Source organism: Pseudomonas sp. RA_15y_Pfl1_P11 (assembly GCF_963970975.1).
Classification (GTDB): Bacteria; Pseudomonadota; Gammaproteobacteria; order Pseudomonadales; family Pseudomonadaceae; genus Aquipseudomonas; species Aquipseudomonas tritici.
Genome location: NZ_CAXAOY010000006.1, coordinates 114,554 through 172,224, shown reverse-complemented (window position 1 = coordinate 172,224; position 57,671 = coordinate 114,554). Strand labels below are relative to the sequence as shown.

At 59.7% G+C, this 57,671-nt stretch carries 45 protein-coding genes and 3 pseudogenes (1 of these 48 cut by a window edge); 16 read left to right on the top strand and 32 right to left on the bottom strand.

What is annotated here, in order from left to right; translation table 11 throughout:
• Positions 1-199 precede the first annotated feature (199 nt).
• From AACY44_RS09835 to AACY44_RS09815, 5 genes are all read left to right on the top strand, one after another.
• The gene (locus AACY44_RS09835; RefSeq protein WP_339530157.1) at positions 200-3,697 is read left to right on the top strand and encodes a response regulator; all 3,498 of its coding nucleotides are present in this window, start codon (positions 200-202) and stop codon (positions 3,695-3,697) included.
• Positions 3,698-4,528 (top strand): CheR family methyltransferase, encoded by an 831-nt coding sequence (locus tag AACY44_RS09830; RefSeq protein ID WP_370467866.1) that lies wholly within the window; start codon positions 3,698-3,700, stop codon positions 4,526-4,528.
• Positions 4,525-5,130, top strand: a complete 606-nt coding sequence (locus AACY44_RS09825) for a chemotaxis protein CheB (RefSeq protein WP_339416285.1) — start codon at positions 4,525-4,527, stop codon at positions 5,128-5,130. Before AACY44_RS09830 ends, AACY44_RS09825 begins: the two co-directional genes overlap by 4 nt.
• Positions 5,124-6,317 (top strand): hybrid sensor histidine kinase/response regulator, encoded by a 1,194-nt coding sequence (locus AACY44_RS09820; RefSeq protein WP_339496985.1) that lies wholly within the window; start codon positions 5,124-5,126, stop codon positions 6,315-6,317. Before AACY44_RS09825 ends, AACY44_RS09820 begins: the two co-directional genes overlap by 7 nt.
• Before the next feature lie 78 nt (positions 6,318-6,395).
• Positions 6,396-6,773, top strand: a complete 378-nt coding sequence (locus AACY44_RS09815; protein WP_339416288.1) for a response regulator — start codon at positions 6,396-6,398, stop codon at positions 6,771-6,773.
• Between the two features lie 30 nt (positions 6,774-6,803).
• Here the strand turns inward: AACY44_RS09815 and AACY44_RS09810 are convergent, their stop codons facing one another.
• The 4 genes from AACY44_RS09810 to AACY44_RS09795 all read right to left on the bottom strand — a co-directional run bounded on the left by AACY44_RS09810 (position 6,804) and on the right by AACY44_RS09795 (position 16,086).
• A complete protein-coding gene (locus tag AACY44_RS09810) occupies positions 6,804-11,546 on the bottom strand; it encodes a hypothetical protein (protein WP_339530155.1) in 4,743 nt (1,580 codons plus the stop codon).
• Between the two features lie 150 nt (positions 11,547-11,696).
• Positions 11,697-13,340 carry a response regulator gene (locus AACY44_RS09805; protein ID WP_445261115.1) on the bottom strand — a complete coding sequence of 548 codons (1,644 nt, stop codon included), beginning with the start codon at positions 13,338-13,340 and terminating at the stop codon, positions 11,697-11,699.
• Between the two features lie 44 nt (positions 13,341-13,384).
• Positions 13,385-14,887, bottom strand: coding sequence for an ATPase domain-containing protein (locus AACY44_RS09800; RefSeq protein WP_339416293.1), 1,503 nt, complete (start codon positions 14,885-14,887; stop codon positions 13,385-13,387).
• A gap of 143 nt (positions 14,888-15,030) precedes the next feature.
• Positions 15,031-16,086, bottom strand: a complete 1,056-nt coding sequence (locus AACY44_RS09795) for a tetratricopeptide repeat protein (protein ID WP_339416295.1) — start codon at positions 16,084-16,086, stop codon at positions 15,031-15,033.
• 216 nt (positions 16,087-16,302) lie between these two features.
• Here AACY44_RS09795 and AACY44_RS09790 point away from each other — a divergent pair, with 216 nt between their 5' ends.
• From AACY44_RS09790 to AACY44_RS09775, 4 genes are read left to right on the top strand one after another with little or no spacing between them, the layout of a single operon-like run.
• The gene (locus tag AACY44_RS09790) at positions 16,303-17,070 is read left to right on the top strand and encodes an SDR family NAD(P)-dependent oxidoreductase (protein WP_339436355.1); all 768 of its coding nucleotides are present in this window, start codon (positions 16,303-16,305) and stop codon (positions 17,068-17,070) included.
• 12 nt (positions 17,071-17,082) lie between these two features.
• Positions 17,083-18,267, top strand: a complete 1,185-nt coding sequence (locus AACY44_RS09785) for an acetyl-CoA C-acyltransferase (RefSeq protein ID WP_339416298.1) — start codon at positions 17,083-17,085, stop codon at positions 18,265-18,267.
• Between the two features lie 12 nt (positions 18,268-18,279).
• Positions 18,280-19,407: an acyl-CoA dehydrogenase gene (locus AACY44_RS09780; protein WP_339530152.1), complete on the top strand. Its 1,128-nt coding sequence runs from the start codon at positions 18,280-18,282 to the stop codon at positions 19,405-19,407.
• An 11-nt stretch (positions 19,408-19,418) separates the two neighbouring features.
• Positions 19,419-20,192, top strand: a complete 774-nt coding sequence (locus AACY44_RS09775) for an enoyl-CoA hydratase (protein WP_065873077.1) — start codon at positions 19,419-19,421, stop codon at positions 20,190-20,192.
• An 80-nt stretch (positions 20,193-20,272) separates the two neighbouring features.
• On the opposite strand, the gene AACY44_RS09770 is transcribed toward AACY44_RS09775, so the two are convergent.
• The 15 genes from AACY44_RS09770 to arnC all read right to left on the bottom strand — a co-directional run bounded on the left by AACY44_RS09770 (position 20,273) and on the right by arnC (position 37,587).
• Positions 20,273-21,424 carry an acyl-CoA dehydrogenase family protein gene (locus AACY44_RS09770; protein WP_339416302.1) on the bottom strand — a complete coding sequence of 384 codons (1,152 nt, stop codon included), beginning with the start codon at positions 21,422-21,424 and terminating at the stop codon, positions 20,273-20,275.
• A 3-nt stretch (positions 21,425-21,427) separates the two neighbouring features.
• Positions 21,428-22,531 carry an enoyl-CoA hydratase/isomerase family protein gene (locus AACY44_RS09765; RefSeq protein WP_339439256.1) on the bottom strand — a complete coding sequence of 368 codons (1,104 nt, stop codon included), beginning with the start codon at positions 22,529-22,531 and terminating at the stop codon, positions 21,428-21,430.
• A gap of 117 nt (positions 22,532-22,648) precedes the next feature.
• Positions 22,649-23,500 (bottom strand): alpha/beta hydrolase, encoded by an 852-nt coding sequence (locus AACY44_RS09760; RefSeq protein ID WP_339436353.1) that lies wholly within the window; start codon positions 23,498-23,500, stop codon positions 22,649-22,651.
• Positions 23,497-25,113, bottom strand: a complete 1,617-nt coding sequence (locus AACY44_RS09755) for a cytochrome P450 (protein ID WP_339436352.1) — start codon at positions 25,111-25,113, stop codon at positions 23,497-23,499. The genes AACY44_RS09760 and AACY44_RS09755 overlap by 4 nt, the downstream gene beginning before the upstream one ends.
• A 1-nt stretch (position 25,114) precedes the next feature.
• A complete protein-coding gene (locus tag AACY44_RS09750) occupies positions 25,115-26,734 on the bottom strand; it encodes an acyl-CoA dehydrogenase family protein (protein WP_339436351.1) in 1,620 nt (539 codons plus the stop codon).
• A gap of 268 nt (positions 26,735-27,002) precedes the next feature.
• Positions 27,003-27,713 (bottom strand): HPP family protein, encoded by a 711-nt coding sequence (locus AACY44_RS09745; RefSeq protein ID WP_339436350.1) that lies wholly within the window; start codon positions 27,711-27,713, stop codon positions 27,003-27,005.
• A gap of 174 nt (positions 27,714-27,887) precedes the next feature.
• Entirely contained in the window at positions 27,888-28,121 is a 234-nt protein-coding gene (locus AACY44_RS09740) for a hypothetical protein (protein ID WP_339416345.1), read from the bottom strand.
• Between the two features lie 166 nt (positions 28,122-28,287).
• On the bottom strand, positions 28,288-29,910 hold the full coding sequence (locus AACY44_RS09735; RefSeq protein WP_339493969.1) for an ArnT family glycosyltransferase: 1,623 nt from the start codon (positions 29,908-29,910) through the stop codon (positions 28,288-28,290).
• Between the two features lie 3 nt (positions 29,911-29,913).
• Entirely contained in the window at positions 29,914-31,293 is a 1,380-nt protein-coding gene (locus AACY44_RS09730) for a UDP-glucose dehydrogenase family protein (RefSeq protein WP_339427507.1), read from the bottom strand.
• Positions 31,290-31,691 carry a 4-amino-4-deoxy-L-arabinose-phosphoundecaprenol flippase subunit ArnF gene (arnF, locus tag AACY44_RS09725; protein WP_339416308.1) on the bottom strand — a complete coding sequence of 134 codons (402 nt, stop codon included), beginning with the start codon at positions 31,689-31,691 and terminating at the stop codon, positions 31,290-31,292. The genes AACY44_RS09730 and arnF overlap by 4 nt, the downstream gene beginning before the upstream one ends.
• A complete protein-coding gene (arnE, locus tag AACY44_RS09720) occupies positions 31,688-32,035 on the bottom strand; it encodes a 4-amino-4-deoxy-L-arabinose-phosphoundecaprenol flippase subunit ArnE (protein WP_339416309.1) in 348 nt (115 codons plus the stop codon). Before arnE ends, arnF begins: the two co-directional genes overlap by 4 nt.
• Positions 32,032-33,687: a lipid IV(A) 4-amino-4-deoxy-L-arabinosyltransferase gene (gene arnT, locus AACY44_RS09715; protein WP_339436349.1), complete on the bottom strand. Its 1,656-nt coding sequence runs from the start codon at positions 33,685-33,687 to the stop codon at positions 32,032-32,034. Before arnT ends, arnE begins: the two co-directional genes overlap by 4 nt.
• Positions 33,684-34,568, bottom strand: coding sequence for a 4-deoxy-4-formamido-L-arabinose-phosphoundecaprenol deformylase (gene arnD / locus AACY44_RS09710; protein ID WP_339436348.1), 885 nt, complete (start codon positions 34,566-34,568; stop codon positions 33,684-33,686). The genes arnT and arnD overlap by 4 nt, the downstream gene beginning before the upstream one ends.
• On the bottom strand, positions 34,568-36,559 hold the full coding sequence (gene arnA / locus AACY44_RS09705) for a bifunctional UDP-4-amino-4-deoxy-L-arabinose formyltransferase/UDP-glucuronic acid oxidase ArnA (RefSeq protein WP_339530150.1): 1,992 nt from the start codon (positions 36,557-36,559) through the stop codon (positions 34,568-34,570). The genes arnD and arnA overlap by 1 nt, the downstream gene beginning before the upstream one ends.
• Complete coding sequence (gene arnC / locus AACY44_RS09700) at positions 36,556-37,587, bottom strand: undecaprenyl-phosphate 4-deoxy-4-formamido-L-arabinose transferase (RefSeq protein ID WP_339416314.1); 1,032 nt, start codon at positions 37,585-37,587, stop codon at positions 36,556-36,558. Before arnC ends, arnA begins: the two co-directional genes overlap by 4 nt.
• A gap of 411 nt (positions 37,588-37,998) precedes the next feature.
• On the opposite strand from arnC, the gene AACY44_RS09695 reads away from it, so the two are divergent.
• Entirely contained in the window at positions 37,999-38,811 is an 813-nt protein-coding gene (locus AACY44_RS09695) for a M949_RS01915 family surface polysaccharide biosynthesis protein (RefSeq protein WP_339457119.1), read from the top strand.
• 108 nt (positions 38,812-38,919) lie between these two features.
• Complete coding sequence (locus tag AACY44_RS09690; protein ID WP_339416317.1) at positions 38,920-39,834, top strand: site-specific integrase; 915 nt, start codon at positions 38,920-38,922, stop codon at positions 39,832-39,834.
• A gap of 67 nt (positions 39,835-39,901) precedes the next feature.
• Here AACY44_RS09690 and AACY44_RS09685 read toward each other — a convergent pair whose 3' ends face one another.
• Positions 39,902-40,759, bottom strand: a complete 858-nt coding sequence (locus AACY44_RS09685; protein ID WP_339416319.1) for an SDR family oxidoreductase — start codon at positions 40,757-40,759, stop codon at positions 39,902-39,904.
• Positions 40,760-40,873: 114 nt separating this feature from the next.
• Positions 40,874-41,062, bottom strand: a pseudogene (locus AACY44_RS09680) (multidrug effflux MFS transporter); the annotation flags it as partial.
• A gap of 182 nt (positions 41,063-41,244) precedes the next feature.
• Here AACY44_RS09680 and AACY44_RS27750 point away from each other — a divergent pair.
• Both AACY44_RS27750 and AACY44_RS27745 read left to right on the top strand, forming a co-directional pair.
• A pseudogene (locus tag AACY44_RS27750) lies at positions 41,245-42,000 on the top strand (MCP four helix bundle domain-containing protein); the annotation flags it as partial.
• Positions 41,995-42,858, top strand: coding sequence for a methyl-accepting chemotaxis protein (locus AACY44_RS27745; protein ID WP_445261905.1), 864 nt, complete (start codon positions 41,995-41,997; stop codon positions 42,856-42,858). The pseudogene AACY44_RS27750 and the gene AACY44_RS27745, both read left to right, overlap by 6 nt.
• Positions 42,859-43,105: 247 nt before the next feature.
• On the opposite strand, the gene AACY44_RS09670 is transcribed toward AACY44_RS27745, so the two are convergent.
• Positions 43,106-43,297: an AbrB/MazE/SpoVT family DNA-binding domain-containing protein gene (locus AACY44_RS09670; protein WP_198719729.1), complete on the bottom strand. Its 192-nt coding sequence runs from the start codon at positions 43,295-43,297 to the stop codon at positions 43,106-43,108.
• Between the two features lie 20 nt (positions 43,298-43,317).
• Here AACY44_RS09670 and AACY44_RS09665 point away from each other — a divergent pair, with 20 nt between their 5' ends.
• Positions 43,318-43,488: a helix-turn-helix domain-containing transcriptional regulator gene (locus tag AACY44_RS09665; RefSeq protein ID WP_339416323.1), complete on the top strand. Its 171-nt coding sequence runs from the start codon at positions 43,318-43,320 to the stop codon at positions 43,486-43,488.
• Between the two features lie 209 nt (positions 43,489-43,697).
• Here AACY44_RS09665 and AACY44_RS09660 read toward each other — a convergent pair whose 3' ends face one another.
• On the bottom strand, positions 43,698-44,309 hold the full coding sequence (locus tag AACY44_RS09660) for a dTMP kinase (protein ID WP_339530148.1): 612 nt from the start codon (positions 44,307-44,309) through the stop codon (positions 43,698-43,700).
• A gap of 205 nt (positions 44,310-44,514) precedes the next feature.
• Here AACY44_RS09660 and AACY44_RS09655 point away from each other — a divergent pair, with 205 nt between their 5' ends.
• Together AACY44_RS09655 and AACY44_RS09650 are read left to right on the top strand one after the other, a co-directional pair.
• Positions 44,515-45,717 (top strand): M48 family metalloprotease, encoded by a 1,203-nt coding sequence (locus AACY44_RS09655; protein ID WP_339530146.1) that lies wholly within the window; start codon positions 44,515-44,517, stop codon positions 45,715-45,717.
• Positions 45,705-51,152 (top strand): WGR domain-containing protein, encoded by a 5,448-nt coding sequence (locus tag AACY44_RS09650; protein WP_339530144.1) that lies wholly within the window; start codon positions 45,705-45,707, stop codon positions 51,150-51,152. Before AACY44_RS09655 ends, AACY44_RS09650 begins: the two co-directional genes overlap by 13 nt.
• A 94-nt stretch (positions 51,153-51,246) precedes the next feature.
• Here AACY44_RS09650 and AACY44_RS09645 read toward each other — a convergent pair whose 3' ends face one another.
• The 9 genes and pseudogenes from AACY44_RS09645 to AACY44_RS09605 all read right to left on the bottom strand — a co-directional run.
• A complete protein-coding gene (locus AACY44_RS09645) occupies positions 51,247-51,744 on the bottom strand; it encodes a flavin reductase (protein WP_065930110.1) in 498 nt (165 codons plus the stop codon).
• Between the two features lie 11 nt (positions 51,745-51,755).
• Complete coding sequence (locus AACY44_RS09640; protein WP_339457112.1) at positions 51,756-52,715, bottom strand: PDR/VanB family oxidoreductase; 960 nt, start codon at positions 52,713-52,715, stop codon at positions 51,756-51,758.
• Between the two features lie 50 nt (positions 52,716-52,765).
• Positions 52,766-53,506, bottom strand: a complete 741-nt coding sequence (locus tag AACY44_RS09635) for an SDR family NAD(P)-dependent oxidoreductase (protein ID WP_339457110.1) — start codon at positions 53,504-53,506, stop codon at positions 52,766-52,768.
• Between the two features lie 11 nt (positions 53,507-53,517).
• Positions 53,518-53,994: an aromatic-ring-hydroxylating dioxygenase subunit beta gene (locus AACY44_RS09630; protein ID WP_339457108.1), complete on the bottom strand. Its 477-nt coding sequence runs from the start codon at positions 53,992-53,994 to the stop codon at positions 53,518-53,520.
• Between the two features lie 14 nt (positions 53,995-54,008).
• Positions 54,009-55,283 carry an aromatic ring-hydroxylating oxygenase subunit alpha gene (locus tag AACY44_RS09625; protein WP_339530142.1) on the bottom strand — a complete coding sequence of 425 codons (1,275 nt, stop codon included), beginning with the start codon at positions 55,281-55,283 and terminating at the stop codon, positions 54,009-54,011.
• A 19-nt stretch (positions 55,284-55,302) separates the two neighbouring features.
• Entirely contained in the window at positions 55,303-55,665 is a 363-nt protein-coding gene (locus AACY44_RS09620) for a hypothetical protein (RefSeq protein ID WP_017528258.1), read from the bottom strand.
• 16 nt (positions 55,666-55,681) lie between these two features.
• Complete coding sequence (gene iacA / locus AACY44_RS09615; RefSeq protein ID WP_339457104.1) at positions 55,682-56,854, bottom strand: indole-3-acetate monooxygenase; 1,173 nt, start codon at positions 56,852-56,854, stop codon at positions 55,682-55,684.
• A gap of 347 nt (positions 56,855-57,201) precedes the next feature.
• A pseudogene (locus AACY44_RS09610) lies at positions 57,202-57,392 on the bottom strand (NIPSNAP family protein); the annotation flags it as partial.
• Positions 57,393-57,506: 114 nt separating this feature from the next.
• Positions 57,507-57,671, bottom strand: partial view of a nuclear transport factor 2 family protein gene (locus tag AACY44_RS09605; protein ID WP_339530139.1) — the final stretch only. The gene runs 357 nt beyond the window's last position; 165 of the gene's 522 nt are visible here — the last part of the coding sequence; the start codon falls outside the window, past its right edge; the stop codon is at positions 57,507-57,509.

Here is a 57,671-nt window from a genome sequence, read left to right as displayed (position 1 = left end):
GTTCTGACAGGCCTCTTCCTTGAGTAAGCGGGCACTTATGACAAGTTCCCGCTGGCCGTAAAAACAATGCGATAGGAAAGACTAGAGAGAATAGCGGGTTCCTTCGCAGGAATCTGTACAAAACCGTTCTAGAAAAATAGTCTTGCCCGCCACTTTGCGGCAAACTCCCGGTTTTTCCACCTTTGGCCAAGGCATTTCCATGACTCCCGCGTCGTCCGTCGATGAAAAGAGCTTTCGTAACCTCCTGAGCCGAAACGTTGCACTGCCCCTGGGTGTGGGTGTGCTCAGTGCAGTGTTTTTCGTCATGCTGATCACCTATCTATTGTCGGTGATCCAGTGGGTGGAACACACCGATCGGGTTATCAATAACCTCAATGAATCGTCCAAGCTGACGGTGGACCTGGAAACCGGCATGCGCGGCTTCCTGATCACCGGTGACGAGCATTTCCTCGACCCCTACGAAGTGGCCAAGCCGCGAATCCTCGCCGACCTGCGCAATTTGCAGGCGCTGGTGGCGGACAATCCGCAGCAGGTGGACCGTCTCAAACGCTTGGAAGCATTGCAGGCCGAGTGGAACAACTATGCCCAGTCGATGATTGATCTGCAGCGCACGAGCGGCGACTACCGCGGTGCGATCAAGGCCGGCCGCGGCAAGCGCCTGACTGACGAAATCCGCAAGGAATATGACGACGCGGTGGCGATGGAGCAGCAGTTCCGCATCGCCCGTAATGAAGATGTCACCCGCACAACGGTGATCAGTGTCACCCTGTACTTGGCCTTCGTGTTGGGGTTAAGCGGCTTCCTGGCTTATATCGGCCGTAAGAATCTTGTTTCATTATCAGACAGTTACAGCGAAAACCTTGCGTCGCAACAGAAGATCGCACGACGCCTGGAACGGCAAGCCTGGCTGCGCAATGGCCAGACCGAACTGGCTGAACAGGTCCTCGGCCAACTCACCGTGAACATGCTTGGCCGCAATATCCTGCAATTCTTTGCCCAGTACATGGGCTCGGCCGTGGGCGCGTTGTACGTGCGCGAAGAACACGGCGGGCTCAAGCGCGTGGCCACTTACGGTTTCTCCCGCGAGCAAGAGCAACGGGAGCAGGCCATCTACAGCGATGAAGGCATCGTCGGGCAGGCTGCCCATCTGGATCGCCTGATTCGCCTAGACGACGTGCCGGTGGATTATTTCAAAGTCAGCTCCGGCCTGGGCGAGGGCGCTACCCGCAGCGTGCTGGTGGTGCCGACCAACAATGACGAGCGGGTCAACGGGGTAGTTGAGCTGGGTTTCCTGCGCCCGTTGGAAGAGCGTGACGTAGAGCTGCTGGAGCTGATCTCCAGCAATATCGGCACCTCCATCGAAACCGCTCGGTATCGTCAACGCCTGCAGGAAGTGCTGGCCGAGACCCAGCAGCTCAACGAAGAGCTGCAAGTGCAACAGGAAGAGCTCAAGACCGCCAACGAAGAGCTGGAAGAACAGTCACGCATCCTCAAGGAGTCCCAGGCCCACCTGGAAACCCAGCAGGCTGAGCTGGAGCAGACCAACGAGCAACTGGCCGAGCAAACCGAAACCCTCGCCGAACAGCGCGACGCCATGGACCGCAAGAATATCGAGCTCAACCAAGCCCAACTCGCACTGGAAGATCGCGCCGAAGAGCTGCAGCGCTCCAGCAAGTACAAATCTGAATTCCTCGCCAATATGTCCCACGAGCTGCGCACACCGCTGAACAGCTCGCTGATCCTGGCCAAGTTGCTGGCCGAGAACCCCCAGGAAAACCTCAGTGCTGAGCAGGTCAAGTTTGCCGAGTCGATCTATTCCGCCGGCAATGACTTGCTCAACCTGATCAACGACATCCTGGACATCTCCAAGGTCGAAGCCGGCAAGCTGGAAGTGCGCCCGGAAACCTCCAGCGTGGCGCGCCTTGTAGATGGCCTGCGCGGGATGTTCGAGCCGCTGGCGGCCGATCGTAAACTGGGTTTCCAGGTGGACGTGCAGGAAGGTACGCCGACCCTGCTGTTTACCGACCGCCAGCGTCTGGAGCAGATCCTGAAAAACCTGCTGTCCAACGCGCTCAAGTTTACCGAGCAAGGCGAGGTCAGCCTGTCGGTGTCACGCGCACCCCGGGAGGGCATTGCTTTCACGGTGCGCGATTCCGGCATCGGTATCGCCCCGGACCACCAGGAAAGCATCTTCGAAGCCTTCCGGCAGGCCGACGGCACCACCAACCGCCGTTATGGAGGCACCGGCCTCGGGCTTTCTATTTCCCGCGACCTGGCCACCCTGTTGGGCGGTTACATCAGTGTGACCAGCGAGCCAGGCAAGGGCAGTGTGTTTACCCTGGTAGTGCCGGAGCAGTATGTAGAGCGCGAAGCAGACGCGGCACCGATCGAACAACCACGCCAAGCAGTAGTGGTGCCTGCGCCAGTGCCGGTCAAGGTGTCACCGCTGCCGGTGGCGGATGCCAAGCAGATCCCGCGTTTCGCCGACGATCGCGACAAGGCCCCGTTCACCACGCGCTGCATCCTCGTCGTGGAAGACGAGCTGAACTTCGCCCGCATCCTGTTCGACCTCGCCCACGAGCTTGGTTATAACTGCCTGGTGGCCCATGGCGCAGACGAAGGCTACAGCCTGGCCGAAGAGTACATCCCTGACGCGATCCTGCTGGATATGCGCCTGCCGGACCATTCCGGGCTGACCGTGCTGCAACGCCTTAAAGAACACGCCAACACCCGCCATATCCCGGTGCATGTAATTTCCGTGGAAGACCGCGTCGAGGCGGCCATGCACATGGGCGCCATCGGTTATGCCGTCAAACCTACCACCCGCGAAGAGCTCAAGGACGTCTTTGCCCGCCTGGAAGCCAAGCTGACTCAGAAGGTCAAGCGCGTACTGCTGGTGGAAGACGATGACCTGCAGCGCGACAGCATTGCCCGCCTGATCGGTGACGATGACATCGAGATCACCGCCGTTGGCTTCGCCCAGGAAGCCCTCGACCTGCTGCGCAACCATGTCTACGACTGTATGATCATCGATCTCAAGCTGCCCGACATGCTTGGTAACGAGCTGCTCAAGCGCATGGCCACTGAGGATATCTGCTCGTTCCCGCCGGTGATCGTCTACACCGGGCGCAACCTGACCCGCGACGAAGAGGCCGAACTGCGCAAGTATTCGCGCTCGATCATCATCAAGGGCGCGCGCTCGCCGGAGCGCCTGCTGGATGAGGTCACACTCTTTCTGCACAAAGTCGAGTCCCAGCTGTCCCATGATCGCCAAAAGATGCTCAAGACTGCGCGCAGCCGCGACAAGGTCTTCGAGGGGCGCAAGGTCCTCTTGGTTGACGACGATGTGCGCAACATCTTCGCCCTGACCAGCGCCCTGGAGCACAAGGGCGCCGTGGTGGTCATTGGGCGCAATGGCCGTGAAGCCATCGACAAACTCAACGAAGTCGAGGATATCGATCTGGTGTTGATGGACGTGATGATGCCGGAAATGGACGGTTACGAGGCTACCGCCTTAATCCGCCAGGACCCGCGCTGGAAGAAGTTGCCGATCATCGCAGTGACGGCCAAGGCGATGAAGGACGATCAGGAACGCTGCCTGGCCGCCGGCTCCAACGATTACCTGGCCAAGCCGATTGACCTGGACCGCCTGTTTTCTTTGATTCGCGTGTGGCTACCGAAGATGGAACGCATTTAAGTGGAGCGACGTTTTTTGGAAACAAGCAGTGACATTGAGTTGCGCCTGTTGATTGAGGCGATTTACCTCAAGTACAGCTACGACTTTCGCGACTACTCCGGTGCGTCGGTCAAGCGCCGCGTGGCCCACGCGTTGCGCCAGTTCGACTGTGCGACCATTTCCGCCTTGCAGGAGCGTGTGCTGCACGATCCGGCGGCGTTCATGCAGTTGCTGCAATTTCTGACGATCCCGGTGAGCGAGATGTTTCGCGACCCGTCTCACTTCCTGGCGATCCGCCAGGAAGTGGTGCCATTGCTCAAGACCTACCCGTCGATCAAGATCTGGATCGCCGGCTGCAGCACGGGCGAGGAGGTGTACTCCATGGCCATCCTGCTGCGTGAAGAGGGTTTGCTGGAGCGTACGATCATCTACGCCACGGATATCAACCCAGCGTCGCTGGATAAAGCCAAGCAAGGCATTTTCTCCCTGGAAAACGTACGAGCCTACACGGCCAACTATCAACAGGCGGGCGGGCAACGTTCATTTGCCGACTACTACACGGCAGCCTACGATTACGCGATCTTCGATAAGACGTTGCGCGAGAATGTCACGTTCGCCGACCACAGCCTGGCGACTGACAGTGTATTCTCAGAAACTCAATTAATTTCGTGTCGTAACGTGTTAATTTACTTCAATAAAAGGTTGCAAGATCGCGCGTTTGGATTGTTCCATGATTCGCTGTGCCATCGCGGCTTTCTGGTGCTGGGCAGTAAGGAAACCCTAGATTTCTCCGCGTACGGCAAGCAGTTCGAGCCTTTGGTCAAACAGGAACGGATCTACCGAAAACTATGAATCAAGCGGCTGCGAGCCCGGCATCGGTCCGGGGCATAGAGGCTATCGTCATCGGTGCGTCTGCCGGTGGCGTGGAAGCCTTGTTGACGGTCTTCAGCGAGTTGCCAGCGGATTTCGGCTTGCCGATCATCACCGTGCTGCACTTGCCGGATGAACGTCGCAGCCAATTGGCCGAGGTGTTCGATCGGCGTGTTGCCATGCGAGTGGTGGAGGCCCGTGACAAGGAAATGCTCAAGCCCGGCACCCTGTACTTCGCCGGCCCCGGCTACCACCTGTCGGTGGAGCAGGATCGCAGCCTGTCCCTGAGCCAGGAAGACCGTGTGCACCACTCGCGACCGGCGATTGATTTCCTGTTTGAATCGGCCGCCGATGCCTACGGCAAAGGCTTGATGGCTATCCTGTTGACCGGCGCCAACCATGACGGTGCCCGGGGCCTAGCCCACGTCAAGCAGCAAGGTGGAACGACTGTGGTGCAAGAACCCACTGAAGCACGCATTGCTGTGATGCCCCGTGCAGCGCTGGCGCTGCACACACCCGACCACATTCTAACGTTGGGCCGGATTGGCTCACTGCTGGCTTCCCTGGAATATTCCCCATGTTAAGTACTGTCGAGGCCAAACTGCTGATCGTCGACGATCTGCCGGAAAACCTGCTGGCCCTCGAAGCGCTGATCAAGCGCGAGGACCGGCAGGTGTTCAAGGCATTGAGCGCTGACGAGGCCTTGTCCCTGTTGCTGGAGCACGAGTTCGCCCTGGCGATTCTCGATGTGCAGATGCCCGGCATGAATGGTTTCGAGCTGGCCGAATTGATGCGTGGCACCGAAAAGACCAAGAACATCCCGATTGTGTTTGTCAGTGCTGCCGGCCGTGAGCTCAATTACGCCTTCAAGGGCTACGAAAGCGGCGCCGTGGACTTCCTGCACAAGCCGCTGGATATCCATGCGGTCAAGAGCAAGGTCAACGTGTTCGTTGACCTGTACCGTCAAAGCAAAGCAATGAAGCTTCAGGTAGAAGCGCTTGAGCGCAGCCGTCGCGAGCAAGAATTGTTGCTCTCGCGCCTGCAGGCCACGCAGGCCGAGTTAGAGCAGGCGGTCCGTATGCGTGACGACTTCATGTCAATCGTCGCCCACGAAGTGCGCACGCCTCTCAATGGCCTGATCCTCGAGACCCAACTGCGCAAGATGCACCTTGCCCGGGATAACGCCGCCGCATTCACCCTGGACAAGATGCACGCCATGGTCGACCGCGACGAGCGCCAGATCCAGAGCCTGATTCGCCTGATCGAAGACATGCTCGATGTGTCGCGCATCCGCACGGGCAAGTTGTCGATACGCCCGGCGCGTTTCGACCTGGCGCAGCGTGTGAGCAACCTGGTAGATAACTTCGGCCCCCAAGTGGCGGCGGCGGGCTCTTCCATGGAACTGATCGTCGACGGCCCCGTGGAAGGCAACTGGGACGAGTTCCGCATCGAGCAGGTGGTCACCAATCTGCTGACCAACGCCTTGCGCTATGGGGCCAAGAGCCCGGTGGAGGTGCGCGTGTACAGCGAACACGGCGAAGCTCGCGTGGAAGTGCGTGATCACGGGATCGGTATCAGTGAAGACAACCAGAAGCGCATCTTCCAGCAGTTCGAGCGTGTGTCTGCCAGTCAAGTGGCCGCCGGCCTGGGCCTTGGGCTGTTCATTTCCGAGCAGATCGTAGCGGCCCATGGCGGCACTATTGAGGTCGAGAGCCAGATAGGCGAGGGCGCCTTGTTTCGGGTGTGTTTGCCCCTTGAGGCATTGGCATGAAATCAATCGTCACCTTGACGCAACCTCTGCGTGACCCCATGGTCGTAATTGCAGCAATTGACCGGACAAAGGCTTCCCATGAGTGAAGATGCGCAAGATGTCGTTCTGATCGTAGAGGACGACGAATCCATTATGTTTGTGCTGGGCGAGTACCTGGCCGGCCTGGGTTATCGGGTATTGAAGGCCGTCGATGGGGAGCAGGCCTTCGAAATCCTCGCAACCAAGCCGCACCTGGACCTTATGGTGACCGACTACCGCCTGCCTGGTGGGATTTCCGGGGTGCAGATCGCCGAACCCGCGATGAAGCTGCGACCCGAGCTGAAAGTGATCTTCATCAGCGGTTACCCGCAGGAAATCCTCGACTGCAACAGCCCCATCACGCGCAACGCGCCGATCCTGGCCAAGCCGTTCGACCTGGATACGCTGCAAGCGCATATCCAGCGGTTGTTGGCTTAAGGGCACGGCGCGCGCCGCGCATTTCAGTGGTTAATGGGACAGTTTCTGCACGTTCGCATTGAGCACACTGGCGGGTGTAAACGCGAATTGCCAGCCCTGCTTTCCATCGAACCCGTCGAGGAACGCTTGAAGGCCTTTACCGTTGGCTTTATCGAGGTGGTATACCGTCATCCCGCCGCTGACCTGCGGTGGGTTGCCATGGCGGATCATTGCCACGTCCAAGTCCGGACTATTGGTGTTGAACAGAAATAATTCATTGTGTTTGGTCTTCTGAACATAAACCGTGTGGCCGAAATCCCCACCGTCATTGGCATGCTTGAAGTTGATAAGCCCGGACTCCTTGATGTCGGCGGCGTTGAAAGTGGTTTTCAAGTTGTCGGGTTTGATGCCCATGATGTCCAGGTAACTTGGCGAATAATTGGTGGCCGCCAAGGTATCCATCCTAGCCAGAACAGCGTCATACACCTTGGTTGAGAGTGTTCTCTCGGCTTGCCCTACGCGCAGGGCCGCCCTGTAACAGATCAAACCCTTGTTGGCCGGATGGGTATGAAGTACCTCCCAGTTCTTTTTCAACTCAAGGTGGGAGAGGCTACGGGGCACTCCGGAGGGGATAATCGGGTCTTCATACAGCGTTTTGAAGTCTGCTGAGAACACACTGTTCCTGGCCTGCCAGGCATCGTCATGATCGAAGACCTTGAACTCCAGCTTATTGGCGTCTGTGCTGTGCGTTTTATAGTGCGGCCCCAGTTTTTTGTCATGAAAAACCTTTTTCAGGCCCGCTTCCATTGCGTCTGCGCTGGGAAAGGTGGCGACGCCGAGATTCGGGTCATAAAAGTAAAAGTTCTTTTGCCCGTTTTCGATTCGGACGCCGGCCGCCATTGCATGGTTGGGCGAGTCAATCATGAGGGATTTTGATGCGGTTGCCGCATCCAATTCCTTGACCATGTTTTGATAGGACACCTGTCGAATGGGCATGCCCGCATGGAAAGACGTTTCACCGCCGACCTGAGCCTGAAGCTTGCGTAACCTCTCGATAAATCTGCGAGAAGCCGGATCAGCCGGGAAGGCAGCAGCGGTATACAGGTTTTTGATCAGGGTTTTTTCCTTGCCGTGCGCCATGGCGGTTGCCATGGCGCGCGAAAGGGCGGCGCACTGCCCGTCTGACAATTGCGCGGTCTGACTGAAATACACCACTTGAGGCACAGGCACGACGTTACCGAATCGGGGCTCTATCCTGTTTATAAACCGCGTGGACCTGCTCTTGCCGACTCCGTAGGCGATGTCATCGTAGCGTCGGACGAGAACCCCTATCTGTTCCGCTGTCATGCCCCGTTTAGTGGCCAGACGCATAATGTCTTCAATGGATGAGGTGCTGGAGAGTTTCTCAACGATCTTCGGGTCACCCAACGTGTAGCCATCGTCAAACCTGGTTTTTTCTGGGCCGCTGCGATATTCACCGACAACGCGCTTCCAATTGTTGACCATGGCCTCATCGATACGCCTGGTGGGGTCCGATGCTCTTGTCCACGCTCCGAAATGATCCACCTCGATGCGTGCCGCCGGTAAAAAGTCCTTCAGTGGCGAACCATAGGGCTGTTGCGTAATGGGGTTATAGGCGTACCACTTGTCTTGTTTTAGAACCGCTGGACCCTCTATGAAGTCGTTGTTGAACTTGAATGTGCCATAAGACGAAGCGTCGACGTTTTTACCGGCCTTGAGCAGTTCGTAACTGTCAGTGCTGCCGGCCAAGAGTTTGTAACCGCCGACAGCGCCTTTTTGCAGGCCTTTGAGGGGGAGGGCCACCAGATTTGCGAAGGCGTCGAGGGGGTTGAGCGTAGACATCGCTGTTCGCCCGAATACTTTCGTAAGCCTGCCCAGCGTATTCAGGGATGACACCCCCGCTTGCACGCCCTTGGCGGCTTTGGCGGCAGCGCCCAGACCGACCATGAAACCGAAGGCATCAAATGCCAAGTCGACGATTCCCGCACCAATGTCCCCGGCCTGGAAGCTTTTGATCGCTGGATATAACGGAAGAAAGTTCACGACGAAAGCGCTGGCATGCTTGTACCAAGGCAGCCGCGTATCGAAGGTAGTCTGGCCCCTGGCTTGATTTTCGAATGAGCGTATATCCGCGTGGCTCACCAGTGCATCGGCAATGTAGGCGGTACGGTCACTGTTGAAACTGTTGGGGATACTGTCGGAGGCGGTTTCATCCTTGACTGTCGCTGCGTGGTTTTTCTTGGGCAGTACCCTTGGGTATTCAGAAACTGAAAAACCCGCTCGGTATGGCGCCACCATCGCTCCCGGAACCACGTTTTTCAAATCATCGCGCCGACTGAGCGTATTTTTTTCCAGGTTGATCTCATATACGGTAACAACGCCCTGGCGTTCGGTCCGGATCAGCAGGCCGGTGCGGTTGGTCAACGTGCGTCTTTTGGTTTCTCCGTAATTGTCAGTGCTTACCTGCACCTGTTTGAAGGTTTCAAGCGTGCCTTGCTCAATATTTTTACGCGCTTCGAGTGGCAGGGTGGCGATCAGGTGCTTCACCTGTGCACCCATTGCCTTCTCCATCTGCGCGGCATAAACCGCAAACGCTTTGGCGAATACGACATTGATATCGGGCAGGTCCTTTACAACGTTCAGGCGGTTAATGGGCACGCTGGGGTCGTTGGACGTCCAGCCCCGGCCAAGTGCCCCGGTGAATCCCCCGTTCATGTAAATATCCACGACCGAATGCGGGCCTACGTCATCTCGGCCCTTAGCCACCGCCTCAAGGCTTTGCTTTTCAAAGTCGATGCCTTCACCGAATGCCTTTTTCAAGGCCCCGAGCGCCAATGCGCGACGCGCCGGCATTTCACGGGAGAACGCCTGAGACCCTGCGCTCAACTCTTCAAGTTGTGCGTTGTAGGCCGTGCGTACGCTGTCCATCTGGAGCGCGGCGTACTCATCCTTGGCGTTGGCGGTGATGACGCCATTGGCAATGCCCCAATCCATGAGCGCAGCCTGTTGCGCTGAGGCCGCGACCATTCGATCTTCAACGGTAATGGGTGCCCGTTCCGCAAGAGTGATCACTTGCGCATACGTCATAAGCGCAGTCGACCCCGGTGCCTTGGCTTCCAGGCGTGCCACTGCGACCTCAAGGCTGACCCAGGAGTGGGAGCCGCAGGTGACGCCGGCGGGAATGTCCTTCACCAGGTAAGCCGGCGCCCGGCGTGATAACAACAAGTAAGCGGCCACAGGAGCCAGTTCCGCAGTGGCTTTTTGCTTGTCCTCTAGATGATCGGACAGCGCCGTGACAACCGTTGAAGGGTGTTTGCCGACGTGCTCGGAATGCGCCAGGTCGAAACCGGCAACCTTATTACGACTGGGGGCGCCGGAGCGGTCCAGCAAGGTTTCCTGGTCCAGGGACAATTGCAGGGCCGTCAACAGCCAATCGGCAACACTGGTTTCGCTCGAGAGGCCTGCGAATTTGGCTTCAAGTGACGTGCCCACCCGCTGCCCTTCAGTCGAGTTGATGATGCTCTCGATAACCCTGCGGGGCTGGGCCAGCGTCGATCGATCCAGGACCAACTTGCTGGTCAATTGCCTGAATAGGCCGTATTTGGCGCCTGGCAGCATCGCAAGCGGTTGGTAACTGCTCAGCTGATCTTGATGGCTCGGTGGTAGCGGCCAGGACAGTGCGCCGCCCAGATTGCCATGCGGCGGCGACAGGGGGGCGGCGGCAGTGGTGCTTGTGGCGAGGTTGCGCAACTCTGCCAGGGTGGTTGGCATCATCCAACCGTTGTCTTCTATAAATCGCTTGAGGCTGGCACTGCCTGCTGCCGCTAAACCCTGGTCGCGATAGTAGGGCGAGTGTGGATCGATAGGCAGAGTGATGACGCCCAGAAGCTGTTCCAGATCGTTTTTTACCCTGGCCTTGAATTGATCGGGACTAATATAACCCACAGAACCGGGCGGTAATTGCGCCTTCTCCTGAGCATCCAGGTACAACGGCACAAATGCGGCCAATACCCGATTAATGATCTGGTTGCTGAATGTGTGCCGGTTATTGACGTCGGCCATCTGAGTCTTTTGGTGTTCGAGCGCATCGCCGTGGTTCAAGTGTGCGCTGCCTGCGAAAACGTTCTGCTGCTCCAACTGCGCAGCACGGTCGTTCGCAGCATCAACGGTTGTTGGCAGGGCTTCGCCGTAAAACGCCGCCACCTCCTTCACCTGCGCCATGTCGCCCCTGGGCGCGACGATGTAGGTTTGACCGTTCGCCAGAACAGCCGCTGCCTGCATGATGAGGGACCAAGACAAAGGCAATGCGTGGCTCCTGTCCCCGACGAAACTGCCGAAATACTTGGACGTCACCGACTGGCTCCGCGCACCAGCAAGAGGCTTGACCCTGAGCGCGGCGAAACCCGGGGTATTGCCTTGCGGCGGGAACAATGAGATGGGTTTTGAAAGGTCGATCCGATTTTTCTGGGCCCAGTCCTTGAGGTCCGGGGACTGGAGGAGGGCGCTTAGCTGTTGGCGCCATTGCCCGAACGTCGAATCAGGCGGAATCGGCCCAATCGGCTGATCGCCGATAGACCAGGGCTTATCACTGTGAGTGCGCAAGCTATTGACATACAGCTCGGCCAGTTGACGGTCACCATCAACGCTTGGCGGCTGTACAGAGGCGTCGGTTTGCAGAGCCGACAGCGACAGGCGCGGTGCTTGGATAAGCGGGGGGGCAAGAGGGACAAAATGGGCAAGCGACGGCGTGGAGAGGTGTGCAGACAGGGTCATCAGTGCGTTCTCAGTCGGGACTGTCGAATAGGTTCGCAGCGTCGTTCTGCGAGGGTTTCCTACCTGTTCGTGTACCGAAGGAACTAAATGATTCCACGATTACCCTGCCGACCAATTACCAAGTAATGCAGGACGGGTGACAGTTGCTTGTCAGTGATCCGTCATGTCGACTGACTGCTTGATCATCTCCCGGACCTTCGCCGTCAACAGATCAAAGGTGAACGGCTTGGTGATCAACTGCATCCCGGGATCAAGGAAACCGCCACGCACCACCGCATGCTCGGCGTACCCGGTGATGAACAGCACCTTGAGATCCGGGCGGATCTGCCGGCCGATTTCCGCCAGTTGGCGGCCATTCATGCCGGGCAGGCCAACGTCGCTGATCATCAAGTCAATACGTTGCTCCGACTCGATGATCGGCACCGCCGTGTTGGCGTCACCCGCTTCGACATAGCCATAACCCAACTCTTTGAGTACCGCGCTGACCAGCACACGCACGGCGGGGTCGTCCTCGACAATCAGCACCGTTTCCCCCGCATTGGCGCAAGGCAGAAGCGCTGGGTCAGCCGCCACCTCGGCGGCGACGTCGCCGATGAACCGTGGCAGAAACAGACTGACCGTCGTGCCTTTGCCCACTTCGCTATGGATGATCACATGGCCACGCGACTGGCGGGCAAACCCGTAGATCATCGATAAACCCAGCCCCGTGCCCTGGCCGATGGGCTTGGTCGTGAAAAATGGGTCGAACACGCGGCCGATCACACTTTCCGAAATGCCACAGCCCGTGTCGCTGACGCGCAGTTCAACGTAGTCACCAGGCAGCAGGGTGCCGTAGGCGGCGGTGAATACACTATTGAGGTGGCGGTTAGTGGTCTCCACGGTCAGGCGGCCACCGTTGGGCATCGCGTCACGGGCATTGATCACTAGGTTGAGCAGGGCGTTTTCCAACTGATTGGGGTCGGCCTCGGCGGTCCACGGCTCGTGGGTGAGTTGCATGTCCAGCGTGACACTTTCGTTGATGCTGCGTTTGAGCAGCTCACCCATCGAGGTCACCAGATGGTTGATCTCCACGGGCTTGGGGTCAAGTGATTGCCGGCGCGAAAACGCTAGCAGCCGATGGGTAAGGCTCGCCGCACGGTTAGCGGAGGTCACGCCCAGATCGATGAGGCTGTCCAGGTCGTCCAATTTGCCCCGGGAAATACGCCTTCGCAGCATTTCCAGGCTGCCGATGATCCCAGTCAACATGTTGTTGAAGTCGTGCGCGATACCGCCGGTGAGTTGGCCAACGGCTTCCATTTTCTGGGATTGGCGCAGGGCTTCCTCGTTGCTTCGCAGCTGCAGGGTGCGTTCTTCGACCTGCTGCTCCAGGGTTGCCAACGTACGTTGCAGGCGCAGTTCGCTCTCACTTAAGTCAACCAGGCGGTCGCGCGCATCATACTGCCGGCGCCGGCTGCGCACGGCAGTAGTGACCAGGCTGATCAGTGTGGAGGGGTGAAACGGTCTTTCCAGAAAGGTCACGTTGCCAAGCAAATTGCTCAGGTGAGACGAGCCGCTTTGCTCCTTGCCGCCATGGTGAGTCATCAGCACGATGGGCAAATCGGACCAGGGCGGCTGGCGACGCAGGCATTCAAGCAACGCATTGAGGTCAACACCACGCAAGGCTTCGACGGCCACGATCAGCAGGCCGGCGCCTTGCTCCAGCGCCTCGCACAGTCGTGGCAAGTCGCTGGCAATCAGGCTGCCATACCCCGCTTCTTTAAGCATCATTGACGCAATTACGCTATCACGTCCCATCGGCGCAAGAATGATTGCTCGCTCGGATACCGGTAACTGCGTACTCACTCTGACGGGTCCGCGAGCAGCGGGGCTTCAGTCCCCATGTAAGTCGGCACCCCGCGCAATACGCCCTGGAACGACTCGAGTGGGTCACCAACAGCCACACCGCCCGCGCCGATGCGGTACTCACGGATGGTCGACTCGTGGGTACCGGTACGTTTCTTGATCACGGAAATAGCCCGTCGGACTTTGCCGAGTGCCTCGAAGTAACGCAACAGGATCACCGTGTCTGCCAAGTAAGTAAGGTCGACGGGCGCCTGCATGTCACCGACCAGGCCGTGCTGGGCAACGGTCATGAAGGTCGCGGCACCGCGCCGGTTGAGGTAAAGCAACAGTTCGTGCATGTGTAGGATCAGCGAGTTCTCTTCCGGCATGGCGGCCTGGAAACCGTTGACGCTGTCGATCACCACCGTCTTGATGCCGCGCTCGTCCACGCAGCGCCGCACACGGTGAGAAAACTCGCCCGGTGACAGCTCGGCGGCATCCACCTGCTCAATGAAAAGATTGCCGGTTGCCTGCAGTGCTGGAAGATCGATGTTCAACTGCCGCATGCGTTCGAATAGCAGGCTGAGTTCTTCATCGAAAATAAACAGCGCGGCTTTCTCTCCACGCGACACGGCGGCAGCAGCGAACAGGATCGAAATCAGCGACTTGCCAGTGCCGGCTGGGCCCAGGATCAACGTGCTGGAGCCGGTCTCGATACCGCCACCCAGCAATGCATCCAATTCGCCAATGCCGCTGGTGAGTGTTTGACGGACATAGCCGGCGCGATGTTCGGCGGCCACCAGTCGCGGGAATACGTGGATGCCATCGCCGGCGATGGTGAAGTCATGAAAGCCACCGCGGTATTTTTGCCCACGGTATTTAACCACGCGCACGCGACGCCGCTCGGCACCGTAGACGGGTGTCAGCTCTTCCAAGCGGATAACGCCATGGGCAACGCTGTGTACGGTTTTATCCAGCGCCTCGGTGGTCAAGTCATCCAGCAACAGGACCGTGGCGTCATAGCGCACAAAGTAGTGCTTAATCGCCAGGATTTGCCGGCGGTAGCGCAGCGAACTCTGCGCCAGCAAGCGGATCTCCGACAAACTGTCGATCACCACGCGGGTCGGCTTGACCCGTTCCACCGCTTCGAAGATCTGCCGGGTCGCTTCGCCCAATTCCAGGTCGGACGAATACAACAGACTTTGCTGGTGATCAGTGTCGAGAAAGCTCTCGGGCGGCGTCAGCTCGAATATGTGGATGTTGTCATCGAGGTCCCAGCCATGGGACTTGGCGCCCTGGCGTAACTCGCGCTCGGTTTCCGAGAGTGTGATGTACAAGGATCGCTCGCCGCATTTGGCGCCGTCCTGAAGAAAGTGGAGGGCGACGGTGGTTTTGCCTGTCCCAGGCTCACCCTCAAGCAGGAACAAATGGCGGCGAGACAAACCGCCGGCAAGAATGTCGTCGAGACCGACGATACCGGTGGCTGCTTTGTCACTTGATAGCGCGTTGGATGTAGACAAGAAGTGCCCTCAGGTCACATACGAGTAGAGGTGCGCGGTCGTTCGAACGCGCCATATTCTCTTGACCGTTGTGTATTCCGGGGGTTCAACCGTTTCAGGAGGTTTGTGCGGTGCATCAGCGTTCAGAACACTTTGCTGAAGCGCTATAGACCCTGTTGCAGTGCCGGATCGTCGGGATTCTGCTGTTCCAGTTGCGCGAGCAGCACTTGTACGTTCTGGAGCTGACCGCTTTCCTTCCAATAGTTGACCAGCAAAACCCGGGCTTTGCGATTGGCGGGGTGGCGTTGAATGATCTCTTCCAGTTGTCGCTGGGCGGCTTCCAGTTCCTGCTGGGCGTGCAGGGTAGTAGCGAGGTCGTAGCGGTAATCCTGATTGCCCGGTTCCAATTCCACCGCTTTGGACAGACCCAGCAGGGCATAGGGGCGCTCGCCATGGTGCAGCAGCCACATCCCCAGCGCGTGTTGCAGATACGCTGATTCCGGGTGCGCCGTCAATTGGCGCGCCAGTAACTGCCGGGACTCGTCGGTCTTGCCCTGTTTGTCCAGCAGCTCGATCTGCGCCACCACGGCTTGCAGGTTGTCTGGCTGCAGTCGCATCGCCTGTGCCAGCGCATTTTGGGCTTGCGGCAACAGTGCGCTGTGAATGTACAGGCGCGCCAGTTGAATCCAGCCTTCGGCCGTTTCGGGTTGGGCCTTGAGCGCTTTCACAAACTCATCCAGCACCTGCTGCAAAGGCCCGAAGTACAGGCCCAGGGTGTCGGGGGACAGGCCCAACAGGGCGTTGGCGGCGGTGAATCGTACAGCTTGTTCGGGATCATCCAGTACCGGGCCGAGTAACAGCGTGCGCTGGCCGGTGGGCACCAGGCCGACAATGCTATGGATGGCCGCCTCGCGGACCAGCGCCGATTCGCTGCTCAGGTCTTTGTCTGCAAGCTTCAAGGCATGAGGGCTAGGGTAATTGGGCAGTTCGGCGTGCAACGCCGCGCGGCGCTCGGGCGACAGGTCCGTCCGGCCGAGTTGCTGATACAGCACACGGGCGGCGCCGGGCTCACCGTTGCGCGCCTGTTTCAGGGCTTTGGAGTAACCATGGGCAATCGCAGCCGGTACGGCCACCGGGGTGGAACGGGAGAAATACCAGATCAGCACAATCGACAATAGGGCGCACAGGCCGATGATGGAGTAACGGCGAGACTTTGACATGCAGGCGTCCGAAAGCAAGGCAGGAATGCAAAGCCGTCAGCTTCGGTCAGAGCATGGCGGGTGTCAAACCCGGGAGAAGCTTGCGCCCCATCGCATGTTGATCGGCGGGGGCGATGACTGGCCAAAACAGTCAGGTAGCTTGAAGGTTTTGACCATTGCCGCAGTGGCGCTCCAGAGCGACTATTCCGACAATTCGGACCGTTCAAGGAAACAATAATGCAGATTGAAAATAAGATCTTCCTGGTCAGCGGCGGCGCTTCTGGCCTCGGTGCGGCTACCGCTGAGATGCTCATTGCCGCCGGTGCCAAAGTGATGCTGGTGGACCTCAACGCCGACGCGGTGGCGGCCAAGGCCCAGCAGCTCGGCGAGAACGCCCGCAGTGCAGTGGCGGATATCAGCCAGGAAGCGGCTGCCGAAGCCGCCGTGCAGGCCACGGTTGCAGCGTTTGGCGGTTTGCATGGGCTGGTGAACTGCGCCGGAGTGGTGCGTGGCGAAAAAATCCTCGGCAAAAACGGCCCCCATGGGCTGGCAAGTTTTGCCCAAGTGATCAACGTCAACCTGATCGGCAGCTTCAACCTGCTGCGCCTGGCGGCTGCGGCCATTGCTGATACCGAGGCGAATGCCGATGGCGAGCGCGGTGTGATCATCAATACCGCTTCCGTGGCCGCATTCGACGGGCAGATCGGCCAGGCAGCCTACGCCGCCTCCAAAGGCGCTATTGCCAGCCTGACGTTGCCTGCCGCACGTGAGCTGGCGCGCTTTGGCATTCGCGTGATGACCATCGCCCCCGGCATTTTCGAAACACCGATGATGGCCGGCATGACGCCCGAAGTGCGCGACTCCCTGGCTGCCGGCGTGCCTTTTCCGCCACGCCTGGGCAAACCCGCCGAATACGCCGCGCTGGTGCGGCACATCATTGAAAACAGCATGCTCAATGGCGAGGTGATCCGTCTCGACGGCGCCTTGCGCATGGCTGCCAAGTAAGGAGCATTCCCCATGACTGATCCCATTGTTATTGTCAGCGCCGTGCGCACGCCCATGGGCGGGTTCCAGGGCGACCTCAAGGGCCTGACCGCGCCGCAGCTGGGTTCCGCCGCGATTCGTGCCGCCGTTGAGCGCGGCGGTATCGCCAGCGACGCCGTGGATGAAGTGTTGTTTGGCTGCGTGCTGCCCGCAGGCCTCGGCCAGGCGCCCGCACGCCAGGCCGCATTGGGTGCCGGGCTGGACAAGGGCACCCGTTGCACCACCCTCAACAAGATGTGCGGCTCGGGCATGGAAGCGACGATCCTGGCCCATGATTCGCTGCTGGCCGGCAGCGTCGACGTGGTCATTGCCGGCGGCATGGAAAGCATGTCCAACGCGCCGTACCTGCTGGACCGTGCGCGTAGCGGCTACCGCATGGGCCACGGTCGTGTACTTGACCATATGTTCCTCGACGGCCTCGAGGACGCCTACGACAAGGGGTGTCTGATGGGCTCCTTCGCCGAAGATTGCGCCCTGCATAACGGTTTCACCCGGGAGGCCCAGGACGCGTTCGCGATTGCCTCGCTAACACGTGCGCAACAGGCGATCACCCATGGCAGCTTTGCTGCGGAGATCGTCCCGGTGCAAGTCACCGTGGGCAAAGAGCAGAAAACCATCCTGCATGACGAACAGCCGCCCAAGGCCAAACTGGACAAGATCAGTAGCCTCAAACCGGCGTTCCGCGAAGGAGGCACCGTGACGGCGGCCAATTCCAGCTCGATTTCCGATGGCGCGGCGGCGCTGCTGCTGATGCGCCAGTCCGACGCTGAGAAACGCGGCCTGAAGCCTCTGGCAGTGATCCATGGGCATGCGGCATTTGCCGATGAGCCGGGGCTGTTTCCGGTGGCGCCGGTGGGGGCGATTCGCAAGCTGATGACCAAGACCGGCTGGAGCCTGGATGAAATCGACCTGTTCGAGATCAACGAAGCCTTTGCCGTGGTCAGCCTGGTGACCATGAGCAAGCTGGAAATCCCCCACGCCAAGGTCAACATCCACGGTGGCGCGTGCGCCCTGGGCCATCCGATCGGCGCCTCAGGGGCGCGGATTTTAGTAACGCTGCTCTCGGCACTGCGCCAGAACGGCCTCAAGCGCGGCGTCGCCGCCATTTGCATCGGCGGTGGTGAAGCCACAGCCATGGCCGTCGAATGCCTGTACTAAGGACTTATCATCATGCTGGCGAATGAAGAACAACGACAGATCAGCGACGCGGCCCGGCAATTTGCCCAGGAGCGCCTGAAACCCTTTGCTGCCGAATGGGACCGCGAGCACCGTTTTCCCAAGGAGGCCATCAGTGAAATGGCCGCACTCGGCTTTTTCGGCATGCTGGTGCCGGAGCAGTGGGGCGGATGCGACACCGGTTACCTGGCTTACGCCATGGCGCTGGAAGAAATCGCCGCAGGCGACGGTGCCTGCTCGACCATCATGAGCGTGCACAACTCAGTCGGTTGCGTACCGATCCTGAAATTCGGCAACGAGGAGCAGAAAGAGCGATTCCTCAAACCCCTCGTCAGCGGCGCGATGCTCGGCGCCTTTGCGCTGACCGAACCCCAGGCCGGCTCCGATGCCAGCAGCCTGAAAACCCGCGCGCGCCTGGACGGCGACCATTACGTGCTGAACGGCTGCAAACAATTCATCACGTCCGGGCAGAACGCCGGTGTGGTGATTGTGTTTGCCGTGACCGACCCGGCTGCCGGCAAGCGCGGGATCAGCGCGTTTATCGTGCCGACCGACTCGCCGGGCTACAGCGTGGCGCGGGTCGAAGACAAGCTCGGCCAGCATGCGTCTGACACCTGCCAGATCCTCTTTGAAGACCTGAAGGTGCCGGTCGCCAATCGGTTGGGTGAGGAGGGCGAAGGCTACAAGATTGCCCTCGCCAACCTCGAAGGTGGCCGCGTGGGTATCGCCTCGCAAGCGGTCGGCATGGCGCGCGCGGCGTTCGAAGCGGCCCGCGACTATGCCCGCGAGCGCGAAAGCTTCGGCAAACCGATCATCGAACATCAAGCCGTGGCCTTTCGCCTGGCCGACATGGCCACTCAAATCGCAGTTGCCCGGCAGATGGTGCATTACGCCGCCGCCCTGCGTGACAGCGGCAAGCCAGCACTGGTGGAAGCCTCGATGGCCAAGCTGTTTGCCTCGGAAATGGCCGAAAAAGTCTGCTCGGCCGCCTTGCAAACCCTCGGCGGTTACGGTTACCTGAGCGACTTCCCACTGGAGCGGATCTACCGCGATGTGCGGGTCTGTCAGATTTACGAAGGCACCAGCGATATTCAGCGCATGGTCATCTCACGCAATCTTTAAGGAGCCGATACATGAGTTACGAAACCATCTTGCTCGAAGTCCAGGGCCGCGTCGGGCTGATTACCCTCAATCGCCCGCAGGCCCTGAACGCCCTGAATGCGCAACTGGTCAGCGAATTGAACCAAGCGCTGGATGGCTTGGAAGCCAACCCCGAAATCGGCTGCATCGTGCTGACGGGCTCGAAAAAGGCCTTTGCCGCCGGCGCCGATATCAAGGAAATGGCCGAGCTGACCTACCCGCAGATCTATCTGGACGACCTGTTCAGCGACAGCGATCGCGTAGCCAACCGTCGCAAACCGATCATTGCCGCGGTCAACGGCTTCGCTTTGGGCGGCGGTTGCGAACTGGCGTTGATGTGCGACTTCATCCTGGCCGGTGATAACGCCAAGTTCGGCCAGCCGGAAATCAACCTCGGCGTACTGCCAGGCATGGGCGGCACGCAGCGCCTGACCCGCGCGGTGGGCAAGGCCAAGGCTATGGAAATGTGCCTGACCGGACGCTTTATCGATGCCGTGGAAGCGGAGCGCTGTGGAATTGTCGCGCGTATCGTGCCGGCCGATGAGTTGCTGGAAGAAGCGCTGAAAGTCGCCACCCTGATTGCCGGCAAATCAGTGCCAATCAGCATGATGGTCAAGGAAAGCGTGAACCGTGCGTTTGAAGTGAGCCTGTCGGAAGGCGTGCGCTTTGAGCGCCGAGTGTTCCACGCAGCGTTTGCAACGCAGGATCAGAAGGAAGGCATGGCGGCGTTCGTGGCCAAGCGGGCGCCTGAGTTCAAAGATAAGTAAGCTGCTAGCCTCAAGCTGCAAGCCTCAAGTAAAAACCAGTTTCCCTTTACTTGCCGCTTGCAGCTTTTAACTTGATGCTGCTAAAGCATGTAATTCTTCAGCTCCCTGGCAATCACCATCCGCTGAATCTCGCTGGTCCCTTCGTAAATCTGCGTGATCCGCGCATCCCGGTAGTAACGCTCCACCGGGTAATCCTCCAAGTACCCATACCCGCCGTGAATCTGCATGGCTGACGAGCAGACTTTCTCCGCCATTTCCGAGGCAAACAGCTTCGCCTGGGAGGCTTCCGACAGGCATGGCTTGCCCGCGCTGCGCAGTCGAGCGGCGTGCAGGATCAGCAGGCGCGCTGCATTCAGCTGGGTTTGCATGTCCGCCAGCAGATTGGCCACGCTCTGGTGTTCGATGATTGCCTTGTCGAACTGCACCCGGTCACGGGCGTACGCCAGCGCCGCGTCAAACGCCGCACGGGCGATTCCCAATGCCTGGGCGGCGATGCCGATGCGCCCGCCTTCCAGGTTGGACAGGGCAATCGCCAGCCCCTTGCCACGCTCGCCGAGCAGGTTGGCCTCAGGCACCGTGCATTGGTTGAGGGTGACGGCGCAGGTGTCCGAAGCGCGGATACCCATCTTGTGCTCGGTGCGATCCACTACAAAGCCCGGCGTTGCCGTAGGCACCAGGAACGCTGAGATGCCTTTCTTGCCCAGCTCCGGGTCGGTCATGGCGAACACAATGGCCAGCTTGGCGCGCTTGCCGTTGCTGACGAACTGCTTGGCGCCATTGAGGACCCACTGGCCGTCACGCAGTTCGGCACGGGTGCGCAGGTTGTGGGCCTCAGAACCGGCCTGGGGTTCGGTCAGGCAGAAGCAGCCAATCGCTTGGCCGCTGGCCAGGTCCGCCAGCCAGGTTTGCTTCTGTGCATCTGTGCCGTAGTTGAGAATTGGCCCGCAACCCACTGAATTGTGGATACTCATCACTGCACCGACGGCACCGTCTCCGGCGGAAATTTCTTCCACGGCGAGGGCGTAGGCGACGTAATCGACATACGTACCGCCCCATTCTTCCGGCACCACCATGCCCAGCAGGCCCAGTTCGCCCATCTTCGCCACCAGGGCGTCGTCGATCCAGCCGGCTTTCTCCCAGGCTTGCGCGTAGGGGGCGATTTCGCCGCGGGCAAAGTCGCGCGCCATGTCGCGGATCATCACTTGTTCTTCTGTGTATTCAATGTCTTGCATGGCTCAGTTCGCAACCTTCTTGAAGTGATGAAAGAAGCTTTCTACATGGCTGAGCGCAAGCCCATGCAGGGTTGGCGGGTTCCAGCGGGGGCTCTTGTCTTTGTCGATGATCAGGGCGCGAACACCTTCGATCAGGTCGCCGCGTTCGAACCATTGCCGGTCAAGGTGCAACTCCAGGGCAAAACATTGCTCCAGGGGCAGGCGGCGGCCGCGACGTAACATTTCCAAGGTGACGGCCATGGCCAGCGGCGAGCGGGTTTTCATCAGGTTGGCGGTGGTCAGCGCCCATTCGTGGCTATCGGCGACGGTGACTTCCTGAAGCTGCTCAACGATGCTCGGTACATCCGGCAGCGCGAAGAAGTGGTCGATGGCCGTGCGCAAAACGGCCAGCGGTGCATCGGGCAGTTGCTGCACCGCCAGTTTGGCGAGCACGCCTTGCAGGTCTTTAAGCGGTGAGTCGTGCCATTGCAGACGATCAAGCTTCTGGTCCAGCTCGGCGAGCTTCGCGCTGTCGAGATACCAGTCTGCCAACCCGCAGTACAACGCATCGGCCGCTCGGATCTGCACCCCGGTGACGCCCAGGTATGTGCCCAGCTCGCCGGGGATACGCGACAGGAAGTAACTGCCGCCCACGTCAGGGAAGTAACCGATTGCCACTTCCGGCATCGCCAGGCGACTGCGTTCGGTGACGACGCGCAAATCGGCGCCCTGCACCAAGCCCATGCCGCCGCCCAGGACAAACCCGTCCATCAGCGCCAGTACCGGTTTGCGGTAATGGTGAACGGCCAGGTCCAGCGCGTACTCCTCGACAAAAAAATCTTGGTGCAGGCTGTCGCCGTTCTTGAAACTGTCGTACAGGGAACGTATATCGCCGCCGGCACAAAAGGCCTTCTCGCCCGCGCCGCGCAGGACCACGGCGTGCACCTGCGGGTCATCGGCCCACGCCTGCAATTGGGACGCCAGGCGGCGCACCATGTCCAGGGTGATGGCATTCAAGCCGGCGGGGCGATTGAGGGTGAGGTGGCCGATATGGTTGCGAATCTCGGCGAGCACTACGTGCGGATGCGTATCTGCGTGGCTTGCCTCGGTTGAAACCTGAGCAGTCATCGATAACTCCCTGCTTTTATTGTTCTTTATCAAGATGTTCGCGAACGAAACATCCCTTGATCGTACCAGTGCAAATTTGCCCAGTACAACCTTCAATCATGCAGGTCGTTTTTGCATTTATGCAGGGTTGTCAGACCCATTGAAATAGGTCGCCAAGGCCTCGGCACAGAGCAGGATGGCGCGCCTGGCCTGCGCTTCTGCGGCCGGGTAGTTGATAAAACCGTGGCGCATGCCTGGATATTCTTTGTGATGCACCGGCACACCGGCTTTTTTCAGGCGGCGCGCGAAGGCACGGCCTTCATCGCGCAACAGGTCCTGACCGGCTGTGATAATCAGGGCGGCAGGCAAGTCTTTGAAGCACACGTCCCGCGCGGGTGAGAGCCAAGGGTGCGCCAACGGAACGCCCGATGGCACATACTGGCTCAAGTACCAATCCAGCATTTCGGCGGTCAAGCCAAAGCCCTCGGCGAACTGCTCGCGGGAGCGATTGCGCGCCAGGCAGTCGAGCACAGGGTACAGCAGCAACTGAAAACCTATGTCGGGGCCTTCCAGATCCCTGGCGATCTGGCAAATCACGGCCGCCAGGCCTCCCCCGGAACCACCGCCTGCAACTGCTACGCGTGAGGGGGCCAGTCCCAGGCCGGCGCCTTCGAGTGCTATCCACTCGGTAGCGGCGTAACAGTCTTCCACCGCTCGGGGAAAACGGTGCTCCGGCGGCCTGGCGTAGTGCACGGCCACCACCGCGCAGCCGACCCACTCACACATGACTCGGCAGAAACTGTCATGGGTGTCCAAGTCGCCCGCGACCCAGCCGCCACCGTGGAAAAACATCAGTACCGGCGCAGGGTCCGGTCGCGCTGGCCGATACAGCCTGACCGGCACGGGTCGACCCTTGGAGGTGAGCGTAAGATCGTTAACATGCATGACGACTGCGTCGCGCACCGCCTGACGTTCACAGGGCACGTTCATGATTGGGCGACCATGGCCTGGGCTTCTATTTCGATCAGGAATTCAGGTGCTATCAGCGCCTTGACGGACAGCAACATGGTCGTCGGTTCGCAGCCGTCGAAAAACGCCTTATGGGCCTTGAGGATTTTCTGCCACAACTTCATATCCGTGGTGTACATGCGCGTGGCAATGACGCGTGTGCGGTCTGTGCCAAGTTGCTTGAGCGCGGTCTCCATGATTTCCAGGCATCGTTGGGTCTGGAGATAGACATCGTGCTCCGCGAACGGCTTGCCCTGCGCATCGAACGACACGGTGCCGCTGGTCATGATGAGATTGCCGACGCGTAGCGCGCGACAGTAACCGCCTTTCTTTTCCCAGGGCGCAGCGGAAAAGCAACGGGTGATAACATCGGTGAGGGGAGCCAATTCCACCTCAATCCGACCCAAGCCGCGAAACTGCAGGCTGTTATCGCGCCAGCGCGGCGGCCGCCCTTTAATGAGGTGCATGTTCGGAAAACGCCGCAGCAGGGTGGTAAACAGAATTTTGGCCTCCAGCTTGAAAAGCAGTCTGCCCATGCAGTAGTGCGGGCCACGCCCAAACGCCAAGTGGTCCTGCTTCTGGCGATATAGATCGAACCGATCAGGATGGGCAAAGTGCGCCGGATCGCGATTGGCTGCCGCTCGAATCAGAAAGACTAATTCGCCTTTGCGCATCGTTTTACCGTGCAGAACCACGTCCTCAGTCAGTACTCGATGACTCAGCTGACCGGCCGGACAAATGCGCAGTGCCTCTTCGATAGCCGCGTCTACCTTGTCGGGATCATCCCTGATTGCCGCCCACCGCTTTGGCTTTTCCAGCAGGTAGAACAGGATAATTCCCAACTGATCGGCACTGGTGGTGGTGGCGGCAACCAGGATGAATGCCAGCTGGGCCAGGAAGTCTTCTTCGCTCATGCTCGCCTTGTCGCCGGCGGCGATGACTTGACTGACCAGGTCGTTTCCCGGCGCCAGTCGACGCCGACCAATGAGTCTGGAGAAGTAAGCGTACATCTCTTCCATGGCCTGCAGCGCCTCTTTGGGGCCGTAAGCCGGGTCGGTGCTGCCCACCATGCACACGATAATGGCGTCGGTCCAGCCTCTGATTTTCAACGCATCATTGGCTGGAATATCGAATAAATGCGCCAGGATCAGTGCGGGGATCTTGTTAAACAGCTCATCCATCATTTCCGGACGGGGGCTCAATTGCTTCAGCTGGTCGTCGATAATCTTTTGAATCGCATCGCCAAGCGCCTCGATAGTGCCTGGGCTGAATGTTTTACCCAGGACTTTGCGCCCCGCCTCATGCTCCTTACCGTCCTGCGAATACATCCATCGCGATGCTTTCTCGACAAAGGGTTCCAGGGCGGCGCGTTTTTCCGGGGATAACTGCGCGTCCACCAATTGGCGCATGCGATTAGATGAGTAACTTCGAGCGTCCGCCTGCGCGGAGCTGACATCGCCGTAGCGGGTGAGCAGCCAGGCATTGTGGTGCTCGGACCAATACACCGGGTGGTGCTCGCGCAGCCATGCGAAGGCCGGATAGGGGTTAATAATGATTTTCGGGTCGGAGAGATCTGGTGCGTTCAGGAGGGCCATTTCATTGCTCCTCATACAGTGGAAGTGTGAACTTACGGATGTAATCACGCTTATCGATTGGCGCACTGATCAAGGCCTGGGGCGGTTTGAGCAGGCCAGCCAGGCGTTCGATTTGTGTTGGGGTGGCATGCTGGCTGAGGCTATGGGCTCCGGCCTCGATCCACGGATGCAGTTGTGTGTCGAACAGCCTAACCAGGTCGGCAAGTGTCTCGCGGTCCAACAAGTGCTGGCTTTCGACTTCTTGAATAATCAGGTCAAGGGCCCTGGCGTAGGCGATGCCCACGGCCTGTTGATGGGAATACCCGGCGGCCTCACTGCACTGCGAGACGATTTTTGCCTCCACGCACTGGCCGATATTGATGGGCGGGCTGCCGACAAACCGCTGGCGCGCCAATGCGTCCCTGATGATTTGGTAGGCCATCACCGAGCTGTCACCCGCAAAGGTATTGGCGACTTCGCAATCAATACGTTGCGTGACGATCTGGTTGTAATGGTGGAAGCCCTGGGAGCCACATAGCTCGCGGGACAGGGCAAGAACATCAAGCCCCATCCAGGCGCCGACTGACTTGTCCATTGCCGCCAATATGTGCAACTCCTTGCGTCGGGCCACATGCGCCCAATGCGCCTCGAAACGCTTGCGTACCGCCTGCTCCAGGTATTTGAGCGCCAAGGCCTTTAGCTGTATGGCGTAGAGGCGCTGACGAAACAGGGGTTGACTCAACAGAGGGATAGGACCATCAGCCGTATGGATCAGCCGATGTCGGGCGAAGCGGTATCCCAGGTGTACCGCGAGGCCGGCGCTGTGGCGAATGCCCGCCATGAACAACAGCCGCTCTTGAAGGAACGTCTTCAGCGAATCGATAAAGCGTTCATTCAACGGCAGGTCGCTGACAAAGACACCGTCTTCAGTAAAGTGTGCGTGCCGTTGCAGCAGGGCATCGACCGGGATCGTCATTTGGTCGAAGCGGATCGCTGCGACCTGATTGGCGTGAATACCGCCCTTGGGATCGCAGGCCATTACCCGAACACCGTCTTGCAGGCGACCGTTTTCCCGTTTGCGGATGACCACGCGAAACCAGTGATGACCCTGATCCTCGCCATCAACCGTCAGGCGCGCGATCACCATCACGACCTGCGCCGCGCGCAACGCGTTGCCAATCCAGCATTTACAAGCTTGCGGAGAGGGGGAGTGAAGGATCAGGCAGTGTCGTTCGCGATCGTAGGTCACTTGGGTTTGTACATGGCGCACATCGGTGCCCACACCCACTTCCGTGCAGCCAAAGGCATAGACCTTGCGCATGCACAGTGACTCGTCGCGATAGCGCGCGAGCTGACGGGGGCTGGCGTGATTGAACAGTGCATCGGTGGCGATCATATGATCGACGATAGAGGAGTGCAGTGCGTAATCGAACGCGCCCAGCCAGCCCATGATCTCGCAGAGCGCGGCGAACTCCCGTTGTCGCGACTGCCCCAACCACAACTCATTATTGATGACGCCGCTATCAAAAATCGCATGCATGCGTTTGATAGTCAGGTCCATGTAGGCCTGAAGGCTAAGATGATGACGTTGTCGTGGCTCAAATAATGCGGAACTGAACAGCGCTTGAACGGTGGCTTCCATGGCCTGGCTCTCCGTTTCGAACGTCTACTTTCGAAATACTTGAGCAGGAGCGCCGGCAGCGCGAGTGACGTGAGTGGGTAACGGAAATGGTCGATCCACGACGACGCTCGATGAACGTTAATCCATAGCCAGACATTCCTTGTCTTCGCTACTGGAACAACGCGTATCCAGACGTCAGGGTGAACAGCAGACAACTTCAAGTGATGTAACCACTCTAGTTCGCGCCAAATCTATTGCAAGCCGCCGCACTTACCGCTCATCGCATATGTCACACCACCCGACTCGCCAGCACTTCACCAATACTGCGGCGCCTGGCGTGGGTTTGCGCTGCGTGGATCAGTTGTTCCAGCGCTGTGGGCTCCACGTCATAAAATTGCTCCATTTCGGCCAGCGCCTGTTTTAAATCGGCGGCGGTGATGGCGGGGTCTCGATCCGCGTTGGGGTGTGGCAAGAGGGTGGCCGGTGATTCGGCGGCGCCTTTGGGATAGCGCGTACGCGTGGCATTGTTATAAGCCAATGCGCAGGCCAACAAGGCGCCAGCACCGAGTAGCACGGCGCCTAACTCATACCAACCCAGTGCGGCGGACGCCGGGTCAGCCAATACCAGCGTCATGGCCAGGCCACCGGCCGGCGGATGCAGGCAGCGCAGCCAGCACATCAGCACCACCGTGATGCCCGCCGCCAGGCAGGCGCCACCCAGGGAAGTGCTGAGAACTCGGGTTACCAGCAGGGCGACGACACCCGCGCAGAGGTAGCTGCCGATGATCGACCAGGGCTGCGCCAATGCACCCGATGACACGGCGAACAGCAACACGGCCGAAGCGCCGAGAGGGCCAAGCAGGTGCAATGCGACCTCCATGCCAAACACTTGGGCGCATAACCAGATACTGAAGAGTGTGCCCACGGCCATACCGATGGCGGCACGGCTCCATTCGGCGGGGCGGGTGTTGATTGCAGCGGGGAGCCAACGAGCGAGCATTGAAGAGGGTCCATAAACAGCGGGCAAAAAAAAGGCTTGTCTGGTTGCCCGGAAAAGCCCTTTGAGCGTTCCAACCGTTGGGGAAGGAACGCTCCGCAGTGTGCCGACCTTGGAGAAAGGGTGCCAATGCATATTAATGAAGCTTGAGTGCAATAATAATGAATTGTAACGGCATTAATTGGGCAGAGAGCAACAGACCTTACCGAGCACGCGATTACAGGTTTCTTCGTCCAAAAAACGTCGGTGAAGGCTTTCCTGTAGCCCCGGTTCACTGGCCAACGGCCCTTTCAAGGCCACCAAGGCATCGCGCAACCCCATCAGCCGGTCCAAAGGCAGCATGGACACGTAGCCGACATGCACTTCGGCACGGGTCAGGGCAGGCTTATCAAGCGAAACATGATCTGGCACGGTGTTGTCCTCTCGTCCTTGTTATGACCCATGGCCTATGGCGGTAAATAAATACCGCTCCCAGGCGAGTTTACAGTCGGGTTTTGGGCACAGGAAAGGGAAAAGGCACCAGCCATTACGTAAAGCTACGTAGGAGTTTTCTGCACCGGGAGCGCCGGCGCAGGGGTCAAGGTTGCGCGGTTTTCGCCAGGTGCAATAGCACGTAAGGGGTGTGGTCGAATTCGCCAGCCAGGGTTGGGGTGATGGAGCGAAAGCGCGGGTCCGTCAAGCCTTCGTAGTCCGCAGCGCTCATCACCAACCAGGCGGGCCCTTGGATCGGCTTCAAGTCGGCCGCTTGCTGGGTGAACAACGGCACTTGGTCACAGTCGACGTTGACCATGTATTTGATGGCCTTGGCGTCCTTGCCCAAACCGTGCAAAACCACCGGCGCCCGTTGTTGCATCACCTGCTCATGGACCTGAAGGGTAAAGGTGCGGGTATCGTAGACACTGCGTTCCAGCGGTTCGACCACCAGAATATAGGTGGCCCAGACCGCCAATACGCCTGTAAATGCTGGTCCGACCGGGCGCAGCCGCGTCTTGAGCAACGCCAGCAGCGACAGAACCTGCAGCCCCCCAAGCACGCCGAGCACCCAGCCAAGATGGCTCATTTGTTCCGGATAGCGCGGTCTCGCGAACAGCAACCCGGCAATCAAAAGCGTCGGTAGCGCCGTCCAGATACCCAGCATCAACCCGCGCAGCCAGGCGAAGAGCCGCCCGTGCGCCACGTGGAAGGGATACGCCGCAATAATCGCCGCCATGGGCAACATCGGTAGCACATAACGCGCCTTTTTGGCCTGGGGAATCGACAGGCCGAGCATCACCAGAAGCCCTGCGGCCGCGCAGTACCACACCAACTGCAACGCCGGCCCTGGGGCGCGTCGCCCGCTGATCAGCATCGCCAGCAGCACCAACAGTGCCATTGGGTACGCCATGGCATAGTTGCCCAGGGAACTGGTGAAGTAATACAACACGCCACTGGAGCCTTCGCGGCCATCCATGCGTCCGAGGAACTGCATGCGGATCACGTCCTGCATGAAGCCTTCGCCGCCACTCAGCTTGGCCATCAGCAACAACAGGCCAACACACGCCCCCAGTAACGCCAGCGCGAGTAGGCCGAAGCTGAACAGCTGGCGCCATTGCCGGTTGATCAGGTAGTAGCTGCACAACACGCCAGTGGGGATGACCAGGCCAATCGGCCCGCGGACCGCAAAGCCGACAATCAGCAACAGGTACAGCCAGTGCAGGCGTTTTCCCGCACCGAAGTGGTCATGGGCATAACCCAGGTAGAACATCGCCAAGGCGATCGCGGCCAGCATCTGGTCGAGGGACACCGAGCGGGTTTCGCTGATAAACGTGCTGCTTAGCAAGAGTATTGCAATGCTCAGCAGGCCCCAGCGCTGGGAGTAGGGCGCCGTCAGTCGATACACCAGGGTGACGATAAATGCCGAGGCAATCGCCGTGGGCAGCCAAGCGGTGAAGCTGGTGACCTGGCCCAATGGCAAGGACAGCAGCCACGTCAGCAGTGTCGAAGTGGCCAGGTAATCTGCATAGGGCTGCCCGTAAGTGGTGGGGAAAAAGCTAGGCCCATGGCGCAACATCTCCTGGGCGAACACCACGAAGCGTGAGTCGAAGCCAATAATCGCCTGGTGCCAGCTGCCGGCGATAAACAGCAACAACGCCAGCAACCCCAAAACGAGGGATTGGCGGCGGATCGTTGGATTTAACAAGGGCGGTTGAGCTTTGTTCACGTCTCAGGCTTCCACAACCTGTGGCAGCCACTGCTGCTGGGGAATCGGCAAGTTGCACGAGTCGCCGCGGCCAATCGGGTAGTACTGGAAGCCTTTACGCGCCAGACGTTCGCCGTCGTAAAGGTTGCGACCGTCAAAGATCACCGGGGTTTTCAGGCGTTGGTGGATCAGGTCGAAGTCCGGCGCCTTGAACTGTTGCCATTCGGTGCAGACGATCAGCGCATCAGCCCCGCCCAGGGTGGACTCCGGGGTGCCCATGAGCATCAGTCGTGGGTCATCGCCGTAAAGGCGCTGGGTTTCCTGCATGGCTTCCGGGTCGAACGCACGCACATTCGCGCCGGCGGCCCACAACGCTTCCATCAGCACGCGGCTTGGCGCGTCACGCATGTCGTCGGTGTTGGGCTTGAACGCCAGGCCCCACAGCGCGAAGGTTTTGCCGCGCAGGTTGCCCTTGAAGTACGCGTTGACGCGCTCGAAAAGCTTGCTCTTCTGGCGCTGGTTGATGGCCTCCACCGCTTCGAGCAGGTCGCTGGAGCAGTTGGCTTGCTTGGCGCTGTGGATCAGGGCGCGCATGTCTTTGGGGAAGCATGAGCCGCCGTAGCCACAACCGGGGTAGATGAAGTGGTAACCAATGCGCGAGTCGGCGCCGATGCCAAGACGCACGGCTTCGATGTCCGCGCCCAAGTGTTCAGCCAGCTCGGCGATCTGGTTGATAAAGCTGATCTTGGTCGCGAGCATGCAGTTGGCGGCGTATTTGGTCAGTTCGGCGCTGCGCAGGTCCATGAAGATGATGCGGTCGTGGTTGCGATTGAACGGCGCGTACAGGTCACGCATCACATCACGCACTTCTTCGCGCTCGCAGCCGATGATGATGCGGTCCGGGCGGCGGCAGTCGGCCACGGCCGAGCCTTCCTTGAGAAATTCCGGGTTGGAGACGATATCGAACGCCAGGTGCCGGCCGGCCAGGTGCAGGGCTTTCTCGATATGCGCGCGCAGGGTGTCGCCGGTGCCGACAGGTACGGTGGATTTTTCCACCAGGATCACCGGTTCCTTGCGGTGACGCGCCACTGCATCGCCGACTGACAGCACGTATTTAAGGTCAGCCGAGCCGTCCTCATCCGAAGGCGTGCCCACGGCGATAAACAGCACTTCCCCATGCTCGACGGCCAGCTTTTCATCAAAGGTGAAATGCAGGCGCCCGCTCTCCAGGTTCTCTTTCACCATCGCCGCGAGCCCCGGCTCGAAGATGCTCACATGGCCTTGCTGCAGCAGCTTGACCTTGTTTTGATCGACGTCCATGCAGATGACATCGTGACCGACTTCGGCCAACACGGTGGCCTGCACCAGACCGACGTAACCACTACCAAATACACTGATTTTCATGGGGCATTCCTGGGACTTGTAGCGCTAGCACGACGAGAGTTGATAACCAGCACACCGAGGATGACAAGCGCCACCCCCAGGGTTTTTGAAACGGAAAAATCTTCGTTGAACACTGGCAGGCTGGCCGCCAGCAGGTACACCAGGGCGTAGCTGATGCTCAACAGCGAATAGGCGCGGCCCAGCGGCAGCTGCTTGAGCGCGCCGAGCCAGCAGAGCATCGACAGCGCATAGGCGAGGATCGCCAGCATGACGACACCCAGTGCACCGAGGTCAATGCTTGCCGTGAGCCATTCATTGGGCTGCGGCAGGCGCGTCATGCTCCAGCGCATGCCCAACTGGGCGGCACTGACCAGGCCGACGCTGCCCAAGGCCAAGGCAAAACCTTGTACCCGGCTCATACGTGGCGCCCCAACAGCACGACACCGCCGATCACCAGCGCTACACCCAGCCAGTGACGGCCGTCGATGGGCTCATGAAAGACAAACCGCGCCACCAGTGTGACCAGCACGAAATTCAGGCTGAGCATGGGGTAGGCAATGCCCACTTCAAGGCGCTGCAACACCAATAGCCACACCAGCAGGCCCAGGCCCAGGCACACCAGCGCCGACCACAACCACGGCGAGCGCAGCTTCAACGCCCAGCCATCCGGCAGGTCGCGCCAGCTTTCCACGGCGAACTTCTGTGAGACCTGGCCCATGCACGTCAGCAGGCAGGCGGCCAATAGCAGTAGCAGGGTGATCATGGGTTCACCTGCGGGAAGATCAGAATCACGATGTTGCCTTGCTCATAGCGCTTGCCGTCACCTGGCAGCAGCGCCACTTCGGCGATTTCATCGTCACCCTTGACGCGCATTACCACGCCGACCGGCCCCTTCCGGCGCGCATCACTCATCCATTGCTGGACTTGGGTGGTGTCTATCTTGTGGTCCCCGGCATCCGGGTAGGCGAGGCCGTATTTGACTTCGCCGACGGTGTTATAGAGCGTCACGTCCGGGCGTGCCAGACGCCACGACAGCGCCGACGCCGCGCCCAGGTCATTGCTCAGCAACGCGGTGGCGGGTTGCAGTTCCTGCAGGTGGTCGATGATGAATTGATCCGGGGTCTTGTTGTACACCACCGAGTGCGGCAACGCGGCCGGCAACAACGCGACCATCAACCCACTGCCGAGTATGGGGGCAGCCCACCAACGCAATGGCTGCGCGGCCTGCAGCAAGTTGACCAGGATCCAACCGAACAGGAAGGTGAACACCAGCACCAGGCTGAGGGTTTCCTGGCCGTGCTCGTATACCGGTTTTTTCAGTTGGAACCAGCTCAGCGCCAGCAGCACCACCACGCCAATGACGAGGTTCAGCCAGCCGTTGATACGCAATGCCCGGTAGCGGCCCTGGGCCAGCTTGTCGGCCAGGGTATTGCCCATCAGCAAGGCCAGCGGCAGCAGACACGGCATGATGTAGGAGGGCAGCTTGCCCTTGGCCAAGCTGAAAAACGCCAGGGGCATCAGCAGCCACAGCAACACAAAGCCGATTTTCGCGCTGCGCTTGTCCAGCCACGCCTGTTTCAGGGTGGACGGCAACAGGGCGACCCACGGCAGGCTGAACGCAACCAGCAACGGCAGGTAGTACCAGAACGGCTCGGCATGCTGCGCATCGTCGCCGGCGAAGCGTTGGATATGCTCGTGCCAGAAGAAGAAGTGCCAGTAGTCCGGCTCTTGCAGATGCACCGCCAGCGCCCACGGCACGCTCACGACGATCGCCACGATCACGGCGACCACGCCGTAACCTAGCAGCTCACGCAAACGCTTCTGCCAGATCGCGTAGGGCAGGGCGATCAACACCGGCAGCAGCCAGGCCAGGAAACCCTTGGTCATAAAGCCCATGCCACAGGCCAGACCGAGTAGCGCCCAGGACCCGAGACGACCGTTGCGAGTCGTGCTGTCGAAGCAAAACCACAAGGCCACGCCGGTCAGGTTTACCCAGAAGGTGAACTGCGGATCGAGGTTGGCATAGCCACCCAGGGCCGCAACGCTGACGAAACTCATGTAGAGCACGGTGCTGACCAGGGTTTTCTGCGGGTCATTCCACAAGCGACGGCTGACCAGATACACCAGCAGAATGCTCAGGCCGGTGCTCAAGGCCGACGCAAACCGCACGCCAAACAGGTTTTGCCCGAAAATCGCCTGCCCCAGCGCGATCATCCAGTAGCCCGCTGCAGGCTTCTCGAAGTAGCGAATGCCCATGAAGTGTGGCGAGGCCCAGTTGCCGGTCAACAGCATTTCCTGGCTGATCTGCGCGTAACGGGTTTCATCCGGAATCCACAGGCCGTGAGTGGCCAGCGGCAGCAGGTAAAACATGCCAAACGCCAACAGGAGCAAAGGCAGGGCCATGCGACGAATCATGCCTGCTGCACTCCGAGCCAACCTTCACGGCCACTCAAGGTGCCGCGCACCAGTTGTTGCTGGGGCAGGGTGGTCAGGTCGCTGGGCAACAAATCGCCCAGCGGCTTGAAGTCGATACCGCGCTGTGCTGCCTGGGCGAGCAACTGGCGAAAATCATTGGCCATCAGAATCCCTTCTACTTCTGCGTGGACCGTGTAGACGTTGAGCTTCGACGCGGCAAAGCGGTCGAGAATGAACGCATTAAAGTCTTTGGCAGCCACCACCGGCCCGACGACTTCATCGAAGGTCGGCAGGTCTACCGGAATTTGTGGGGTGCCCGCGCTGCCATCGGCCAAGGTAGGACGAAACAGGCTGGTGCCCCGGCAATCGCTGTTGTAGCGAAAGTTGAACCCTTGCTTGGCTTGCACCACGCGCTCGTCGGCACGCCAACCGGCGGCGGCCGAGCAGTCGATGCGTTCGCCGAGGATATCGCTGAGGGTGTCGACGCCACGACGGATCTGTTCGACCAGCTGTGCCTCACTCCAGCGCCCGGTGTTGGCCTGCCAGCCGTGGTGATCCCAGGCGTGCAGGCCGACTTCATGCCCAGCCGCCTTGGCCTGGCGCATCAAGTGCCCCAGGTCACGGCCGATCGGTTTGCCCGGCCAGGCCGTGCCGGCCAGCAGGATATCCAGGCCATACAGGCCTACCGCATTGGAACGCAGCATCTTCCACAGGAATTGCGGGCGGATCAGGCGCCACAAGTGGCGCCCCATATTGTCTGGCCCGACACTGAAGAAGAACGTCGCTTTCACCGAGGCTTCATCCAGGGTTTCGAGCAACCGCGGCACACCTTCACGGGTGCCTCGGTAGGTGTCGACGTCGATGCGTAGGCCTGCTTGCATTAGTGCTTATCCGCGATTTCGAGCATCGCTTCACGCAAGAAGAAGTCCAGCGTGTTGCCGATGGTTTCGCTCATCTCTACGGTCGGCTCCCAGTTCAGCAGGCGCTTGGCGTTTTCGATGCTTGGCTTGCGGTGCGCCACGTCCTGGTAACCGGTGCCGTAGAACGCCTTGCTCTCAACGTCGCGGAAACCGGCGAACGGCGGGAAGTTGCCACGCAGCGGGTGCGCTTCGAACTGACGCAGCAGCTCTTCGCCCAACTGGCGGATGCTGGCTTCGTTTTCCGGGTTGCCGATGTTGATGATCTGGCCGTTGCACGCGTCGTTGTCGTTATCAATGATGCGTGCCAGGGCTTCAATGCCGTCGGCGATGTCAGTGAAGCAGCGTTTTTGCTCGCCACCGTCGAACAGGCGGATCGGCGTGCCTTCCACCAGGTTGAGGATCAGCTGGGTAATGGCGCGGGAACTGCCGATACGTGCAGAATCCAGGCGGTCCAGGCGTGGGCCCATCCAGTTGAAGGGACGAAACAGGGTGAAGTTCAGGCCCTTGGCGCCGTAGGCCCAGATCACGCGGTCCAGCAATTGCTTGGAGACCGAGTAGATCCAGCGCTGCTTGTTGACCGGGCCAACCACCAGGTTCGAGGTGTCCTCGTCGAAGTACTGGTCCTGGCACATGCCATAGACTTCGGAGGTCGACGGGAAGATCACGCGTTTGTTGTACTTGACGCAGTAGCGCACCAGCTTGAGGTTTTCTTCGAAGTCTAGCTCGAACACACGCAGCGGGTTGCGGGTGTATTCGATTGGGGTGGCGATGGCCACCAGCGGCAGGACCACGTCGCACTTCTTGATGTGGTACTCGATCCACTCGGTGTGGATGCTGATGTCGCCTTCCACGTAATGGAAGTTCGGGTGGCTGCGCAGGCGCTCGATAGCGTCGGAGCCGATGTCCAGGCCGTAGACTTCGTAACGGTCGTCACGCAGCAGACGCTCGGACAGGTGGTTACCGATAAAACCGTTCACACCCAGGATCAGCACGCGGGTACGGCGTGGCTTGCGACCGGACTCGGCGCCGCGCAGCACGGAACCGTCGACCAGGCCCAGTTCGTTGGCCAGGGACGGGCCGACCAGGTACAGGCCGTTGTCATTACGCTGGCCAAACTTGATCACCAGGGAGTCTTCGCCGCAGGCAATGCGCAGCGGGTTGACGCTGATCACCCGGCCCGGCGCCAGGCCTTCGTTGCCCTTAAGCACTTCGGCTTGCCACACGATCAGCTTGTGCTCGCCCACGGCGCAGAAGGCGCCCGGGTACGGTTGGGTGACGGCGCGAACCAGGTTGAAGAGCTCTTCAGCCGGTTTTTTCCATTCCAGCTTGCCATCGGCGGCGGTGCGGCGGCCGAAGTAGGTGGCCTGGCTTTCGTCCTGGGCAGTTTCAGCGAGTTTGCCGGCGGCCAATTGCGGCAAGGCATCGCGCAGCAGTTTGCTGGCAGCATCGCGCAGTTTGGCGTGCAGGGTCAGGCCAGTGTCGCTGCGCTCGATGAGGACTTTTTGCTGGGCCAGGATCGCGCCCGCATCGGCACGCTTGACCATGCGGTGCAGGGTCACGCCGGTTTCGGTCTCGCCGTTGACCAGCACCCAGTTGGCCGGGGCACGGCCACGGTACTTGGGCAGCAAGGAACCGTGCAGGTTGAACGCACCTTTGCGCGCAGTGGCCAACACTGGCTCGCTCAGCAGGTTGCGGTAGTAGAACGAGAAGATGTAATCCGGGTTCAGCTTGGCAATGCGCTCGATCCACAGCGGGTGGTTGGCATCTTCCGGGGCGTGCACCGCAATACCGTTGCGCGCGCACAGTTGGGCGACGGAGCCGTAGAAGTTGTTTTCCTTCGGGTCATCGGCATGGGTGAACACCGCAGCAATGTCGTAACCGGTATTGAGCAGCGCTTCAATCCCAGCACAACCAATGTCGTGGTACGCGAATACAACAGCTTTTGAACTCATGATTGGACCTGATCAGCAGAAGTAGAGGTATGGGAGGACACCAGGCCGTCAACGACGACCACCGGAGCCGGTGCTGCCGGCGTGTTGCGCAGCACTTTTTCGATAAAAAAGCGTGGGCGGGCACGCACGTCGCTGTACATTCGGCCCAGGTATTCACCCAAGAGCCCCATGCCGATGAACTGGCCGCCGGTGAACACGAACAGCACCGCAAACAGCACGAACAAGCCATCGCCAGCCCAACCGGCACCGAATACCAGGCGCATGATGATCAGGGCAAAGGCGAACAGCATGCCCAGCGCCGCCAGGCTGAAGCCGACGATGGACAGCAGGCGCAGCGGGGTCGTGGTCATGCAGGTCAGCAGGTCGAACATCAGGCTGATCAGGCGCATGGCGCTGTATTTGGATTCGCCGTGTTCGCGCTCGGCGTGATGGACCAGGATTTCCGTGGTGTGGCGGGCAAAGCCGTTGGCTAGGATCGGGATAAAGGTGCTGCGTTCACGGCAGGCGAGCATCGCATCGACGATGGTGCGGCGATAGGCGCGCAGCATGCAGCCGTAGTCGGTCATGGCCACGCCGGTGGAGCGTTGTACGGCCAGGTTGATCAGGCGCGAAGGCCAACGGCGGAACGCCGAGTCCTGGCGGTTGTTGCGCACCGTGGCGACCACGTCGTAACCCAGGGCGGCTTGTTCTACCAGGCGCGGGATTTCTTCGGGCGGGTTCTGCAGGTCGGCGTCGAGGGTAATCACCACTTCGCCTCGGCACTGCTCGAAACCGGCCATGATCGCCGCATGCTGGCCGTAGTTACGGTTGAGGATCACCGCCACCACGTTGCTGGCGTCTTCAGCGGCGGCGTCTTCCAGCAATTGGGCCGAATTGTCGCGGCTACCGTCATCCACCAGGATGATTTCGTATTCGTAGGCCAGTAGCTTGCAGGCTGCCGTCGTGCGACGCAGCAATTCAGGCAGGCTCTCTTGTTCGTTGTAGACCGGGATAACGATCGACACGCAATGAATAGGGTAGGGTTTCAAAGATTCATGACCTCGGGTTAGAGCAATTTGGAGCGTGGAAACAGCAGCTGTCATTGGGCAAAAGCCCGGTCCGTAGATTTAGAAGCAGCGCCAAAGGTGAAGCATAATCAATAGGTTAAACGATATAACGCGGTTTGCTATGAAGTGCTGTGTTTAAGATTAAGCGTAAATATGTGGAACAGATATGAAAGGCAGATGAAAAACTCGTTTATTTGACAGGTAGACAGCTAGGGTTCAGCTAAACAACTAAGGGGCTTAGGGCTTTAGTTGGTTGGCGAAATAGGAACTGTTTCTGGTGCCTGTGGTTCAACTTGGGCGTGCACGCTCAGCCACCGAATGTTAGTGAAGAATCTTCTCTGCAATGCACCCCAAGTGCCGGTAAAGTAAGCCGTCTCTTGCCAGGGTGATCGGATGAATAGCGTGCAGCTTTTACGCGGCCAGTTGCGGCCAGTGTTGATGGGGTTGTTGATGAGCGTGGCGTGTGTCACGACCGTGCAGGCTGATGACGGGGTGGCGCTCAACAGCATCGACCAAGTGCCGGAAGGTGTGGAAGTGCGTGGTAAGCAGATCGCCGCCTATACCTGGGACGATAAACAAGGCAAGAACCTGCTGGTGCTCGCCGAGCAAGTCAGCGAGCGTGACGACGACGGCACCCAGTCCGCCTTTGTGTACGCGGCCCAGTACCTGATCGACGGCAACCGCCCAAAACGCGTGTGGATGCTGTACGACGATGTGCAGCATTGCGAGTTCGACGCGTCTCTGCGCTTCGACCGGGCCGCCACCAAGGTCACCGACCTGACCGGCGACGGCATCACGCAGGCTACCGTGGGGTATTCGCGCACCTGCACCAGTGACGTCAGCCCTAACGAATTCAAGCTGATCATGCATGTCGGCAAGTCGCAGAAGTACCGTCTGCGCGGTGTCGACCGGGTTGGCGCGGCCTGGTGGGACGAAGAGGCTGGCGCCTTGCGCGGCATGCCGTTGCCCAAGGATTGCAGCGTGGCCGGGCAGCAGGCGCTGGTCAGCCAATACAAGGAGCAGGGCACCGAATTGCCATTGCCGGGGTGTTATGGCGACGAGAAGGACTTTGCCAAGGCGCCGGAATTGTACCTGGCGTTCATGCGCCAGCACTGGTTCGCGCTGATGCAGAAGCAGGACAGCGACTGGAGTCAGACCCTGGTCCAGCCGCAGGAACCCACCGAGGAGGAGGACACCGCCCCGTGACTTTGTGCCAGGGCCTGTCCTGAGTTAGACTCAGCCTTCGCCAATTCACTAAATACCTTGATTAAACAAAGGCTTGCTCGAGGTATTTAATCCAAAGGCTGATTTACTTTGACTGAGTCTATCCGCAACCCGCTGACCCTCTACCTCACCCGCTTGGCCCCCTCCAGCCAACTGACCATGCGCTACGTGCTGCAAGACGCGGCCGACCGCTTGGGCTTCGAGGACATTAACCTCGAAGACATCGACTGGCACCTGCTGCAACCCGAACACGTCATCGCCCTGGTCGCTGCTTTGCGCGAGGATGGCTATGCTCCCAATACCTCGTCGCTTTACGTGAACGCAGTGCGTGGCGTGATGAACGAAGCCTGGCGTATGAACCTGATCAGCCAGGAACACCTGCTGCGCATGCGCACCGTTAAGGCCACACCCGGCACTCGCCTGAGCCAGGGCCGCAACCTGCGGCGCAGCTTGATTCGCGAAATGATGGACGTCTGCGCGGCCGACCCACGCCCGCAAGGCCTGCGGGACGCAGCCGTGATCGGCATTCTGTATGGCTCCGGCATGCGCAAGTCGGAGTCGGTCAACCTCGATTTGGCGCAGATCAACTTCGAAGAGCGCAGCCTGCGGGTGATCGGCAAGGGCAACAAAGAGTTGATCAAGTACGCGCCGGACTGGGCGTTCGCTAAGTTGCAGGCGTGGCTGGCGTTTCGACGTGAGCAGCTCAAGGAGGGTGAGCAGGACGACAGCTTCCTGTTCAACCGCATTCGCCGCGGCAGCCATATCACCCGCGAGCGCATCACCAAACATGCGATTTACTACATCGCGCGCCAGCGCGGCGAGCAGGTGGGGGTGAAGATTATGCCCCATGACTTCCGTCGCTCGTTTATTACGCGGGTGATCGAGGAGCATGACCTGTCGATCGCGCAAAAACTGGCGCATCACACCAATATCCAGACCACTGCCAGCTATGACGTGCGCGATGACAATGAGCGGCGGCGGGCGGTGGATCGGTTTGATTTGTAGAACCGGTGAATGGGGTCCCCTGTGGGCTCCGGGCAAGCCCGCCTCCCACAAGGGTATTGGGCAGGATTCAGAGAATGGGTTTGCCGCCGGTCACCGCGTAGCGCGAGCCGGAGATATAGCTGGCCTCATCCGAGGCCAGCAACACGTAAATCGGCGCCACTTCCACGGGCTGCCCAGGCCGACCTAGCGGCGTTTCGCTACCAAAGCTCTTCACGTCTTCATCGGTCATCGTCGCCACAATCAACGGCGTCCAGATCGGGCCGGGCGCAACGCTATTGACGCGAATCCCTTTACTGCCGAGCAATTGCGCCAGACCACCGGTGAAGTTGGCAATCGCGCCTTTGGTGGCGGCGTAAGGCATCAGCGTTGGCTTGGGCATGTCGGAGTTTACGGACGAGGTGTTGATGATCGAGCTGCCGGCCTTCATATGCGGCACCGCCGCCTTGCAGAGACGAAACATCGCGGTGATGTTGATATCGAAGGTCTTGACCCATTCCTCGTCCGAGATGTCCTCGAGCGTTTCATGGCTCATCTGGAACGCAGCATTGTTGACCAACACATCGATGCGGCCGAATTGCTCCACCGTCTTGTCCACCAACGCCTGGCAGACGCTTCGTTGCGCGATGTCGCCGGGCAGCAATAGGCACTGGCGACCGGCTTCTTCGACCCAGCGTGCTGTTTCCTTGGCGTCTTCGTGCTCGTCCAGGTAAGCGATGGCCACATCGGCGCCTTCGCGAGCAAACGCGATGGCGACCGCACGGCCGATACCGCTATCGGCGCCGGTAATCAGGGCGATCTTGTTGGCCAAGCGGCCAGCCCCCTTGTAACTCTGCTCGCCGCAATCGGGGTACGGATCCATTTTTTTCTGGGCGCCGGGCACGGATTGAGCCTGCGGGGTGAAGGGCGGGCGAGGGTAGTCAGTCATTTCAATCTCCATAGATTTCTAAAAGTGCTATGGGATTAGTAATGAGCAGGCCGGCGATAGTTGTAATGGATGCCGGTTGGGCCCGACGAATGGTTTGCGCCGGGCCTGAACCTGTCAGGCGCAGGGCGGGGCGCTTGCCAGGTGCGCGGGAAAGCGTCGCAACGTCCACAACGTGGTGAGCATTGCCGCGATGGCACACAGTGCGATGCCAACCAACATCGGCGCGGGCGTGTGATCGGCAAACACGCCGATCAGGGTCATGGACAGCGCGGCGGTAATCATCTGATGACGAAGCAGCAAGGCAAGGTGGGCGATACGTTGAGGCATGGGGCAGTTTTGGGCGAAGCAAAGGTCGGTCAGCTTAAGGGATCCGCACAAAACCGCAAATGTGGGCTTCAATAACCAGTAGGTGCCGCCGATAACATGACGAGTGGCGCTTCAGCGGTTGGCTTTCCAACCGGCTCACCAGGCACGGGGATACCTGCATGACGATCAAATTACGCTTGATTCTGTTGATTGTGACCGGATTGCTCACTGCCTTGATCATGAGCTTTGTCAGTTACCTGGGAAATAGCCGGATGGGCGACGCCGTGCAGGACAATGAAGTCAGCATGACCGTGCTGCGCAACCACATGGAAGCCGACATGATGCACGATGCCCTGCGCGCCGATGTGTTATCGGCCATGCTAGTGGGCTTGGGTAAAAGCACCAGCACCAAGGCCGAGGTCAACAGTTCGCTGCAGGAACACGCCGAGCATTTTCGCCAAGTGTTGGCGGACAACCTGAAGCTGCCGCTGGACGATACGCTCAAGGCAAACCTGGAAAAAATCCGCCCGAGCCTCGATAGCTATATAGGTGCAGGCGAGCGAATCGTCGCCCTGGCGCTGGACAATCCGGAAGCCGCTCGCGGGGAACTGGATACGTTCAACACCGCTTTCACCCGGCTTGAAGAACAAATGGCAACCCTGAGTGAACTGATTGAATCCAACACCCAACAGACCAGCGTTGGTACTCACCAGACCATCAGCAACGCCAATTTCACCCAGGGCGCCGTGTTGATCGCCAGCCTTTTATTGCTATTGGCCCAGGGCCGCTGGGTCATCCTCAGCATTATGGGCCCGCTGCAGACGGCCAGCCGCATTGCTGCGAGCATTGCCAGTGGCAACCTGAGCGAGCCGATTGTCGAGCCCAAACGCAAGGATGAAGCCAGTTCATTGATTCGCAGCCTCGCCACCATGCAGCGGGATTTGCGCGGCATGATCGAAGTGGTGCGCAGCAACGCTCATGGTGTCAATGTCATGAGCGAGCAATTGAGCCACGGCTGTCATGAAGTGGCTGGCAGCAGCCAGCAACAAAGCACAGCCGCGAGCACCATGGCCGCTGCAGCGAGTGAAATGACCGCGAGCATCGAAGAAATCACTCGTCACGCCGAGCGCGCATTGGACATGGCTAACCAGGCTGAGACCTTGTCCAAGGACGGTGGCCGGGTGATTCATCAGGTGGTCAGTGACATGGACGGTATTGCCCGTTCCGCACAGCAATCCGCCCAGGTTATCCGCACGCTGGACAAGGAGTCCGAGGCGATTTTCAGCATTATCCAGGTGATCAAAGGGATCGCCGATCAAACCAACCTGCTCGCCCTGAATGCCGCAATCGAGGCCGCACGCGCCGGTGAGCAGGGGCGTGGTTTTGCTGTTGTCGCCGATGAAGTGCGCAACCTTGCCGGACGCACCAGTGCTTCGACCCAAGAGATTGCCAGCATGGTCGGGCGTATTCAGCAAAGCACGCGGGAAGCGGTGACCAGCATGGAGGAGGGCGTCGCCCAAGTGGATAAAGGCATGGCGGTGACCGCCGAGGTGGAGCGGGCGATTCGCGAAATTCTCCAGGCCACCTTGAACACCACGGAAATGGTCAACGATATCTCCCGTACGATCGGGGAACAAAGCCTGGCCAGCAATGAAATTGCGCATCAGGTCGAGATGATTGCGGGTATGTCGGAGAGTAACAGCCGGGTGATCGCAACGACGGCGTCGACCACGGACGAGTTGTCGTCGTTGGCGGGCAAGCTGTCGCAGTCAGTTGATCGGTTTCGCTTATAAATATGTAAGCTATTGATTTAACTAAACTAAATAGTCATTTAGTTTAGTTATTCTTAACGGCTATTAAAAGGAGGAGGGTAGCTCAACAGATGAACTAGGGGGAGCTCATACTTGCTCGTTATCTTCCAAATTTGAACGTTATCTCTCAAGGAAAGGAAATTAGCACCCAGTGAAATCACGTGTAATCGGTAACAACCCCGTGCTTTATGGGCTGCAGCCATCAGGCGCGTAGATGGCTGAATCAGTCCTACGCACGAACTGGCGTCAGGATTATCGTGCCGTTAGGTTTAACTTCCAGGTCGAGTTTGTCTCCGCTGGCCAACTTTATGGCCGACAGGAGATCGTCAGTCAGCGGTATGATTAAATCGCCAGTGCCATCAGCTGCATCCTGGCATTTGACTTTCCAGCTCGTATTTTTAGCCTTGGGCTTCGGGTTCATTATTTTCTCCGGGTGATCAGATGACAGAGCCAATTTATGATTATGACCCAGCAGACTCGCTGGTTGATTTAGAGGCCGTAGCTGTATTTTTGGCTGATGCACACGACACCGGTGACGCGGCTTTCATTACCGAAGCCATAGCCGTTGTTGCACGCGCCAAGATTCGTATCGAGGCAGATGGCCAAGCCTAGGAGTCATCGTCTTGAACGTGTGTTGCTAGTAGCAACACCTTAACGCTGATCACCTGGTGAAAAGCAGCCTCCAGAGCCCCCCAGTCCCGTATATGGCGGTTCGCATAATGTATATTATGTTAAACGATGTGCTATGTCAGATATGTTCATAAGCCACGTAATTCAATGATTCGACGAATTCGCTTGAAACTGATCCTACGCTATACGTGTCACCCAGCTACTTTTTGGATCTCAGCCACCACATGCTTCACTGCGTCTTCGATCGCACCTTCATTACGGCACATCACCCAGCCGTGATCCGCAACCGCCTGCTCGAACATCTCTGTGCATGTAACATGCTCTGCATACTTCTGGATCACTGTACCGCCCAATCCTCGCGACCGTGCAGTTGCCCTCGCCCACGAAATATCCGGCGCGGTGACAACGCCGACATGCACATCCGGTACTCGCACGTCTCGCTCCTGGTTCAACTGGAGAATCTCTGCAAACGAGACGGTGTGTCGAAACGCAGCATCGGACGGATACCAGCGATCAATCAGGATAATGCTGTCCAACGGCTGCTGAGTCAGCACGTTCCGGGATATCCAGCTGCGACTGTCGGCAAAGCGCTCGCACACAGCCCATTCCAGATTCCGTGAGGGATTTCTGGCAAGCTCATTAACCAGGGCCATGGTTTCCCTTCTGTAGGGATCGCTTTTTCTCTCGCAAAGTCGGATGACTTTCTTGTTGTCCGCCCTCAGTGTTGCCGTTACGGCCTCCAACAGCGTGGTTTTGCCGGTGCCTTTGGGCCCATCCAGAGAAACAAAAAACGGAATATTCATTTGTCACACAGTTATCAGGACAAAGATGACCACTCTAACTGCATTTTCATGCTGCCCACGCACCCATGCACTTTCACAAGTAATTTTCCCACCCCCTAGGTATGCTCCGCGTCTATTGCCGATCACTGATACCGGGATGCCAGCCCAAGTCTCTGCTGCACAGTCGCAGTCTATGGAGCCGTATCCTCTCAAGGACGTTTGAAAGATGAGCACCCCCGCGCTGGACATCAGCAGCCTGACCCCCTTGCCTTACCATCAGCGTGTGGTCGATTACCTGAAAGCCCATGAACCTGTCGTGTGGGAATGGGCCTCGTCTCTGGGTGTTCAGCAGGAACATGCCCAGGATGTACGCGCGCAGTTGCTAAGAAACACGTATCGCCTGAGCCCAGAGACCCACCCGCAGGCCTATCAGGCGTGTGAGACGGCGCTGCAATGCTTGCAGATCCAGGCGCCCGCGACCCTTTATCAAGCCGGCGATGGCACGATGAATGCCAGCCTGTATTACCTGGCCGGTGAAGTGCACGTGGTGTTCTACGGGCCGGTTCTTGAGCGACTGGACGCTCAGGAGTTACTGGCGCTGCTGGGGCATGAGCTGGCCCATTACCGCTTATGGTCTGAGCACGGTGGCGACTATCTCACCGCCGAGCGGATTCTCAATCACGCCATGGCCGATATGAATACGCCTCCCAGCCTGGAACAGACCGCACGTTTATATAGCCTGCACACCGAAATCTACGCCGACCGAGGCGCGGCCCTGGTGGCTAGCGGACCGAAAGCGTCGATTACCTCGCTGGTCAAGATTCACACCGGGATTGTCAGCGTCGATGCCGCCAGTTATCTGAAGCAGGCTCAGGAACTGGATGGTAATGAGGCACAGGTCTCCCAAGGCGTTTCGCACCCGGAGACGTTTCTGCGCTCCCAGGCGGTGGACAACTGGTGGCGGCAGGTGCCGGATACCGACAATTGGCTATATGGCCGGTTGCGTGGGCCGTTGTCGCTCAATCGCTTGGATGTAACCGGCCAAGTCGAGCTGACCGCCCTCACCCGCAGGTTTATCGCCGGCTTCATCGGCACCTCTGTGCTGCAATCGGAGGTGGTGCTCAATCAGGTGCGTGGTTTCTTTCCCGACTGGAAAGACAATGAAGCGACGCTGGACCTGGGCACGCTAAATGCCGAGCTTGTCGACGCGAGCATCCACGAATACCTGCACTTCATCATGCTCGACCTGAGCCTGGTGGACCGCGACCTGCGTGATGAGGCCTTGTTGCACGCGGCGCGCACCGCGAAGAAACTCGGCAGTGCCGACGACTTTATCAGCGTGCTCAAGCGCGATATCAAATTACCCAAACGTGAGCTCGACCCGATCGTTCGCGCGCTCAAAGCGGAGGTCGACACATGGACCCGATAACCCAACCTATCAACTTCACTCAATTGCTGCAGACCCATGATGGCGTCGCCGTCCCCATTGACGATGTGCTGTTCCTGGCGCTGCCGCTACTGCGCCAGGTCGCGCACTTGCATGAACTGGGACGTGTCGCCCAGCTCAGTTATCTCGATGTGCTGCAAGGGCCGGAACGCACGCTGCAACTGCGCAATCCCGAGGGCGTTACGCCACGGCTGGCGTTGGAAGCGATCAAGCAGGTGCAACCTAATCCCGAGTCGGCGCTGAATGTCGTCGGCAAGGTCCGCCTGATCCGGGATTCGGAAAGTGGTGTGGCCGTGACCGACCTGCAAGTCCAGGAAGACCCGCATGAGACGATTGATCACCCGGTTTTCCTCACTGACCTGCACAGTTGGGAGCATCGCCTCGGGCACCACGACGAAATCACCGATATTTTCCAGCTCGGCCAATTGCTGGCCTGCCTGGCGTGCGGGTTGGATTTCGCCGATATCAACGACCTCAAGGCCTTTGCCCGTCACCGCCGTAACCTGTTTCAGCTCAACGGTCGGCTCAACCCGGTGCTGGCCAATCTGATCGTCGAAATGACGGAGCTGAACCGCCATGAGCGCTCCAGGGATGTCAGTTCGCTGATTCGACGCCTGGAATCCTGGCGCGAGCAGCCGGCCAGCCTGGATGTCGAGCGTGTGTTGGCCCAGGCCGAAGGCCCGGCTTCACGGCGCACCGTGGTGCTGGAGCATCTGCGCAACCGGTTGTTTGACCTTTCACGACGCAACCGCCTGTTGTACTTCAGACCGACACAAGCCAACGTCAACTTGACCGTAGCCAGCGTCCCCTTGGTGATGCGTGTTGAAAGTATCCGGCCCGAAGCCTTGTGCACCTGGCAGCCCACCTTCGGTGGCTTCTCCGAGCAGGTGTTGAGCGGCAAATCGGTTGGCCTGCAACAATGGTTGCGGTTTGAAGACCAAACCTGGTTGCAGGCGTCGCTCGAACGCATCATTCAGGAAACCCGCCGCGACCGCGCAGAGTTCGGTTTCAGCAACCTGCGCCTGGTCGTAGCCTTCATGCGCTGGCACAACCTCAAGGACACGCCGCAAGAGCGCATCGTCACTCCCCTGCTCTGGCTACCGGTGGAACTGAGTCGCAAAAAGGGCGTGCGCGACCAGTTCATGTTGCAGTGCGATGAGACCGAAGCGGAGTTCAACCCGGTACTGCGTCATCAATTGCGTCAGCTCTACAATATCCAGTTGCCGGAAACCGTTGACCTGCAAAAGACCTCCCTGGAAGCCATCCACGCCGATATTGCGCGCCAGATCAAACTGACCGAGCCCGGCGTCGAGTTGCGCCTGCAAAGCAAGCCGCAAATCGAGCTGATCCACCAGAAGGCCGTGCAGCATCTGCAGCACTTCCAGCGCCGTCGTGCCCGCCAGCGCTTGTCGACGCCTTTGGTGAAACCGGATTTCAGCTACGACCGCGAAGATTTCCGTCCGCTGGGCCTGCAATTGTTCCAGCAGAAGGTCCTGCCCAGCGAGTTGCCGCTGCGCCTGGCCGTAGGCGCCAAACCCGTGCTGCGCAATCAACATCCTCAGATGGTTGCCAGCAGCGCCGAAAACAGCACCTTCGCCATGCCCGAGAACCAGGGGCATCGCTACGCCTGGGACATCGACCTCACCCAGGTAACCCTGGCCAACTTCAACTATCGCAAGATGTCGCTGGTGCGTGACTACGCACAGCTGATCGACGAGCCGGCGCAAAATGAAGCGTTTGACCGGATGTTCTCGATCGAGCCTCGAGACGTCGAAGTACAGTCCTCGGACCCGATCCCGCTACCCGACCAGTGGAACGTGGTGGCCGGCGACGCGACGCAGAACGCCGCCGTCAGTCTGGCCAGGACCGGTCGTCACTTCATCATTCAAGGGCCTCCGGGCACCGGCAAGTCACAGACCATCACCAACCTGATCGCCGACTATGCCGCGCGGGGCCTGCGGGTGTTGTTTGTGTGTGAAAAGCGCGCGGCGTTGGACGTGGTGTTCCATCGCCTGCAACAGAGTGAACTGGGCGAATTGTGCTGCCTGATTCACGACTCCCAGACGGACAAGAAAGCCTTCGTGGGCAACCTGCGCGAGTGTTATGAGCGCTGGATTGCCGGCGATGCTCAATCGCCGCAGTTGCAAGCACGGCGCGACGCCACACTGGCCACCCTGAGCCAACAACTGGGCCTGATTGAGCGCTTTGAGCAGGCGATGGTCGGGGTGCCGGAGTCCTTGGCCTGCTCGGTGCGTGAGTTGGTCCGTCATGTGATCGAGCTGCCACCCGTTACTGCATCGCTACCGCCCGAAGCCCTGGAGCGCCTTCCCGAATGGCGTCACTGGCAGGCACAACACGAGCTGACCGGCCGGTTGTATCAGGCCATCAAGGAACGCTTCGGCCTCGACAGCTTTGCGCGTCACCCCTTCAGTCGTCTGGCCTCAGGCCTGATCGCCCACGAGCATGCCTACGGCCAGCTCAAGGCGTTTCTGGAGGAAGCCAGTGGGCTGATGGACAGCGTCGAGTCTTTCCTGGAGTCATCGTCCACCCTGCTGTCCGGTGACACCCACCTGACGGATGCATGCTTGCTGACCCAGGCCGCCGAGCAACTGACCGGGGCCAACCTGGCGGCGCACCTCGACCTGCTGGAGCCTGGTTCAGCGGGTTCCCAAACGCTGCACGCCGAACAGGCCGCCTTGCAGGCACTGATCGTGCAACTGCACAACGCCAGTGAAACCACGCGCCATTGGCGCGAAAAACTTGAGCCTCAAGATACCAAAGCGGCCCTGGAGCAGGTACTGCGCCAGGAAGGTTCACTGCTGCGTTGGTTGCAACCCGCCTGGTGGCGCCTGCGTGGCGAACTTCAACGCCGCTACGACTTCAGTCAGCACGCTATTCGCCCCAGCCTGCGCAGTGTGCTCGACAACCTGGCCGGCGAACACCGCGCCACTGCCGAGCTGCACGTCGAACAGCAACGCCTGCAAAGTCGCTATGGCATCCAGGATATCGACTTGTTCGTGCACAATCTGAACGCCCTGCTACAGCAACTGAGCGCATCACCGTTGTTGCGAAAGTGGGTCGAAGGTCTGCGTGGCAACCCGAGCACCTTGCCCGGTGTACGCCAGGAAGCCAGCCTGCGCCAGCCCATAGCGCGCCTGGACAAGCTGGTTGCCCAGCATTGCGTGTTCGACCCGGCGCCAAGCCTGGCCGAGCTGGCCGAATACCTGCGCGACCTGCGTGAAGAACTCGACGAACTGCCCGACACCCTCCCCCTGCTCAACGAGCTGCACCAGGCCGATCCCGTCTGCCTTGCGGTCGTGCAGCAGTATGCTTTGCCACAGCACGCGCTGGACGGGTTGATTGCCCAGGAAAACCTGACCCGCCTGTACCGCGCCAACCCGCAGTTGGCACGCTTCGATGGCCCGGCCTTGAGCCTGGCCGCGCGTCAGGTCAGCCAGGCTGAAAGTAACCTGCTCAAGAGCAATGCTCACGTGCTCAGCGCTACGCTGCACCAGCGTTTTTTGGAGCATGTAAAGCAATCGGCGATGTCGGTGACACAATTGGACGCGCCGGCCCGCGAGTTCAAGAAAGCCTATGCCAAGGGCCGTCGCGAACTGGAACATGAGCTGGGCAAGACCATGCGCTATCGCTCCATTCGCGAAATGGCCAGTGGCGACAGCGGTCGGGTGATCAACGACCTCAAGCCCATCTGGCTGATGAGCCCGTTGTCGGTGTCCGACACCCTGCCGTTGACCCCAGACCTGTTTGATGTGGTGATTTTTGACGAAGCCAGCCAGATCCCCAGCGAGGAAGCCGTGCCAGCCCTGAGCCGCGCGCAGCAGGTGATTGTGGTGGGTGACGAGATGCAGTTGCCACCGACCAACTTCTTCTCCAGTGCCGGCGACCAGGACGATAACGACCTGATTGCCATGGAGGACGGGGAACAGATCGCAATCAACCTCGATGCCGACAGCCTGCTGAGCCAGGCCGCACGCAACTTGCCGGCGACCCTCCTGGCCTGGCACTACCGCAGCCGGCACGAAGCGTTGATCAGTTTCTCCAACGCAGCGTTCTACGAAGGGCGGCTGATCACCATTCCTGACCGGCGTATCGAGCGCCCTGCCCCAGCCCACGCCGCCCTGGACTCCACCGATGCCCAGGCGGTGATTCAGGGTGCCAACACGCTGCTCGACAGCCCGATCAGCTTTTTGAAGATGAGCGATGGCGTCTACCTCAGCCGCAGCAACCTGACCGAAGCCCGCTACATCGCCAACCTGGTGCGTGAACTGCTGCAACGCGAGACCGGCCTGAGCCTGGGCATTGTGGCCTTTTCCGAGGCCCAGCAAGGTGCCATCGAGCAAGCCCTGGAAGACCTGGCCAGCAACGACCCGGCCTTTGCCACACGCCTTGAGCGCGAGTATCTGCGTGAAGATGCCGGGCAGTTCAATGGCCTGTTCGTCAAGAACCTGGAGAACGTCCAGGGTGATGAGCGCGATGTGATCATCCTGAGCATCTGCTACGCGCCGGGACCGAACGGCAAGATGTTGATGAACTTCGGCCCGATCAACCAGCGCGGCGGGGAAAAACGCCTTAACGTGATCTTCAGTCGTGCGCGCAAGCGCATGGCGATTGTCTCCAGCATTGAGTCCGAAGCCATCACCAACACCCACAACGATGGTGCCGCCGCACTGCGTGCGTTCCTGCAGTTCGCCCAGGCCAGTGCCAGCGGGGATGCGCCGCGCTCCCAGGGTATCCTCGCCAACCTCAATCCAGGCGCCAAGCAGTCCTTTGCCGTCAGCCTGCCCAAGGACCACCTGCGCAGTGCCCTCGCCGCCGCGTTGCGCAAGCGCGGCCATTCGGTCCAGGAATATGTCGGGCGTTCACAGTTCCGCTGTGACCTGGCGATCAGCGATGCCAGCGGTGAACACTTCAGTCTGGGGGTGCTGCTGGAAAGCGACACGTCGGCCGCGGCTGACGTGCGTGAGCGTTACATCTTCCGCCCGACGGTTTTGCGCAGCTTTGGCTGGAAGATCATCGATGTGCTCAGCCATGACTGGTTGCGCGACCCGGAGGAAGTACTCAATCGCATCGAAGCGCTGCTTCGGGGTGAGGAAGCGTCTGCACTGCCGGCGCCGGAACAGGCCGTGGAAACTGTCGAGGTCGAAGCCGAGCCACCGCCCCTCCCTGAAGCGGCACCGTCAATGCGCGAGTTCACCTATGGCGAAGGCCACTCCAACAAATTCTGGCGTATCGGCGTCACGGAGGCTGAGGTGGTGGTGAGTTTCGGCCGCATCGGTACCAAGGGCCAGACTCTGATCAAATCCCTAGAGAGTCCTGAACGCGCGTTGCGCGAAGCAGAGAAGCTGATCGCGGAGAAACTGCGCAAAGGGTATCAAGAGCAGGCGCGTTCAATCTGAACGCGCTGCTGCGGCCCGAACATGAACATTAATTTATGAACATTCCGATATCAGACGGGTTTTGCCGCCCGTCCGTGCTGGGCGCCTCTGAGGCTCAGCAGGCCTTCGATGCCTCGCCCAAGCGGTGGTAAGCACGGTTGAAATAAACCAGGCCCTCGTCCGCGCCGCTTTGGCGAATGGTCTGGACCTCACAGTAGAAGATACTGTGGGAGCCCACTTCATGGACCTGCACGATCCGGCAGTCGAAATTCACCAGCGCTTGCAGCATCACCGGCGCACCGCTTTCAAGCGTGGTCCAGCCTGTGACGGCAAAGCGCTCATCCATGCTCAACGTGCGGTCGGCAAAGGCACCGGACAAATGCTGATGGTCGCCGCACAGGGTGTTCACACACACTGTGCCGTTGCGCTTGAAATGCTCGTTGGAATGAGAGGAACGGTTCATGCACACCAACAGGGTGGGCGGTGAATCGGTCACGCTGCACACCGCCGAGGCGGTAAAACCGAACCGGCCTGCCACGCCATCGGTGGTGATGACCGACACGGCACCGCCCAACATGGCCATTGCATTGCGAAAGCTGCCTACGTCTACCATGATCGTTCCCCTTAGATATCCAGCACGAGTTTTTTGGATTTGGCTCGTGAACAGCACACTAGAATTTGGTCATTGCCGGCCTTTTCGTCGTCCGTGAGGTACACGTCCCGATGGTCCGGCTCGCCTTCGAGCACATCGCACAGGCAGGTACCGCAGACACCCTGCTCGCAGGAAATTTCGATCTTGATCCCGACCTGCGCCAGTGCGGCGAGAATGCTCTGCCCTTCTGCCACCTGCACGGTCTTGCCGCTGCGGGCTGCCACCACTTCGAAGCTGCCACCTGAGCTGTCCACTTCCACTTGGAAATATTCCTTATGGATGTGCGTTTCGGTGTAGCCCTGGTCGCGTGCGCCCTGGATCACCCAGTCCATGAAACCTGAGGGGCCGCAGGTATACATGTGCACGCCGGCCTCGCCTTTGCCTAACACCTTGGCCAGGTCGAGCTTCTGTTCAGGCCCCTCATCATCGAAGTGAGTGAACACTTGCGCGGCAAACGGTGCGTTGGCCAGCTCTGCCAGGAACGCGCTGCGGCCGCGCTCACGCCCGCAGTAATGCAGTTCGAAGGTGTTGCCCGCCGCGTGCAGTGCATAGGCCATGGCGATCATCGGTGTGATGCCGATCCCGCCACCCAGCAGCACCGAGCGACGCGCCTCGACGGCCAGCGGGAACAGATTGCGCGGTACGCTGATCTGCAACTCACGGCCTTCGAGCAGGGTGTCATGCACCCCGACCGAGCCACCACGCGAGGCCGGATCCTTGAGCACGCCCAGGCGATACAGGCTCGGATCGGCGGGGTTGCTGCACAAGGAATACTGACGTACCAGCCCCGGGCCGATATGGATCTCCACGTGCGCACCGGCGTCGAACACCGGCAGCGGCGCGCCGTCGCGACGGGTCAGGTCCAGAACGACAACGCCGCCCCCTTGCAGCTCGCGCTTGCGCACGACTACGTCCAACAGTTCTTCAGTCATGGCCGTTATTCCATGGAGTTCGCAAAGGCCGCCGTGGCGGCCGCTATCAGTCAGCGCATGAACAAGCCGCCATTCACATCCCAGGTCGCCCCGGTGGTGAAATAGGCTTCGGGCCGGGCCAACTGCACAATCAGGTCGCCGAGAAAATCCGCGTCTCCCAGGCGCTGCACCGGGATATTGGCGAGCAGTCCCGGCAGGCGTTCGACCGGTATGGCTGCGCGCACCGCCGCCGACTCGATAGGGCCTGGGGCGATGGCATTGACCGTCACCCCACGCGCGGCGAACTCTTTGGCGAAGATCTTGGTCAGCGTCACGATGCCGCCTTTGCTCGCGGCATAGTGCGCGCCGGTCGCAGTGCCGCCGTTCTGTCCGGCCAGGGACGCCATGTTGATGATCCGCCCATAGCCGGTTTCGGCCATGTACGCGCCCAGCACCTGGCAGCCGAGGAACACGCTGCGCAGGTTCAGACCTACCACGGCGTCGAATTCCTCGGGGCTGATCTGCATCAGCGGCGTGGTCTTGGTGACGGCAGCGTTATTGACCACCACGTGCAGCGCGCCGAAGCGCACCAGCACCTGGTCCAGGCCCGCTTCGAAATCGGCTTTGCTCCCGGCGTCCAGTTGCAGCGCAAGCGTGCGCTCCCCCCCCGGGTCCAACTGGTGGGCGCACGCCTGTGCGGCTTCAAGGTTGAGGTCGGTGATCGCCACCGAGTACCCGGCCCGCAGGAGGCTGGCGCAGAAATGCTGCCCTAGCCCCTGCCCCGCGCCCGTCACCAATGCGATATGGCTCATGTCGGTGCTCCTCAAAGGATGTAGCCGATACCGGCAAGGGCATCGTCACTGTTGATCAGGCTCACCACTTTGCGCTGAATCTTGAAACCACCCTCGCTGCGGATCAGTTGGTAGGTAAGGTCGGCGCTGTAGAACTTCAGGCTTTCCTTGCGGAACTCACGGATGTTCTGCGCGCAGCGCACAGTCACCTGCACGCCGTCATCGGCCAACACCCGGAACCGCGACTGCATGCGCACCGTGCGCGGTTGCGGGCTGGTGGAGATCGATTCGCCGCCGGTCAGGCGCTGCACCCGCAGTTCACGCATATGATGGTCGTCGTAGGCGTAGTTAAGGGTGTTCTCGAAGTCGGTTTCCCTCGGGTCGATGGGGATGATGTAGGTGCCCTTCTCGGTCCACATCTTCAACCAGCCGTCGTATTCTCCGTGGTCGAGCATGTCGCCTTCCTGCCAGATGAAAGCGGTCACTTCTTGCAGTAGTTGCAGGTTCATAAGGTTCTCCACGGTCAGGCCGACATCATCTTTTTCCACTGCTGGTAGGCGGCGCGCATGCCGGTTTCGGCACTCACATCGGATACCAGGCCGTCTGCACTGGCCTGCTCGCCGGGCAAGCCACGGTTGAGCATGATCCACAGGTCGTCACCGGCGCTGGCGCCCTTCTGTACCCGCTCCCAGGCCTCGGAATCGTCCGGGGTGCCGAAACCCATCGGGCCCTGGAAGTGCTCGTGCAGACGCAGGCGATAACGGTTGGCCACGGCCGGGCCGCCGTCCATGGTGATCACCGAGTGGTGGATTTCGGTTTCGGTCACCGAGATCGGCTGCAATACCCGGAAAAACGCCATCGAGCACGCGACGTTGGGGAACAGGTTGAGGTTGAAGCCGGTACCGCCGACCGCACGCACAATACGGCGTACTTGCTGCTCCTCGATGCCTTCGTCACGCAGCTCGGCTGCCAGCCCTTCGAAACGCTCGGGGATCGGCTTGTAGAGGTCTGCCTCAAGGTCGATCAAGTCGGGAATCATCACCATCACGCTGTGACCGTTGCCCAGGTCCTCGACGTAGCCGGGCCCCTTGACGAAGTCGAACAGCGCCAGGGTTTGCTCGTCCACCGACGACAGGAAGCTCTTATGCACCAACGGGAAGTGGTAGGCGTCGGTGGTGTTTTCCAGCTGGATCTTCCAGTTGCCGGGGAAGCGGAAACGGTGCTCGCCCGGCACCTTGATGCCATAGCCGGCGCCCTGCTTCATGAACAGGTCCATCCATTTCTTCGCTGCGCCGAGATAGTCCTCAAGCGGCTCGATGTCGTCCTTGAAGGTGGCGAAGATCATGCCGGCATAGCTTTCGGTGCGCAGGCTGACCAGCGGCAGTTCGGCCTTGTCGATGCAGTCGCCGTAGCTTTCCGGGTGTGGAATGCCACGCAGCGAGCCATCGAGTGCGTAACCCCAGCCGTGGTACGGGCAGACGAAGCTGTTGGTCTTGCCTTTCTTGTGTTCGCACACGGTGGCGCCACGGTGGCGACAGCGGTTGAGCAACACGTGCACGTCTTTCTTGCGGTCACGCACCACGATCACCGGCTGCTTGCCGATATAGGTGGTCTTGTAGCTGCCGTTGTCGGGGATCTCGCTTTCGTGGGCGACCCAGATCCAGGTGCTGTAGAAAATCTTCTCCAGCTCGGCGTTGAACAATTGTGCGTCGGTGTACATCGAGGTGTGGACGCGGTCTGCCTGCACCAGGTCGGCAGGGTCGACGTCGAGGTTTACAGCGGGAATCAGCTTGCTCATGGGAGTGTCCTCGTCGGCATCAAGTGCGCTGAATAATCAGCTCGCGCCCAACCCGGGCTTCAACCTTGGTGTAGCGCCACAGCTTGTAAGGGCCATCGCCCACCGGGGTGCTACGAAACAGGTTGCACGCGGCATGCACGGTCTCGATGTCCGGCACGTCGGCCAACAGGTAGGTGGTCCAGGGGAAGCCATCGGACGGCCCGACCATGCTCTGGTCGTCATCCATATTGCCCAGCACCTTGACCCCGGCCAGGTCGTGGATACCGTTCCACATTGCACTGAACGCTGCCCACACCTGCAATTGTTCGTCGCGCGGGGCATCGAAAAAATTCTGGTTGATGCCCATGCAGAACAGCACGCGCAAGGTCTTCTTATCGCTCATTTCATTTCCTCGACGGTTAGAGGTAGCCAGGCAAAGGCTGTTTGCCGAAGAACATGGCTCCGGCATTTTGATAGGTGATGTCGCCCATGAAAGCGTGCTGGGTCACCACCTGGGCGTCGTTGACGCAGCGTGCCAGCGGGCTGTCGTTGTACACACCGCTCATGCCCGAGAGCATCTGCGCGGTGCGCGCCACATCGGCAGCGACGCGGGTGGCATGGGTCGACGACAGGCGCAGCAGGTTGGTTGCGGCCACCGGCACCGCATCGCCGGCCAGCACATAATCCCAGGCGCGGTCGATGGACTCGTAGAAGAACGCTCGCGCGGCACGCAACTCGGCTTCCGCCCGCGCAATATCGACCTGGGCCAGGGGCCGGTCGGCAATCGCCGGGGCGCCGGTGACCGAGACGCGCCCGCTGGCCATGTCCGAAAGGGCATCCAGTGCCGCGCGGGCGACGCCAAGGCCGACGACCGAAAGCACTTGGGTGGCGAACGACAGCGACGGGTAACGAAAGAACGGCTCGTCCAGGTTCGGCAGGCCGCCGCGCACGAAGGTCCACTCCTCGCAGACCCGCACGTTTTCCACCACCAGGTCATGGCTGCCGGTGCCGAGCAGGCCGACGGTGTCCCAGGTTTCGTCGATGCGTATCTCACTGCGCGGCATCACGGCAATGCGTGGCAGGCCGAAGGTGTCGCCGCTCTTCGGGGCAATGCCGACGCCGACAATGTCGGCGCCCAGGGAGCCGCTGGAGTATTTCCAACGACCATTGACCACAAAGCCGCCTTCGACCACTTCCGCCGGTTGCGGCGGAAAGATGCCACCGGCGAATACCCGGTCAGGGCCATCGGCATACACCTTGGCGATGCTGTCCAGCGGCAGTGCGGCAAGGTAGACCGGGCTCATGCCGAAGCTGGCAACCCAGCCGGCGGAGCCATCGGCCTGAGCAATACGCTCGATCAACTGGCAGAACTCGGCCGGCGAACACTCCAGGCCACCGAAGCGCTTGGGCACCAGCGCCCGGTAAACGCCGTGCTGTTTGAAGGACTCGATCACATCCCGCGAGATGTGGCGCTGGCGGTCGAATTCACCGGCCCTGGCACGCTCACGCACATCGACAAGCAAGGCGTCGAAGGTCGGGCCACTCGCAAGCGAGCTCACGGTATCAACCGCTGGTTTTTTTAGCGAATGCATACATTTACTCCGTTGTCAGGAACGGTATTGGGCTGAGCAGGAAGGCAATGTCGAGATGGGACGGGAGACGGAACGGAGGCGATGGATCGGCATAGTGGTTACCTTTGTTTTTGTGGGTGCCGTTGGGGTGAATCTGAGCCCGAATACGTGAATTGTCAATTGATTAATCGCGATTAAAAACAACACTAATCACGTAATAACACAGCGATAAACTCATAGGATAAAATGATTAAGTCACTGTATTTATTAATTTAAAATTATTTTTATAGGTGTTTATTTCTTGAGATTCATTCAAATTAAAACTGTGCGATTATCGGCAAATATGAATATTTTTTAGCGTCGTGCTTTTAGCGCAACGGTGAGAACGGCGCCGGTAGGTAAACCGTGGAATGCATCTGCTTGAGCTGCGGCGCCGAATCTTCAGGTGGCCAGGCGCCGTCGACCACGGCGCGTATACCCGGGAATAATCCGCCCTGGTGCAACGCTCTATGGCCTTGCACCAACCGCGCAACGTCGGTGCCAGCCGGCTAAAAGCTAGCCCTCGCCCGCCTCGCGCAAGCTCCGCTCCAGACGCGGCAAGGCTTGAGGCACGGCGCGACTGCCCTTGTCGGGCAGTCGCGGGAGCGTGCAAAACGGGCGGGGGGAGTGAGCGCTATTGGCGAGGCACCGGTAACTCGGCGTCGCTGTTCCAGGCCTCAACCGGGCGACTGAACAGGTTTTCGGTCTGGAAATGCGCAATGCGCCACTGCCCGTCTTCCTCGGCAAAGCGCACGTTCAGGCGCGCGGCGTTAAGGTGGGAGGCGCCGCTGGCGAAGGT

Excerpts from the sequence above, each read along its gene's own strand:
- AACY44_RS09835 (WP_339530157.1), top strand. The coding sequence starts at position 200 with ATGACTCCCGCGTCGTCCGTCGATGAAAAGAGCTTTCGTAACCTCCTG.
- AACY44_RS09825 (WP_339416285.1), top strand. The coding sequence starts at position 4,525 with ATGAATCAAGCGGCTGCGAGCCCGGCATCGGTCCGGGGCATAGAGGCT.
- AACY44_RS09820 (WP_339496985.1), top strand. The coding sequence starts at position 5,124 with ATGTTAAGTACTGTCGAGGCCAAACTGCTGATCGTCGACGATCTGCCG.
- AACY44_RS09815 (WP_339416288.1), top strand. The coding sequence starts at position 6,396 with ATGAGTGAAGATGCGCAAGATGTCGTTCTGATCGTAGAGGACGACGAA.
- AACY44_RS09810 (WP_339530155.1), bottom strand. The coding sequence starts at position 11,546 with ATGACCCTGTCTGCACACCTCTCCACGCCGTCGCTTGCCCATTTTGTC.
- AACY44_RS09805 (WP_445261115.1), bottom strand. The coding sequence starts at position 13,340 with ATGGGACGTGATAGCGTAATTGCGTCAATGATGCTTAAAGAAGCGGGG.
- AACY44_RS09795 (WP_339416295.1), bottom strand. The coding sequence starts at position 16,086 with ATGTCAAAGTCTCGCCGTTACTCCATCATCGGCCTGTGCGCCCTATTG.
- AACY44_RS09790 (WP_339436355.1), top strand. The coding sequence starts at position 16,303 with ATGCAGATTGAAAATAAGATCTTCCTGGTCAGCGGCGGCGCTTCTGGC.
- AACY44_RS09785 (WP_339416298.1), top strand. The coding sequence starts at position 17,083 with ATGACTGATCCCATTGTTATTGTCAGCGCCGTGCGCACGCCCATGGGC.
- AACY44_RS09780 (WP_339530152.1), top strand. The coding sequence starts at position 18,280 with ATGCTGGCGAATGAAGAACAACGACAGATCAGCGACGCGGCCCGGCAA.
- AACY44_RS09775 (WP_065873077.1), top strand. The coding sequence starts at position 19,419 with ATGAGTTACGAAACCATCTTGCTCGAAGTCCAGGGCCGCGTCGGGCTG.
- AACY44_RS09770 (WP_339416302.1), bottom strand. The coding sequence starts at position 21,424 with ATGCAAGACATTGAATACACAGAAGAACAAGTGATGATCCGCGACATG.
- AACY44_RS09765 (WP_339439256.1), bottom strand. The coding sequence starts at position 22,531 with ATGACTGCTCAGGTTTCAACCGAGGCAAGCCACGCAGATACGCATCCG.
- AACY44_RS09760 (WP_339436353.1), bottom strand. The coding sequence starts at position 23,500 with ATGAACGTGCCCTGTGAACGTCAGGCGGTGCGCGACGCAGTCGTCATG.
- AACY44_RS09755 (WP_339436352.1), bottom strand. The coding sequence starts at position 25,113 with ATGGCCCTCCTGAACGCACCAGATCTCTCCGACCCGAAAATCATTATT.
- AACY44_RS09750 (WP_339436351.1), bottom strand. The coding sequence starts at position 26,734 with ATGGAAGCCACCGTTCAAGCGCTGTTCAGTTCCGCATTATTTGAGCCA.
- AACY44_RS09745 (WP_339436350.1), bottom strand. The coding sequence starts at position 27,713 with ATGCTCGCTCGTTGGCTCCCCGCTGCAATCAACACCCGCCCCGCCGAA.
- AACY44_RS09730 (WP_339427507.1), bottom strand. The coding sequence starts at position 31,293 with ATGAAAATCAGTGTATTTGGTAGTGGTTACGTCGGTCTGGTGCAGGCC.
- arnF (WP_339416308.1), bottom strand. The coding sequence starts at position 31,691 with ATGAGCCGGGTACAAGGTTTTGCCTTGGCCTTGGGCAGCGTCGGCCTG.
- arnE (WP_339416309.1), bottom strand. The coding sequence starts at position 32,035 with ATGATCACCCTGCTACTGCTATTGGCCGCCTGCCTGCTGACGTGCATG.
- arnT (WP_339436349.1), bottom strand. The coding sequence starts at position 33,687 with ATGATTCGTCGCATGGCCCTGCCTTTGCTCCTGTTGGCGTTTGGCATG.
- arnD (WP_339436348.1), bottom strand. The coding sequence starts at position 34,568 with ATGCAAGCAGGCCTACGCATCGACGTCGACACCTACCGAGGCACCCGT.
- arnA (WP_339530150.1), bottom strand. The coding sequence starts at position 36,559 with ATGAGTTCAAAAGCTGTTGTATTCGCGTACCACGACATTGGTTGTGCT.
- AACY44_RS09695 (WP_339457119.1), top strand. The coding sequence starts at position 37,999 with ATGAATAGCGTGCAGCTTTTACGCGGCCAGTTGCGGCCAGTGTTGATG.
- AACY44_RS09685 (WP_339416319.1), bottom strand. The coding sequence starts at position 40,759 with ATGACTGACTACCCTCGCCCGCCCTTCACCCCGCAGGCTCAATCCGTG.
- AACY44_RS27745 (WP_445261905.1), top strand. The coding sequence starts at position 41,995 with ATGCAGCGGGATTTGCGCGGCATGATCGAAGTGGTGCGCAGCAACGCT.
- AACY44_RS09670 (WP_198719729.1), bottom strand. The coding sequence starts at position 43,297 with ATGAACCCGAAGCCCAAGGCTAAAAATACGAGCTGGAAAGTCAAATGC.
- AACY44_RS09665 (WP_339416323.1), top strand. The coding sequence starts at position 43,318 with ATGACAGAGCCAATTTATGATTATGACCCAGCAGACTCGCTGGTTGAT.
- AACY44_RS09660 (WP_339530148.1), bottom strand. The coding sequence starts at position 44,309 with ATGAATATTCCGTTTTTTGTTTCTCTGGATGGGCCCAAAGGCACCGGC.
- AACY44_RS09655 (WP_339530146.1), top strand. The coding sequence starts at position 44,515 with ATGAGCACCCCCGCGCTGGACATCAGCAGCCTGACCCCCTTGCCTTAC.
- AACY44_RS09650 (WP_339530144.1), top strand. The coding sequence starts at position 45,705 with ATGGACCCGATAACCCAACCTATCAACTTCACTCAATTGCTGCAGACC.
- AACY44_RS09645 (WP_065930110.1), bottom strand. The coding sequence starts at position 51,744 with ATGGTAGACGTAGGCAGCTTTCGCAATGCAATGGCCATGTTGGGCGGT.
- AACY44_RS09640 (WP_339457112.1), bottom strand. The coding sequence starts at position 52,715 with ATGACTGAAGAACTGTTGGACGTAGTCGTGCGCAAGCGCGAGCTGCAA.
- AACY44_RS09635 (WP_339457110.1), bottom strand. The coding sequence starts at position 53,506 with ATGAGCCATATCGCATTGGTGACGGGCGCGGGGCAGGGGCTAGGGCAG.
- AACY44_RS09630 (WP_339457108.1), bottom strand. The coding sequence starts at position 53,994 with ATGAACCTGCAACTACTGCAAGAAGTGACCGCTTTCATCTGGCAGGAA.
- AACY44_RS09625 (WP_339530142.1), bottom strand. The coding sequence starts at position 55,283 with ATGAGCAAGCTGATTCCCGCTGTAAACCTCGACGTCGACCCTGCCGAC.
- AACY44_RS09620 (WP_017528258.1), bottom strand. The coding sequence starts at position 55,665 with ATGAGCGATAAGAAGACCTTGCGCGTGCTGTTCTGCATGGGCATCAAC.
- iacA (WP_339457104.1), bottom strand. The coding sequence starts at position 56,854 with ATGCATTCGCTAAAAAAACCAGCGGTTGATACCGTGAGCTCGCTTGCG.